This window comes from Bacillus sp. JJ1521, assembly GCF_036965165.1.
Classification (GTDB): domain Bacteria; phylum Bacillota; class Bacilli; order Bacillales; family Bacillaceae_L; genus Ferdinandcohnia.
Window position 1 is genome coordinate 1 of the sequence record NZ_JBALOX010000069.1, and the last position, 55,718, is coordinate 55,718.

General features: G+C 37.4%; 54 protein-coding genes and 2 pseudogenes. 45 read left to right on the forward strand and 11 right to left on the reverse strand.

The features are described from left to right. The first annotated feature begins 264 nt into the window (after nt 1-264). On the forward strand, nt 265-723 hold the full coding sequence (locus V7147_RS10940) for a DUF1259 domain-containing protein (protein WP_335367891.1): 459 nt from the start codon (nt 265-267) through the stop codon (nt 721-723). A 217-nt stretch (nt 724-940) separates the two neighbouring features. Beyond that, a complete protein-coding gene (locus V7147_RS10945) occupies nt 941-1,573 on the forward strand; it encodes an FMN-dependent NADH-azoreductase (RefSeq protein ID WP_335367892.1) in 633 nt (210 codons plus the stop codon). Between the two features lie 148 nt (nt 1,574-1,721). Here V7147_RS10945 and V7147_RS10950 read toward each other — a convergent pair whose 3' ends face one another. Next, a complete protein-coding gene (locus V7147_RS10950; protein WP_335367893.1) occupies nt 1,722-2,657 on the reverse strand; it encodes an urea transporter in 936 nt (311 codons plus the stop codon). A gap of 506 nt (nt 2,658-3,163) precedes the next feature. Here V7147_RS10950 and V7147_RS10955 point away from each other — a divergent pair. From V7147_RS10955 to V7147_RS11025, 15 genes and pseudogenes are all read left to right on the forward strand, one after another. Continuing rightward, nucleotides 3,164-3,231 (forward strand): annotated as a pseudogene (locus V7147_RS10955) (Lrp/AsnC family transcriptional regulator); the annotation flags it as partial. A 301-nt stretch (nt 3,232-3,532) separates the two neighbouring features. After that, nucleotides 3,533-3,891, forward strand: a pseudogene (locus V7147_RS10960) (rhodanese-like domain-containing protein). A 16-nt stretch (nt 3,892-3,907) separates the two neighbouring features. Then, the gene (locus V7147_RS10965) at nt 3,908-4,204 is read left to right on the forward strand and encodes a rhodanese-like domain-containing protein (RefSeq protein ID WP_335367894.1); all 297 of its coding nucleotides are present in this window, start codon (nt 3,908-3,910) and stop codon (nt 4,202-4,204) included. 167 nt (nt 4,205-4,371) lie between these two features. Beyond that, entirely contained in the window at nt 4,372-4,767 is a 396-nt protein-coding gene (locus V7147_RS10970; protein WP_335367895.1) for a DsrE/DsrF/DrsH-like family protein, read from the forward strand. A 118-nt stretch (nt 4,768-4,885) separates the two neighbouring features. Then, nucleotides 4,886-5,461 (forward strand): sulfurtransferase TusA family protein, encoded by a 576-nt coding sequence (locus tag V7147_RS10975; RefSeq protein WP_335367896.1) that lies wholly within the window; start codon nt 4,886-4,888, stop codon nt 5,459-5,461. A 63-nt stretch (nt 5,462-5,524) separates the two neighbouring features. Beyond that, entirely contained in the window at nt 5,525-6,637 is a 1,113-nt protein-coding gene (locus tag V7147_RS10980) for an MBL fold metallo-hydrolase (protein ID WP_335367940.1), read from the forward strand. 30 nt (nt 6,638-6,667) lie between these two features. After that, nucleotides 6,668-6,895, forward strand: a complete 228-nt coding sequence (locus V7147_RS10985; protein WP_335367897.1) for a sulfurtransferase TusA family protein — start codon at nt 6,668-6,670, stop codon at nt 6,893-6,895. Between the two features lie 52 nt (nt 6,896-6,947). Continuing rightward, nucleotides 6,948-7,724 carry a sulfite exporter TauE/SafE family protein gene (locus V7147_RS10990; RefSeq protein ID WP_335367898.1) on the forward strand — a complete coding sequence of 259 codons (777 nt, stop codon included), beginning with the start codon at nt 6,948-6,950 and terminating at the stop codon, nt 7,722-7,724. 89 nt (nt 7,725-7,813) lie between these two features. After that, on the forward strand, nt 7,814-8,074 hold the full coding sequence (locus V7147_RS10995; RefSeq protein ID WP_335367899.1) for a metal-sensitive transcriptional regulator: 261 nt from the start codon (nt 7,814-7,816) through the stop codon (nt 8,072-8,074). A gap of 128 nt (nt 8,075-8,202) precedes the next feature. Beyond that, nucleotides 8,203-8,532 carry a hypothetical protein gene (locus V7147_RS11000; RefSeq protein WP_438824577.1) on the forward strand — a complete coding sequence of 110 codons (330 nt, stop codon included), beginning with the start codon at nt 8,203-8,205 and terminating at the stop codon, nt 8,530-8,532. A 123-nt stretch (nt 8,533-8,655) separates the two neighbouring features. After that, nucleotides 8,656-8,988 carry a metal-sensitive transcriptional regulator gene (locus V7147_RS11005; RefSeq protein ID WP_335367900.1) on the forward strand — a complete coding sequence of 111 codons (333 nt, stop codon included), beginning with the start codon at nt 8,656-8,658 and terminating at the stop codon, nt 8,986-8,988. Between the two features lie 69 nt (nt 8,989-9,057). Beyond that, nucleotides 9,058-9,264, forward strand: coding sequence for a copper chaperone CopZ (gene copZ, locus V7147_RS11010; RefSeq protein ID WP_229140765.1), 207 nt, complete (start codon nt 9,058-9,060; stop codon nt 9,262-9,264). A 73-nt stretch (nt 9,265-9,337) separates the two neighbouring features. After that, nucleotides 9,338-11,770, forward strand: coding sequence for a heavy metal translocating P-type ATPase (locus V7147_RS11015; RefSeq protein WP_335367901.1), 2,433 nt, complete (start codon nt 9,338-9,340; stop codon nt 11,768-11,770). A gap of 85 nt (nt 11,771-11,855) precedes the next feature. Continuing rightward, nucleotides 11,856-12,488 carry a nitrite reductase gene (locus V7147_RS11020; RefSeq protein WP_438824578.1) on the forward strand — a complete coding sequence of 211 codons (633 nt, stop codon included), beginning with the start codon at nt 11,856-11,858 and terminating at the stop codon, nt 12,486-12,488. Nucleotides 12,489-12,519: 31 nt separating this feature from the next. After that, on the forward strand, nt 12,520-13,080 hold the full coding sequence (locus V7147_RS11025; RefSeq protein ID WP_335367902.1) for a TVP38/TMEM64 family protein: 561 nt from the start codon (nt 12,520-12,522) through the stop codon (nt 13,078-13,080). Nucleotides 13,081-13,155: 75 nt separating this feature from the next. Here V7147_RS11025 and V7147_RS11030 read toward each other — a convergent pair whose 3' ends face one another. Together V7147_RS11030 and V7147_RS11035 are read right to left on the reverse strand one after the other, a co-directional pair. Beyond that, the gene (locus V7147_RS11030; RefSeq protein ID WP_335367903.1) at nt 13,156-14,286 is read right to left on the reverse strand and encodes an NADH-dependent flavin oxidoreductase; all 1,131 of its coding nucleotides are present in this window, start codon (nt 14,284-14,286) and stop codon (nt 13,156-13,158) included. 13 nt (nt 14,287-14,299) lie between these two features. Next, nucleotides 14,300-15,055 carry an IclR family transcriptional regulator gene (locus V7147_RS11035; protein WP_335367904.1) on the reverse strand — a complete coding sequence of 252 codons (756 nt, stop codon included), beginning with the start codon at nt 15,053-15,055 and terminating at the stop codon, nt 14,300-14,302. Between the two features lie 155 nt (nt 15,056-15,210). On the opposite strand from V7147_RS11035, the gene V7147_RS11040 reads away from it, so the two are divergent. After that, the gene (locus V7147_RS11040; RefSeq protein WP_335367905.1) at nt 15,211-16,152 is read left to right on the forward strand and encodes an aldo/keto reductase; all 942 of its coding nucleotides are present in this window, start codon (nt 15,211-15,213) and stop codon (nt 16,150-16,152) included. Between the two features lie 258 nt (nt 16,153-16,410). On the opposite strand, the gene V7147_RS11045 is transcribed toward V7147_RS11040, so the two are convergent. Next, nucleotides 16,411-16,725, reverse strand: coding sequence for a winged helix-turn-helix transcriptional regulator (locus tag V7147_RS11045; protein WP_335367906.1), 315 nt, complete (start codon nt 16,723-16,725; stop codon nt 16,411-16,413). Between the two features lie 172 nt (nt 16,726-16,897). Between V7147_RS11045 and V7147_RS11050 the strand changes: the two genes are divergently transcribed. From V7147_RS11050 to V7147_RS11060, 3 genes are all read left to right on the forward strand, one after another. Beyond that, on the forward strand, nt 16,898-17,749 hold the full coding sequence (locus V7147_RS11050; RefSeq protein ID WP_335367907.1) for a VOC family protein: 852 nt from the start codon (nt 16,898-16,900) through the stop codon (nt 17,747-17,749). A 15-nt stretch (nt 17,750-17,764) separates the two neighbouring features. Continuing rightward, nucleotides 17,765-18,826, forward strand: a complete 1,062-nt coding sequence (locus V7147_RS11055) for an LLM class flavin-dependent oxidoreductase (protein ID WP_335367908.1) — start codon at nt 17,765-17,767, stop codon at nt 18,824-18,826. A 426-nt stretch (nt 18,827-19,252) separates the two neighbouring features. After that, on the forward strand, nt 19,253-19,726 hold the full coding sequence (locus V7147_RS11060; RefSeq protein WP_335367942.1) for a Uma2 family endonuclease: 474 nt from the start codon (nt 19,253-19,255) through the stop codon (nt 19,724-19,726). A gap of 29 nt (nt 19,727-19,755) precedes the next feature. Here the strand turns inward: V7147_RS11060 and V7147_RS11065 are convergent, their stop codons facing one another. After that, nucleotides 19,756-20,115: a Lin0512 family protein gene (locus V7147_RS11065; protein WP_335367909.1), complete on the reverse strand. Its 360-nt coding sequence runs from the start codon at nt 20,113-20,115 to the stop codon at nt 19,756-19,758. Nucleotides 20,116-20,406: 291 nt separating this feature from the next. Between V7147_RS11065 and V7147_RS11070 the strand changes: the two genes are divergently transcribed. The 3 genes from V7147_RS11070 to V7147_RS11080 all read left to right on the forward strand — a co-directional run bounded on the left by V7147_RS11070 (nt 20,407) and on the right by V7147_RS11080 (nt 23,956). Continuing rightward, a complete protein-coding gene (locus V7147_RS11070) occupies nt 20,407-21,837 on the forward strand; it encodes an aldehyde dehydrogenase family protein (RefSeq protein WP_335367910.1) in 1,431 nt (476 codons plus the stop codon). A gap of 128 nt (nt 21,838-21,965) precedes the next feature. Then, entirely contained in the window at nt 21,966-22,868 is a 903-nt protein-coding gene (locus V7147_RS11075) for an AEC family transporter (RefSeq protein WP_335367911.1), read from the forward strand. Nucleotides 22,869-22,942: 74 nt separating this feature from the next. Next, nucleotides 22,943-23,956, forward strand: coding sequence for a LacI family DNA-binding transcriptional regulator (locus tag V7147_RS11080; RefSeq protein ID WP_335367912.1), 1,014 nt, complete (start codon nt 22,943-22,945; stop codon nt 23,954-23,956). A gap of 49 nt (nt 23,957-24,005) precedes the next feature. Here the strand turns inward: V7147_RS11080 and V7147_RS11085 are convergent, their stop codons facing one another. After that, nucleotides 24,006-24,554: a shikimate kinase gene (locus V7147_RS11085; RefSeq protein WP_335367913.1), complete on the reverse strand. Its 549-nt coding sequence runs from the start codon at nt 24,552-24,554 to the stop codon at nt 24,006-24,008. Nucleotides 24,555-25,004: 450 nt separating this feature from the next. Here V7147_RS11085 and V7147_RS11090 point away from each other — a divergent pair, with 450 nt between their 5' ends. The 7 genes from V7147_RS11090 to aroQ all read left to right on the forward strand — a co-directional run bounded on the left by V7147_RS11090 (nt 25,005) and on the right by aroQ (nt 32,948). Continuing rightward, complete coding sequence (locus V7147_RS11090) at nt 25,005-26,429, forward strand: aldehyde dehydrogenase family protein (RefSeq protein WP_335367914.1); 1,425 nt, start codon at nt 25,005-25,007, stop codon at nt 26,427-26,429. A 39-nt stretch (nt 26,430-26,468) separates the two neighbouring features. Beyond that, a complete protein-coding gene (locus V7147_RS11095; RefSeq protein WP_335367915.1) occupies nt 26,469-27,461 on the forward strand; it encodes a zinc-dependent alcohol dehydrogenase in 993 nt (330 codons plus the stop codon). A gap of 3 nt (nt 27,462-27,464) precedes the next feature. Then, nucleotides 27,465-29,228, forward strand: coding sequence for a thiamine pyrophosphate-binding protein (locus V7147_RS11100; protein WP_335367916.1), 1,764 nt, complete (start codon nt 27,465-27,467; stop codon nt 29,226-29,228). Nucleotides 29,229-29,311: 83 nt separating this feature from the next. After that, nucleotides 29,312-30,517: a CaiB/BaiF CoA transferase family protein gene (locus tag V7147_RS11105; RefSeq protein WP_335367917.1), complete on the forward strand. Its 1,206-nt coding sequence runs from the start codon at nt 29,312-29,314 to the stop codon at nt 30,515-30,517. Then, nucleotides 30,518-31,465 (forward strand): hydroxymethylglutaryl-CoA lyase, encoded by a 948-nt coding sequence (locus tag V7147_RS11110; protein ID WP_335367918.1) that lies wholly within the window; start codon nt 30,518-30,520, stop codon nt 31,463-31,465. It begins immediately after the preceding gene. A 92-nt stretch (nt 31,466-31,557) separates the two neighbouring features. After that, nucleotides 31,558-32,397 (forward strand): sugar phosphate isomerase/epimerase family protein, encoded by an 840-nt coding sequence (locus tag V7147_RS11115; RefSeq protein ID WP_335367919.1) that lies wholly within the window; start codon nt 31,558-31,560, stop codon nt 32,395-32,397. 107 nt (nt 32,398-32,504) lie between these two features. After that, the gene (aroQ, locus tag V7147_RS11120; RefSeq protein ID WP_335367920.1) at nt 32,505-32,948 is read left to right on the forward strand and encodes a type II 3-dehydroquinate dehydratase; all 444 of its coding nucleotides are present in this window, start codon (nt 32,505-32,507) and stop codon (nt 32,946-32,948) included. Between the two features lie 92 nt (nt 32,949-33,040). Here aroQ and V7147_RS11125 read toward each other — a convergent pair whose 3' ends face one another. The 3 genes from V7147_RS11125 to V7147_RS11135 all read right to left on the reverse strand — a co-directional run bounded on the left by V7147_RS11125 (nt 33,041) and on the right by V7147_RS11135 (nt 36,345). After that, nucleotides 33,041-34,543: a tripartite tricarboxylate transporter permease gene (locus V7147_RS11125; RefSeq protein WP_335367921.1), complete on the reverse strand. Its 1,503-nt coding sequence runs from the start codon at nt 34,541-34,543 to the stop codon at nt 33,041-33,043. A 12-nt stretch (nt 34,544-34,555) separates the two neighbouring features. Further along, complete coding sequence (locus V7147_RS11130) at nt 34,556-35,035, reverse strand: tripartite tricarboxylate transporter TctB family protein (RefSeq protein WP_335367922.1); 480 nt, start codon at nt 35,033-35,035, stop codon at nt 34,556-34,558. A 242-nt stretch (nt 35,036-35,277) separates the two neighbouring features. Further along, nucleotides 35,278-36,345 carry a tripartite tricarboxylate transporter substrate binding protein gene (locus V7147_RS11135; RefSeq protein WP_335367923.1) on the reverse strand — a complete coding sequence of 356 codons (1,068 nt, stop codon included), beginning with the start codon at nt 36,343-36,345 and terminating at the stop codon, nt 35,278-35,280. Between the two features lie 450 nt (nt 36,346-36,795). On the opposite strand from V7147_RS11135, the gene V7147_RS11140 reads away from it, so the two are divergent. The 14 genes from V7147_RS11140 to V7147_RS11205 all read left to right on the forward strand — a co-directional run bounded on the left by V7147_RS11140 (nt 36,796) and on the right by V7147_RS11205 (nt 51,247). Then, nucleotides 36,796-38,142, forward strand: coding sequence for a hypothetical protein (locus tag V7147_RS11140; protein WP_335367924.1), 1,347 nt, complete (start codon nt 36,796-36,798; stop codon nt 38,140-38,142). Between the two features lie 68 nt (nt 38,143-38,210). Beyond that, entirely contained in the window at nt 38,211-38,969 is a 759-nt protein-coding gene (locus V7147_RS11145) for an IclR family transcriptional regulator (RefSeq protein WP_335367925.1), read from the forward strand. 48 nt (nt 38,970-39,017) lie between these two features. Then, entirely contained in the window at nt 39,018-39,923 is a 906-nt protein-coding gene (locus V7147_RS11150; protein WP_335367926.1) for a LysR family transcriptional regulator, read from the forward strand. A gap of 291 nt (nt 39,924-40,214) precedes the next feature. Beyond that, a complete protein-coding gene (locus V7147_RS11155) occupies nt 40,215-41,804 on the forward strand; it encodes an acyl CoA:acetate/3-ketoacid CoA transferase (RefSeq protein ID WP_335367927.1) in 1,590 nt (529 codons plus the stop codon). A 60-nt stretch (nt 41,805-41,864) separates the two neighbouring features. Continuing rightward, on the forward strand, nt 41,865-42,299 hold the full coding sequence (locus V7147_RS11160) for a MaoC family dehydratase (protein WP_335367928.1): 435 nt from the start codon (nt 41,865-41,867) through the stop codon (nt 42,297-42,299). Between the two features lie 41 nt (nt 42,300-42,340). Further along, nucleotides 42,341-43,270 carry a ketopantoate reductase family protein gene (locus V7147_RS11165; protein WP_335367929.1) on the forward strand — a complete coding sequence of 310 codons (930 nt, stop codon included), beginning with the start codon at nt 42,341-42,343 and terminating at the stop codon, nt 43,268-43,270. Between the two features lie 72 nt (nt 43,271-43,342). Continuing rightward, nucleotides 43,343-43,732: a VOC family protein gene (locus tag V7147_RS11170; RefSeq protein WP_335367930.1), complete on the forward strand. Its 390-nt coding sequence runs from the start codon at nt 43,343-43,345 to the stop codon at nt 43,730-43,732. A 13-nt stretch (nt 43,733-43,745) separates the two neighbouring features. Further along, entirely contained in the window at nt 43,746-44,738 is a 993-nt protein-coding gene (locus V7147_RS11175) for a Gfo/Idh/MocA family protein (protein ID WP_335367931.1), read from the forward strand. A 316-nt stretch (nt 44,739-45,054) separates the two neighbouring features. After that, nucleotides 45,055-45,552, forward strand: coding sequence for a TRAP transporter small permease (locus V7147_RS11180; protein WP_335367932.1), 498 nt, complete (start codon nt 45,055-45,057; stop codon nt 45,550-45,552). Further along, complete coding sequence (locus V7147_RS11185; RefSeq protein ID WP_335367933.1) at nt 45,552-46,826, forward strand: TRAP transporter large permease; 1,275 nt, start codon at nt 45,552-45,554, stop codon at nt 46,824-46,826. The genes V7147_RS11180 and V7147_RS11185 overlap by 1 nt, the downstream gene beginning before the upstream one ends. 76 nt (nt 46,827-46,902) lie before the next feature. Further along, nucleotides 46,903-47,946, forward strand: a complete 1,044-nt coding sequence (dctP, locus tag V7147_RS11190) for a TRAP transporter substrate-binding protein (protein ID WP_335367934.1) — start codon at nt 46,903-46,905, stop codon at nt 47,944-47,946. A 115-nt stretch (nt 47,947-48,061) separates the two neighbouring features. Next, complete coding sequence (locus V7147_RS11195; protein WP_335367935.1) at nt 48,062-49,024, forward strand: Gfo/Idh/MocA family protein; 963 nt, start codon at nt 48,062-48,064, stop codon at nt 49,022-49,024. 31 nt (nt 49,025-49,055) lie between these two features. Further along, the gene (locus tag V7147_RS11200) at nt 49,056-50,042 is read left to right on the forward strand and encodes a zinc-dependent alcohol dehydrogenase (RefSeq protein ID WP_335367936.1); all 987 of its coding nucleotides are present in this window, start codon (nt 49,056-49,058) and stop codon (nt 50,040-50,042) included. A 29-nt stretch (nt 50,043-50,071) separates the two neighbouring features. Continuing rightward, nucleotides 50,072-51,247: a Gfo/Idh/MocA family protein gene (locus V7147_RS11205; protein WP_335367937.1), complete on the forward strand. Its 1,176-nt coding sequence runs from the start codon at nt 50,072-50,074 to the stop codon at nt 51,245-51,247. 314 nt (nt 51,248-51,561) lie between these two features. Here V7147_RS11205 and V7147_RS11210 read toward each other — a convergent pair whose 3' ends face one another. Then, the gene (locus tag V7147_RS11210; RefSeq protein WP_335367938.1) at nt 51,562-53,328 is read right to left on the reverse strand and encodes an alpha/beta hydrolase family esterase; all 1,767 of its coding nucleotides are present in this window, start codon (nt 53,326-53,328) and stop codon (nt 51,562-51,564) included. 154 nt (nt 53,329-53,482) lie between these two features. Then, nucleotides 53,483-55,525: an S-layer homology domain-containing protein gene (locus V7147_RS11215; RefSeq protein ID WP_335367939.1), complete on the reverse strand. Its 2,043-nt coding sequence runs from the start codon at nt 55,523-55,525 to the stop codon at nt 53,483-53,485. Nucleotides 55,526-55,718: the final 193 nt, after the last annotated feature.

Sequence of the window (55,718 nt, forward strand, 5' to 3'; positions counted from 1 at the left end):
GGAAAAATTTCGCTTAATTGGTAATTTTGATAAAAAATAGATTGAATAGACGGAGAGATTCCGCTTATAGACTCGAAAAATTCAAAAATTGGGGATTTTACTTCGCATAAGCGGAAAACCTCCCCTTATATACCTCGAAACGAGCTCCATCCTGCATTTAACCGGAAAATCTCCGCTTACTTTCGCTGGTTTCTCGATTAAAGAATTTTAGGGACTGAAATTACTTATTTAGTACAGAATAAAGATAAAAAGGGAGGTTTGATTTTGAAAGGAATAATTCCAATTCTCGCTTTGAGTTTGTTTTTCTTATATCCAGCAGATAAATATGAAGCAGAACAGAATGAATGTCTGTTGTTTGAAAATTACTTTGCTGATCATGTAAAACAGATGGACAATGTTTGTAAAGTGGAAGTTACTCGTAAAAACCTTAACGTCTCGTTAGAGGGAGTAAAGCTCCCTCCGGAAATGTTGGGACTTTCACTTAATGCTAATTATAAAAGGACCGGAAATACAACAATCGTTTTAGGTGAGTTTGCGCTACTACCTTCAGAAGTAAACCCTGTAATTGATTCACTACGAAAAGGGGGTCTACAAATTTCAGCAATACATAACCATTGGTTTGAGCAACCCATGATTCTCTATCTTCACTTTCAAGGAAAAGGTGACCCGGAATCACTTGCTCAAACAGTTAAGTCAGCTATAGAAGTGGTACAAAAAAAGTAAGAAAATATGAAAGGACCTCCCCCATCGCCTAATGCTTGGGGCAGGTCTATTTTTTGTTTTGCGGTCTATTCTTGAGTAGGTTAGAAATATGGTTAGTAGTGTGATGCTAAAAAGTACCAGTTAATAAAGGAGCAGAACGGTTGATTCTTATGTTATTTTAATATAACATTAATTCAAGATAACTAATTTAAAGATAAATGGAGGAGTTCTTAATATAATGAATGTATTAGTAGTAAAAGCAAATAATCGTCCAGCTTCAGAGGCTGTATCAAGTAAAATGTATGAAACTTTTATAAATAGTATAGAAGGTGTAAATGTCACAACTTATGATGTATTTGCAGAGGACATGCCTTACCTTGGGCAAGATTTATTCAACGCTTTTGGTAAAGTGAAATCAGGCGAAGAAATGACAGACATAGAGAAACGTATATTAGCTGCAAAACAAAAAGCGATGGATGCATTAACAGCAGCAGATGTAGTTGTATTCGTATTCCCATTATGGAACTTAACAATCCCAGCAAAATTACAAACATTCATCGACTATGTCTACCAAGCTGGTTACACATTCAAATATGATGAAAATGGGCAAGCAGTTCAATTAATGACTGATAAAAAAGCTGTTATTCTAAGTGCTCGTGGTGGTATTTACTCAACACCTGAGGCAGCACCAATGGAAATGGCTGCTACCTATATTAAAAATGTTGCTGGTGGCGTATTCGGTATGGAAATCATGGATGAAGTCATCATCGAAGGTCATGCTGCAGCACCAGATCAAGCAGAAAAGATTATTGCTGAAGGGCTAGCAAAAGTTGAAAAAGTAGCAAAAGGTTTATCGGCAGTATTGGTTTAATCTTAATTTAGGTTATTACCATGATGGTGAGAATCTTTGGCTTAATCCACATCCGAAAATTGATAATGAGGATAAAATGATTCATTATCAGCAATGAAGAGCATCTCGTATAGCGAGATGCTCTTTTTAATGGTAACTACATGTTCTATTAAAGTTTTGGGAGGAATTTCCTCGCTGCTAGTAAAAGCCACGTACAAAGAACAAAAGGCATTGTTAATGCTGGAAGACCAAAGGGGAGCAGCCAGGAAATTACACTGGCTGCGATAGGTACAGTCAAACAAGCGGCTATAATACCTGATAGTAACACAATCGGATGATTGTCTTTAATGAAGACTTTGGAAACCGCGATAATCGTTAAGATGGCGTTGTACCCATAAAGTCCCGAAAAAATTAAAGAATACTCTCCCCCAAGGAGTAAAGATATTGCTAATGCAGCCATATTTCCTATGATTGCATAAAGACCCAGTCTCCAACTTGCCCAAAATACGCCTACAAAAAGAATGAAGCCAGGCACTAGAGTATCTAAAAAGAAGATCTGCCCTATTCCATTAAAAATTCCGTGAGCCCAATTAATTTCTCCAGTAATGGTTAGTTCCCAATGAGCTAAACTTTGAGGAACTAAGTCTGAACTTAATTTAAATGCCTTCAATCGGTAAGAAGTGAGAAGGAAAAACCAAGTTAAAATAATATAAGGGAAAGTAAGTACAGGGATGTCTAAGTTTTTCATAAAATGCATCATGGCTGCTGTGAAAATTACAGCTACGGCTGCTCCAAAAAGGGCGATCATCCAATGATAGGGTTCATTTAAAAACAAGGTTAGCGCCATTCCTGTTAGTACTGAGTTAAATCCAAATAAACCTTGATCAATGGCTTCCTCGTCCCCACCAGCTATTTTAGCTATTAATGTTCCAATGAGAGCAGAAAGAAATGCAACAATCCCCAATGAATATGAAGAAATCGTAATTGCTAATAAGAAAATAAAACCAGTTATCGGATTTTCAATAAGAACAACTTGAGAAATTCCATTTAATGTAGCTTTTAATAGGTTAACAAGCCAATGCTCCTTAAGTGATACAGTTTGCATAATGATCTTTCCCTCTAATATTGGTTAAAATATTTCTAGCAAATGTAAAGAATGAAAGAGAAACCCCATCCTTTTTTTATATAATGGTGGTTATTTAACCCTTATGTTTTTTAATTAAGGCTCTTTTCCGAAAGATTGTTGCTATTAACTAAAATGCACACTAAGTGATTGAAGTGGAAGGTGGCAACTCCTGAGGGAAAAGCGTGAGTCTTGAGACCCCGCAGGATCGATAGCGACAAGGAGGCTCAAGCCACGCACGCAGAAAGCGTCCACCTGAAGCGAAAATCACCTTTTGTAAAAAGCAACAAAGTTTGCAAGAACAGCCTTAATTAAAGCTAATAAATAAGGAGGTCACATTTGCAGTTAACAACCCGTGAAATTGACAAGGTTATGGTTGTAATAGCTGCGATTCTAACATGAGATGAAAAGAAAGTGGTTTAAAATTAAATTACCCAGAGTCGGTTGAACTTATTACAGATGAAGTGGTAGTATCCCATAACTATTAAATTAGTGGAGATGGCTGTTACATTCTCGAATGCAAATTTCCATCGAATGAAAGATAGATGAATTTTAGAAGGCCTTAAACGAGCATGCGAATTACAAATTAACAATTGTTATTAATAAGTAGTGTGAAAGTTGGATTTCAATTAATCACACTGAAACTTAGGTATTGACATTATACCCATAGGGGTATAATATATGACTTGTGAGTTTCAACACTGCTAATTCCTTTTTTGAATAACACCTGGGGTTAACACCCACTTTTTTTAGTTGATATTATACCTAGGGGGGTAATGGTAGATATGAAGGCTGAATGAAACTGGAGGGAATAATGTAAACTTATTTATCTATTATAAAAGTAGGGGGCAATGAAAATGGATTATATCAATTATATTTTTTTCGCACTAATTGCGTTTTTTATCATTCAACGTTTTATTCCGACAAAAGGCGTAAAAAATATTACAACTACAGAACTCAAGAATCTATTAAACGAAAAAGATAAGCAATTTATAGATGTTCGAACTCCCGGAGAGTTCAAGGGCTTTCATATTAAAGGATTTAAAAATATGCCACTTCACAGCTTTCACAAAAAGCAAATGAACTTTCTAAGGATAAAGAGGTAGTTGTTATTTGCCAAAGTGGTATGAGAAGTCAAAAAGCTAGTAAACTACTAAAAAAGATGGGTTTTAAGAATATTACAAATGTAAAAGGCGGAGTAAGTACCTGGAGATAAATTAGGAGGATTGCACATGAAACAATTAACTGCAAAAGAAGTCGAAGAATTATTAGCGGAAGGAAAAACATTAAATATTATTGATGTTCGTGAAGTAGATGAAGTTGCTGAAAGGAAAATTCCTGGAGCTGTGAACATCCCACTTGGCCTTGTTGAATTTCGAATGCATGAGCTAGATAAGTCAAAAGAATATATAATGGTCTGCCGCTCGGGTGGAAGAAGTGGAAGAGCATGTCAATTACTTGAAAGCCATGGCCTCGATGTAATCAACATGGAGGGCGGAATGCTCGCATGGGGAGGTCCCGTGGAATAATTCTTTGCTAAAGGGGGGCGATTAATTAGTCATAGCGTCTTTTTATTTTTAATTAAAAATATACCCATGGGGGTATTAAAATATAAGTCTAATATCTCATATAACGTTCTACTAGGTCTGCCCGAATAGAACAGAGAAAAATTAAAAAGTTAATGGAGGATTTTAATATGTCAAATAAAGTAGCGATTATTGCAGCAAATGGTGGAGTGTTTGATGGTTATAAAGTATTTAATATTGCAACAGCAGCAGCAGCTTCAGATAAAGATGTTGCGATCTTCTTCACTTTTGAAGGTCTAAATCTCATTCATAAACAAGGAATGCATGCATTAGAAATGCCAGCTGGTAAAGAACATTTTGCCGAAGGTTTTGCTAAAGCAAATGTACCAAGTATTCCGGAACTAGTAGAAATGGCACAAGAATTAGGTGTGAAGTTTATTGCTTGCCAAATGACAATGGATGTAATGGGGCTTACTAAAGATGATTTTGTTGATGGGATTGAAGTTGGAGGAGCAGTAACATTCTTAGAATATGCAAAAGATGCATCACCAACACTAACGTTCTAATTTATTTAATAAAGACTATAACATGCAGTGAGGAATCCCTCGCTGCAAAAAATAAATTTTATAATACCCTAGTGGGTAATAAAAAAACGAATTGGTTCAGATATCAGGAGGTACAAAAATGGAATCATTAAAAACAAATCATGTATTAGATGCAAAAGGCTTAGCATGTCCAATGCCAATTGTGAAAACGAAAAAAGCATTCAGTAATTTAGAGGGCGGTCAGGTCCTAGAGGTTCATGCAACAGATAAGGGTTCAACAGCTGATCTTAAGGCGTGGGCTGAGGGGACTGGACATCAATACCTTGGGACGATTGATGAGGGAGGTGTGCTTAAGCATTATTTACGCAAAGCCAACGGGGAAGAAGTTACTGAAAAGAAACATCCTCATGTCATTTCAAACGAGGAATTAGAAACAGCTATTTCTTCTGGGAAAGAAATTCTTGTACTTGATGTTCGTGAAGCTGCTGAATATGCTTTTAATCATATCCCAGAAGCAATTTCCATTCCAATGGGAGAGTTAGAAGAAAGAGTGGATGAATTAAATAAAGATCAAGAAATCTACGTAATCTGCCGTACTGGTAGTCGTAGCGATTTAGCGTCACAAAAATTAACTGAAAAAGGCTTTAAAAATATCATAAATGTTTTTCCTGGAATGACAAAATGGACAGGGAAAACAACTGGCATTGCTAAATAAATCTAAAAAATTTTTAATTTAAAATATACGGTAGGGGGTAATTAGATCGTGGCTGTTAATGTAATGACGTCAAAAGATGTAACAAAAAAAGTAGTTGATAAAGAAGAATTGTTTATTTTAGATGTTCGTATTGAAAGTAACTTTAATGATTGGAGAATTGAAGGTGAAAACTTTGATTATTTAAATATCCCATATTTTGAATTATTAGATGGCGTAGAAGAAATTCTTGATAATTTACCAAAAGATAAAGATATCTTGGTCGTTTGTGCCAAAGAAGGTTCATCTGTCATGATAGCAGATATGCTTTCCGAAGCGGGTCTTACAGTTTCATACCTAAAGGGGGGCATGAAGGCTTGGAGTGAATATTTAGAGCCGGTTAAAGTTGGGGACTTAAAAGACGGCGGAGAAATCTATCAATTCGTTCGTATCGGGAAAGGCTGTCTTTCCTACATGGTTGTTTCGAACGGTGAAGCAGCTATAATTGATGCAACTCGTATGACTGATATTTATCTTGACTTTTCCACTAGAATTGGTGCGAAAATTACACATGTTTTTGATTCACACTTACACGCGGATCATATTTCAGGTGGGAGAAAAATTGCTCAAGCCACAAATGCAACGTACTGGTTACCACCAAAAGATGCCACCGAAGTAACATTTGAGTATTCACCTTTAGATGGTGGGCAAGATGTGACGATTGGAAATACAACTATTACTATCCATGCCTTATATTCTCCAGGTCATACAATTGGATCTACTTCTTTTGTTGTTGATGATAAGTTTTTACTTTCTGGTGATATCTTATTTATTGACTCGATCGGTAGACCAGACCTTGCTGGATTGGCAGAAGATTGGGTAGGTGATCTGAGAGAAACTCTTTACAAACGTTATAAAGAATTATCAAATAATCTACTTGTTTTACCAGCTCATTTCATGATTATCGATGAACTTAATGAGGATGGAAGTGTATCTGAAAAATTAGGAACACTTTTCGAGGAAAACCATGGATTAAACATTGATGATGAAGCTGAATTTAGAAAAATGGTAACTGAAAACTTACCACCACAACCAAATGCATACCAAGAAATTCGTGAAACAAATATGGGAAAAATCTCTCCTGATGAAGAAATGCAACGTGAAATGGAAATTGGGCCAAACCGATGTGCAGTTCGTTAACACAATATACAGTATGGAGGAATTGAACGTATGAATATAGCAAAAGTATTAGATGCGAAAGGACTTGCATGTCCAATGCCTATCGTAAAAACAAAGAAGGCATTAAATGAACTAGAATCAGGAGATATCCTAGAAATTCATGCTACTGATAAAGGGTCTATAAATGACCTGGCTGCTTGGTCTAAAGCCGGTGGACATGAACTAATTAAACATGAAGAAAAAAAAGATGTATTAAAGTTCTGGATTAAAAAGGGCTAAAAATAAGGGAACCTCGAATTGGTTCCCTTTTTAATAGAAGGGGTGAAAAACGATGGATTTTGCATTTATTATTACAATTTTTTTAATTGGTTTTATCGGTTCCTATATTTCAGGCATGTTAGGAATCGGGGGCTCAATTATAAAATATCCGATGCTATTATATATCCCACCAATTTTCGGTTTAGCTGCATTTAGCGCTCATGAAGTTTCAGGTATAAGTGCAGTCCAAGTATTCTTTGCTACTATAGGTGGCGTATGGGCTTACCGTAAGGGTGGTTATTTAAACAAGAAACTTATTTTATATATGGGTATCAGTATTCTAATCGGTAGTTTTGTCGGTGGATTTGGATCGAAATATATGTCAGAGGGCGGAATTAACATAGTTTATGGTGTGTTAGCACTGATTGCTGCCATCATGATGTTTGTTCCCAAAAAGAATGTGGATGATGTTCCCTTTGATAAAGTTACTTTTAATAAATGGCTAGCGGCTATACTTGCTCTAATCGTAGGGATTGGTTCAGGAATTGTTGGAGCTGCTGGTGCATTCTTGCTCGTACCTATTATGCTGGTTGTTTTAAAAATTCCAACAAGAATGACGATCGCCTCTTCTCTTGCAATCACATTTATTTCTTCAATTGGTTCTACTGTTGGGAAAATTACAACGGGTCAAATTGAGTATCTGCCTGCAAGCATTATGATTGTGGCAAGTCTAATTGCATCACCGCTGGGTGCATATGCTGGTAAGAAAATGAATACAAAGGCTTTACAAATCATTCTTGCACTATTAATTGCTGCTACTGCATTGAAGATTTGGATGGATATTTTGTAGGGGTCTGATTGTTCCCTGTTTGACTATATACCAAGTGGGGTATAATATGTATCTATTAGTGGTTCCTTATTATAGAAGGGGGATTTTACATGGATTATGATGAGAAGACAAAAAACCGGGTTAAACGAATTGAAGGACAATTACGTGGTATTTTACGCATGATGGAAGAAAATAAAGATTGTAAGGATGTTATCACCCAGTTGTCTGCAGCAAGGACTGCCATTGACCGTACAATTGGTGTAATAGTAAGCTCAAATCTAATATCATGTGTACAAGATGCAGAGGAAAAAGGAGAAAATACGGAGAAATTTGTTAAGGAAGCAGTCGAACTTCTTGTTAAGAGTAGATAATAGACCTAAAATCGGGTCTTTTTTTATATAGAAAATGTAAGTGGGAGTTTGTCTTTACACAAAAAAAGGGTATAATTTTCAAAGCCATGAATCATTGGAATACACGCTCTCTAGCGGAGACTTTTTGTTTGTGGCAAAGAAGCGAATGTTTATCGAAGGAATTCCAGGGAAAGATAAAAGCGTATGGTGATGCTTTGGCCATAGCTGAAGGTGAAGGTCGTAATGCTGTTTACTTAGCTGAGCAGAGAATGAACGTCAAAGCATGGGATCATGCGAAATCGGGACTCGTAAAATCAAAAAAACTTGCAGAAGAACGAGGAGTAGGGGCCTCAAATGAACTTGTGGATATATACGAAGCAAACTGGAGTAAAGAAAAATGGGATGAAATTGTATGTATCTTTGGTCACTTTCCAAAAGAACTACAGCTGAAATTTGTTGGGCAAAAACAAGTGGAGTGAGACTATGGGACAGATTCAATGTACCTATCTCCGTTTTCCGAAAAAGATGTAAAACCGAAATTTAATTTCTTTACATACCTAGCGGGGGTATGTTACGATGGAATAAAGTTAGGAGGTTATGCTATGGAAAACAAAGCTGAAGAAGTAACCTGTCATTCCGAATGTGGTACATCTGAACGAAAAAGCCATCATCCTGAACATGTTAAACAGAATTTAACAAATCGCTTAAATCGCATTGAAGGTCAAATTCGAGGCATAAAGGGAATGATTGACAAAGATGTGTACTGTGATGATGTTATCACTCAGATTTCTGCAACACAATCAGCTTTAAATAGTGTGGCCAAAATACTTTTGGAAGGTCATTTAAAGGGGTGTGTCGTTGATCGCCTTTCTGAAGGTGATGACGAGGTATTAGACGAATTGGTTGTAACCATCCAAAAGCTAATGAAAAAATAAAATTTTTTTTGAAATTTATATACCCCTATAGAGTATAAAAATAATACATTTTTAAAGGAGAGAATCAATATGCAAACTGTAACATTAAACGTACAAGGAATGTCTTGTGGACATTGTGTAAAAGCGGTAGAAGGTAGCGTTGGTGTATTAGAAGGTGTTAGTGAGGTAAAGGTAAAATTAGATGAAGCTTTGGTTGAAGTAGCCTTTGATGAATCCAAAGTATCCCTTGATAAAATTAAAGAAACGATTGATGATCAAGGATATGACGTAGAATAAGAGTGCTTTCATAGCACTCTCTCATTTTCATAAAAATATACCCCGTATAGGTATAAGAGAGGTAGTGAAGGGCATGAGTGCTGCTGCGGCAGAAGCTAGTAAATTAAAAGAAGCGAGCATTCAAATTACAGGTATGACTTGTGCAGCGTGTTCGACACGTATTGAAAAAGGGTTAAATAAAATGGAGGGTGTTGAGCAGGCATCCGTTAACCTAGCACTTGAAAAGTCAACGATTAAATATGACCCATCAAAGCTAAGTGAAGCAGATTTTGAAAAGAAAATCGAAGCATTAGGCTACGGTGTTGTGAAACAAAAAGCTGAATTTGATATTACAGGAATGACTTGTGCAGCTTGTTCGACACGTATTGAAAAAGGGTTAAATAAGATGGAAGGTATTGCGAATGCAACCGTCAATTTAGCACTTGAAAAAGCTACGATTGAATTTAATCCTTCTGAGGTAACTATTGCAGATATTATTGCGCAGGTTGAAAAACTCGGTTACGGTGCACACCAAAAGCAAGAGGATAAGGAACAGGTAGACCACCGCGAAAAGGCGATAAAAGATCAGCAACGTAAATTTATAGTATCACTGATTTTATCACTACCTTTATTATGGACGATGGTCGGGCATTTTTCCTTTACATCATTTTTATATGTGCCAGACATCTTAATGAATCCATGGATACAAATGATCTTAGCAGCACCGGTACAATTTATTATCGGGAAGCAGTTTTATGTAGGTGCCTATAAAGCACTTCGTAATGGTAGTGCAAACATGGATGTGCTCGTTGCCATGGGTACATCCGCAGCCTATTTTTACAGTGTATATCAAGCAATTGTAACAGCTGGAACAAATCATGCTCCACATCTATACTTTGAAACAAGTGCAGTACTCATTACACTGATTGTTTTAGGTAAATTATTTGAAGCAAGGGCAAAAGGCCGTTCATCTGAAGCGATTAAAAAATTAATGGGGCTTCAAGCAAAAACAGCGATCGTCGTACGTGATGGAGTTGAAAAAGAAATTCCGTTAGAAGAGGTCGTAATTGGTGACACGATTTTAGTTAAGCCGGGGGAGAAAATTCCTGTTGATGGAGAAGTAATAGAAGGAAATACAGCTGTTGATGAATCCATGTTAACAGGTGAAAGTTTACCTGTCGATAAAAAGAGCGGTGACGTATTATACGGATCAACGATTAATAAAAATGGGTTTATCAAAATGACAGCAACCAAGGTTGGACGTGACACAGCATTAGCTCAAATCATTAAGGTTGTAGAAGATGCACAAGGTTCGAAAGCACCGATCCAACGTTTGGCGGACCAGATTTCAGGTATATTTGTACCGATTGTAGTGGGAATTGCTCTCCTTACATTCTTAGTCTGGATCATCTGGGTTCAACCTGGTGAATTTACGCCTGCACTTGAAGTGTTAATTGCGGTACTGGTTATTGCTTGTCCATGTGCGTTGGGACTCGCAACACCGACTTCTATTATGGCGGGATCTGGTCGTGCGGCAGAGTTTGGTATTTTATTCAAAGGCGGCGAGCACCTAGAACAAACCCAAAGCATTGATACAGTAGTAGTCGACAAAACTGGTACTGTAACTCATGGTAAACCAGTTTTAACGGATGTCTTAGTACCAGAAGCTCAAGTTGAAGAGACATTTTTATCACTAATCGGAGCAGCAGAAAAACAATCTGAGCATCCACTCGCACAAGCGATCGTTGAAGGTATTCAAGATAAAGGTATCGAGCTTGGGAATGTTCAATTCTTCGAGGCGATTCCAGGTTATGGTGTCATTGCAACAGTATCTGGGCAAGGAATTGTCATTGGTACACGTAAACTTATGCAGCAATATGGTATCGAAATACAATCGGTTTTACCGAAGATGGAAAAACTAGAAAGTGACGGTAAAACTGCGATGCTAGCTGGTATAAATGGACAGTACGCAGGTCTAGTTGCCGTAGCGGATACCATTAAAGATACATCTAAAGAAGCTGTTCGTCGTTTACATGACATGGGCATTCATGTCATTATGATGACAGGTGATAATAAGCGTACAGCACAAGCCATCGGGAAAGAGGTCGGCGTTGATTCGGTTATCGCAGAAGTACTTCCTGAAGGTAAAGCAGAAGAAGTGAAGAAATTACAACAGCAGGGTAAAAAAGTGGCGATGGTTGGTGATGGCATCAATGACGCACCAGCACTAGCTACTGCGGATATCGGGATGGCCATTGGTACGGGTACTGATGTTGCAATGGAAGCTGCCGACATTACACTAATCCGTGGTGACCTCAATAGTATTGCAGATGCAATTTTAATGAGTCGTAAAACAATGCGAAATATTAAACAGAACCTATTCTGGGCATTTGCCTATAACACAATTGGAATTCCAATTGCGGCAATAGGATTCCTAGCTCCATGGGTAGCAGGTGCAGCAATGGCATTTAGTTCCGTGTCGGTTGTATTAAACGCATTACGTTTACAACGCGTAAAATTAAAATAATGAGTTTAAGCTATAGAGTAAACTTTGATTTGTCCAGTTTACTCTATAATTTTTTATGCAAAAAATGAATTGATAGGGTGTGAGAATGATAGTGGACCAACAAGATAAAAAAGTTAAATTAGCTGTGAACGGTGGAATCTCATTTGGAGCAAAACTAAATGCCAAACAACTTGTTGTCATTGCTGAGTATATGAATGATGGTGATGAACTGGAGTTAACGACTTTCCAACAGCTTTATATTGATGTATTTGAAAGTAAAGTTGAATTGGTACGAGAAAAATTCAAGGCAGTCGGCTTGTCCTGTTACCCAGTAGGGAATTTTGTAAAAAGCTTAAGAACTTGTAATTTTTGTAAAGGCGCAGAAGAAGAAGGTATGCCTGTAGCCATTGAACTTAATAATCGAATTGCAGGAAAACAAGTTCCTTTTACTCTTCGCCCAGCCTATACCGGATGTCCAGTAGGATGTGGGGAACCTTTAGTAAATGATATCGGCGTAATGAAGATTAGGGATGGATATGATTTATATATCGGTGGAAAAGCAAAAGGGAAAGACGCCAAAGCTGGCACTTTATTAATAGAGCAGCTTACACCAGAACAACTTTATGAAGTTGTTGAAAAAATAATTACGATCTATGCTGAACAAGGCAAGAAAAGGGAACAATTCTCTAAATTTGTAACACGTTATGGCTTAGAGAATATAAAAGTGTCAGTTATATAGGTTTAGGTGCCTAAGTACACGGAGGAAAAGTATGCAGAATTGGCTAGTGGAAGTTCTAGTTAACCATAAAGAGTTCGCCGTTGTTGTCAGTTTGCTGGTTAATATTCTAATCAGCATCTTTGGCTTTATTCCCAGTGTTTTTGTCACAGCTGCAAACCTACTAGTCTTTGGTTTTTGGAAGGGGGCCTACATTTCTTTCTTGGGGGAGACTTTAGGAGCGATTGTTTCTTTTTGGCTTTACCGAAAGGGTTTTAAAAGGTTTGTTGGAAAAAAACTTAATAAATATCCACTTGTATCTAAACTTCTTGGCATTAAAGGGAAGGGTGCCTTTTTTCTAATTCTTTTTTTGCGATTACTACCTTTTGTTCCATCCGGTTTAGTAACATTTGCCTCAGCAATAGGTACAGTTAGTCTTATCGTATTTCTCTTTGCAAGTTCAATCGGAAAGATCCCAGCACTACTTTTTGAAGCATATTCAGTGAACCAAGTAACCAATTGGACAACAGAAGGAAAGCTCATTTTATCAATCCTAGCATTAGTTGGGCTATTTTATTTTGTTAGAAGTATAAGTAAAAATCAAAAGAAAAAATAATGAAGGGACACGGGGGCGGGTCCCGCGTCCCTTCAATTTTAGGATTGGTACAATGATCCTGCTCCCTCTGTTCCACTATTTTACTACAGGAAACCATCCTTCAATTTCCAATATTAATTTCCATAAAGGAGTGGGAATAACGGCTTGGTGTTGGTCAGTTGTTGTTAGTCGGTATCTAATCATTTTTTCTTCATTTTGTTGAATTTTTTCAACCCAATGAGGATCAACTACGAGTGCTCGTCCAAGTGCTACAAAGTCTGTTTTTCCTTTCTCATATACAAGTGCCGCTTCATCGGGTGTATGAATATTTCCAACACCAATAACTGGCACACGTCCTTCAATATATTCTGCAATTAATTCTGTACGTGATTTTTCACTAACAATTCCTCTACGTGGCTTTGCCCACGCATTCGTAGTGGCGATATGAATATAATCTATTTTTGCATTCATTAATTCGTCAAGTAATTCAAATGTCTCTTTCATGGTGATACCTGGTGTTTCGGGTTCTTCTGGTGAAAAACGATAACCGATCAAGAACGGTTTTGTAGCATGTGCTTTGATTACACGCTTCACTTCATCTATTAGTTTTAATGCGAATAAATAGCGGTTTTCGAACTCATCTGTTCGGCGTTTAGAATGTGGTGAAACAAACTGTTGTAGTAAATAGCCAGTTGCACCATGCAATTCCACTCCGTCAAAACCAGCTTCAATTGTACGGCGTGTAGCTTCACCAAAATCATGTATAATTTCATATACTTCCTCGGTTGTTAAAGCCCTCGGTGTTTGCTCTACGCTATAAAAACCACGGTCCCCAAGTGGTGCGACAGCACTTGCACTTACTGTTTCTCCATTTGGAATAAGTCTTGGAACTGCTAAACGCCCTCCGTGATAAAGCTGAACAACTCCTTTAGCACCTCCAGAGTGAATAACATCAGCTAATTTGGAAAGACCTTCAATTGTCCCATCATGATCAACCCCCATTTGGCCATCGAATCCTTTACCGTTTTTCGATACGTATGCACAAGCCGTAATGATTGTTCCTACGCCATTTGCACGTTCCTTATAATAATCAAGCTCTTCCTGTGACACATAATCATTTTCATCTGCAGAAAAAGTTGTCATTGGTGCCATCATGAGTCTATTTCTTACGTGGACACCACTTTTAAATGTATAATCTTGAAATAAATGTTGATATTTATTATTCATGGAATTCCTCCGGTTAATCTATATTCACTAAGGTTTCTATTTCTTTCGTAATGGCTTTACTGCCTGCATGTAGCTTTGTAGCAATGTGTTTAATATTGCTTCGAGAAATTTGCTCGGCAGGTGCTGCGATTGCTAAGGCAGCAATAACTTCCTGATTTCGAAAAACTGGAATGGCCACACAACGGATACCTACAATCCGTTCCTCATCGTCAAAGGCATAACCATCCTCTTGAATAGCCTTTAAATGATATCGGAATAGTTGCGAATCCTGAAATGTATTTTTTGTTGCTTTTTCAAGTGACAATTTATCAAAAATGGAAGCTAACGAGTCATCGCCTAAATTCGCTAGTATTACCTTACCTAAAGCAGATTGATGTAGTTTTGAACGATTTCCAATTTCCTCGTCAGCAGACTCTTGATACGGAGCATGTAAGACTTGGGTCATCACAAGATCGGTTCCGTCCACTTTTCCTATATAGGTACTCATCTGCAATTCTTTTGCAACTTGATAAACCGAACGTAGGGCAGCCCAATCCATTTCTGAACGCTTCTCAAAACTCTCGCAAAACATTTTATGATGAATAAAATATTGAGTTTGAAGTTTATATACGTATCCCATTTCTTCGAGGGTTGTTAAAATTCGAAAAGCTGTCGATTTACTTAATTTCAGTTCATCTATCACTTCTCTTAACGTAATACCTCTGCGTTGTTTTACTAATTCTAAAACGAGAAGCCCCTTTTTTAACGTTGATACTTCATTTCTTGCCATTTCATCACCTCAGTCTCCTGATAGTATAGATGTTTTAGTTTTTGAGCTCAAAATATACAGATCGAGTTTCATTAAATGAAACTATTCCAAAGAAATTTGTAGGTTTGAAAATAAGGACTTATGATAGGGCTAATCAACGATTGGAGGTAAATTTTATGAAATACACTAAATTAAAAAAATCAAATCTTGAAGTCTCAGTAATAGGACTTGGTACAAATGCAGTTGGTGGGCATAATTTATTCCAGAATCTGAATGAAGAAGATGGAAAATATTTAGTCAGAGAAGCATTAAATAACGGTGTAAACTTTATTGATACAGCGGATATATATGGTCTAGGTCGTTCAGAGGAACTAGTCGGTGAGGTATTAAAGGAATTCAAGCGTGACGACTATGTAATTGCGACTAAAGGAGCTCAAAATTTTACTAATTTAGACGATGTAAAAACTGACAATAGACCAGAGTATTTAAGAGAAGCAGTTGAGAAAAGTTTACAAAGACTGCAATTAGATTATGTAGACTTGTATTATTTACATTTTCCGGATAATGTAACTCCTTTTTCTGAATCAATTGGTGAATTAGCTCGTTTAAAAGAAGAAGGTAAAATCCGTACAATAGGTATTTCTAATGTTTCACTTGAGCAATTAAAAGAGGCAAACGCAAACGGCGATATTTCTGTCCTACAGTCACCATACAATATGCTAGATCGTTCTGCAGAGAAAGAATTATTACCTTATTGTATTGAAAATAATATTTCGTTTATCCCATATGGTCCATTAGCATTTGGGTTGCTTGGTGGTGGCTTCACTAAGGAATCTAAGTTAGATGCTCAGGATTGGCGCAATTCAGTTCCATTATTCCAAGGAGAACAGTTCCAAAAGACCCTTGTAACTCTGGACAAGTTAAAAGAAATTGCTTCCGGGAAAGAAACGACTCTTCCTAACTTAGCACTTGCTTGGTTACTCGCCCAAGAAGGTATTGATGCAGTTATCCCAGGAGGTAAACGAAAAGAACGTATCCTTGAAAATATTCAAGCAACCGATATTAGTTTATCAAAGGAAGAAATAAACATAATTGATGATATTTTAAGTAAAAACTAATAACAGCAGGGTTGTTCCCCGTGGTGATCAGGTTAAGAACCCAAGCTGATAAATAGACAGAAAAATTCCGCTTAATTTGATTTTAATAATAAAAAAAGCATAAATAGGCGGAGAAATTCCGCGTATTTACTTCAAAAATGTGAAAATAGGGGATTTTGCTTTGCATAAGCGGAAAATCTCCCCTTATATATCCCTAAACGGGATCTATTCTGTGTCTAACCGGAAAATCTCCGCTTATTATACTTTTGCTGGATTCTATTATTCTGGTTTTATCCATTCTTGTGACCATCGTTCAATTTCCTTTAAAATTGGCTCCATGGTATGTCCTTTTTCCGTTAAGGAATACTCAATAATAACGGGGGTTTCTGGAATCACTTCTCGTTTAACCAATCCTCTCTGCTCTAGATCTTTTAAACGGTCTGATAATACCTTTCCACTAATACCAATTGAAGATTGTATTTCATTAAACCTTTGTGGTCCTACTAATAATTGATAGATGATTAATGCTGTCCATCTTTGGCTTAAAATCGTAATTGCTTTCTCGAACTTTGGACAAATTATAGGTTGTTTCATTGTAAAATGCACCTCACTTAATTTCTATTGTACCAAAAATAATCATTAGATTACAATAAGAAATATAGTTACTTGACAGTATTAATTTATATATATATACTTACTTACATAAAGTAACTATGTGAAAAATATATCAATGTTGCAAATTATAAAAAATTCTAGGAGGGCTATTATGGGATTTCACACAAAACTGACCACGTTCGTAGGACATGTCAAAATTAAAGTTGAAAAGTTAGAACGGTCTTTACAATTTTATAAAGAAATACTTGGCTTCGATATATTGGAACAAACATCTACAACAGCGAAACTAACTACAAATGGAAAAACGAGCATTCTTTCACTTGAACAACCCGAAGATGTTATCTCAAAACAGGGAAGAACAACAGGGCTCTACCATTTTGCTCTTCTTTTACCAAATAAAACGGATTTAGCTAATATCGTTGTTCATTTGGATGACAAGGGAATTCGCTTTGGTTCTTCAGACCATCTTGTAAGTGAAGCTTTATATCTTAACGATCCTGATGGAAACCAAATTGAAATTTATATCGACCGCAATCCTTCTGAATGGGATTGGCATGGTGATGAAGTGGATATGGCTGTTGATCCACTAGATTTTGAAAGATTATTAACAAACATTGTGCCTGGTGAGTCATGGCAAGGGATGCCAGAAGAAACAGTGATGGGGCATATTCACTTACACGTAGCTGAGTTAAGAAAGACCGAAGAATTTTATGTGAAGGGTCTTGGAATGGATGTCGTAAATCGATTTGGAGGGCAGGCATTATTCCTTTCTTATGGAAAGTATCACCATCATATAGGGGTAAACACATGGAATGGGGTAGGTGCACCGATGCCACCTAAAAATGGTGTTGGCCTTGATTTTTATACACTCATATTGCCAAATGAAGAAACTCGTGCCAGGATCGTGAATAACTTAAAACAGATGGGTGCAACAGTTGAGGAAGAAAATAATAACTTTATTACGTACGACCCTTCTGGTAACCAAATCGTATTAGTTGTTTAAAAGGAGAGAACCTTTATGAATCAAGATAAAAAAAGTGGCCTTGAAATTGGGATATATACACTTGCAGATATTGGCCCGGACCCCCTTACCGGAAATACGATTACGGCTAAGGAAAGAGTGAAAGAAATCATTCAAGCCGCAAAGCTTGCGGATGAGGCGGGACTAGATGTATTTGGAGTAGGGGAACATCATCGTCTAGATTACGCTTCTTCTTCTCCTGCTGTACTACTGGCTGCTGTTGCCCAAGGAACTAAGCATATTCGCTTAACTAGTACAACAAGTGTTTTAAGTACGCTAGATCCTGTTCGGCTATTTGAAGATTTTGCTACATTGGATTTGCTTTCTGATGGCCGGGCCGAAATACTAGCGGGTAGAGGAGCTTTTATCGAATCATTTCCTCTATTCGGTTATAGTACAAACGATTATGATGAATTGTTTGAAGAACATATGGATCTCCTCTTACAACTAACTGAAAATGAGACCGTCACTTGGTCTGGAAATTTCCGTCCATCTTTAAGAAATGCAGAAATAGCACCAAGACCGGCACAAGAAAAATTACCAGTTTGGATTGGAGTGGGAGGAACACCGGAGAGTGCCGTACGTGCTGGAAGATTTGGGGTGGGTATGGCTTTAGCTATCCTAGGTGGTCCTCCAAAACGTTTTAAGCCACTTGTCGATCTTTATCGTCAAGCTGGAATAGATGCAGGACATGCAGCAGAAGCATTAAAGGTTGGTGTAACCGGTCATGCTTATATAGCTAAGACAACGCAGCAGGCTAAAGACGAGTTTTATCCTTATCACTCCAATTACTGGGCATATTTGAACCGACAGCGTGGAATGGGGATAAAGCCGTCACGGGCTGAATTTGAACAGATGGCTAGTCCAGATACCGCTTTGTTCGTGGGAAGTCCACAGCAAGTGGTTGAAAAAATCCTTCAACAATATGAACTCTTTGGGCACCAACGCTTCCTTGCACAATTAGATATTGGGGGTCAACCGTTTAAAAATGTTGCAAAAGGGATTGAGTTGTTAGCAACGGAAGTAGCTCCAATCGTTCGCAGAGAAACAAGTAAATAATATAGAATCAAGAATATCAGATGCTATTTAGGTGTCTGATATTCTTTTTTGTGTAAAGTATTAAAAACTCAAAATCCTAAACGCTTGAAAATGGAAAATGTTCCCCATATAAAAAAATTAGCTAAATTAGCTATTTTAACTAATGTGAGGTGTGATAAAGGTGATAGTAAACTCTACAGAACTGCAAAATAATTTCGGGAAATATTTAATGCTTGCGGCACAGGAGGACATTATCATTACCCGTAATGTACAGAAATTGCCAAACTAACAGCGGTTAAAGAAATAGCAACAGGAAATAAAATCCAGTCGGAAATAGTACATGAAAAGGCAAATGAGTATAACTATGATGAGAAAAAGTCGACATATGAGGAATTTTTAATATTACAACAAGAATCTGATGAAAGGTACGAGTATATTGATGGAGAAATCTATTTGCTTACTTCACCTAGAACTGCTCATCAGATGGCTATAACTGAGTTATTCGGGACCTTTTACAACTTTTTTCAAGGGAAAAGCTGTACCCCAATGGTTGCTCCATATGATATTGAACTAAGGAGAACCCCAGACAATATTAATATCGTTCAGCCAGACTTGATGGTTATTTGTGATTTAGAGGAAAATTTAAATGAAAATGATTATTATAAAGGGGTCCCGCCAATTGTTGTTGAAGTTCTTTCGAAAAGCACCAGGAGTAAGGATCTTATAAAAAAACTAGATCTCTATATGTCCACTGGCGTAAGAGAGTACTGGATTGTGAATCCAGACAATAAAGAAGTAACTGTCTATCATTTTGAGGATCAGAATATCAGTAACAGTGCCACCTACAAGAATAACGAGGCTGCACAGTCATTCATATATAAAGGACTTAGCGCGGAAATTAGTAGAATTTTTAGAGTGTAGAGGGACAGTGAACCTGTCCCTCTATCCCTTTAGTACCCAACTTCTACTGATGCGACAACGATGTACATCAAATCATTTTGATCGCCTTTTTCCTCGATGACGATACCGCTTGTTGTCAGCATTCCTCCGTCCATTACCTCCACTGAAACCTTTCCGAACGGTATGGCTCCTTTTACTGCATCAATATCTAGCTGTTCTTTATCGCAAGGAACCGCTAGTTTTACGTTGACCACCATATTGTCTAGGCTATTTCCTGGTAGAACTGATCGAATTCCAGGCATTGAGTTAAAGTGAATCGCATTCTTTACAGCGCGAATCGCTGCTTTTGTGATATTTTGGCCATGAACATCTATCCCCATGCCAGTTTCGATAAACATTAATTTTTCCATCTGATAGACACCTCGTTATTAAGTGATTATTCTATTCTATTTTAGCAAAAATAAACTGCAGTAACGTAATAAATGAATTCCGTTGATGGCCCCCTGCAAAATAGGGTGTCTTTTTTCATGTGAATTCAAACTTGCTAATGGAGAATAATCTAACACATTTCATAATGATTATTAAAAGTATTGAAAAAATTTGAAAATTCATATAAAATCACAGTTAGAGGTTCCGACACATGAAACTGAGTTCCACTTTTGTGGAACAATCATCCACAATTTATTTAGGAGGTTATCATATTGGCGATTGAAGTTACAAAGCGAAACGCACTTACTGAGGAGCAGCAGAACGAACTCGATTCCGCATTAGAAAAGGCTAGAAAAGCATTAGCTATTATTGAAACTTACGATCAAGAGAAGGTAGATCGTCTATGTCAGGCCGTCGCTTGGGCAGTATCGAACAAAAAAGCATTTACCCGTCTAACCGAAATGGGTATCGAGGAAAGTAAACTTGGTGACTATGAAAGTCGCATGAATAAACGTTTTAAAATTAGAGGGATATTACGAGATGCTTTACGTCAGAAGAGTGTGGGAGTTATTGAAGAAATACCTGAAAAGGGGATTGTAAAGTATGCAAAACCTGTTGGAATTATTGCTTCGATTGTTCCAACAACTAATCCGGATCTTACTCCAGCGGGGTCGGCCATTTACGCAATAAAGGCGAGGGATGTCGTTATTTTCTCTCCACATCCACGTGCTAAGAATACCTCCTTTGAAACAGTTGAGTTAATGCGTGAAGCTCTCCGGAAAGAAGGAGCACCTGCGGATATTTTACAGTGTTTAACGCATGTCAATATTCCAATGACGAAAGAACTAATGGAACGCGCAGATCTTGTCCTTGCAACTGGAGGTAAAGATATGGTAAAAAGTGCATATAGTTCTGGAACACCTGCCTATGGAGTTGGTGCTGGTAACTCAACGATGATCATAGATGAAACAGCTGATATTGAAGAAGCTGCTCACAATTCCATGTTAAGTAAAACATCTGATAATGGATCAGGCTGTTCTTCAGATGGAAATCTAATTATAAGTGATCAAATTTTTGATCCATTTCTTGACCAACTTGTTAAAGAGGGTGGTTATATTGCGGATGAAGAGGAAAAGGTAAAACTTCGTAATGTAATGTGGGATGAAGAGGGCAAGCGTCTGCCAACAACAGTCGCGATTGCACCTCAGGAGTTAGCGGAAATTGCTGGTTTTAATATTCCAAATGACCGAAAGTTCCTAATTGTTCATGGTGATGGAATCGGTAAGGAATATCCTTTCTCTGGTGAGAAGTTAACAACATTAATGGCTGTTTATAAATACGAAGGTGAATTTGAAAACGCCCTCAATATGATGCGAGCTATTTATGAAGTAGGTGGGAAAGGCCATTCTTGCGGTATTTATTCTTTCAACGATGACCATATTCACCGTCTTGCTCTTGCTGCACCAGTCAGTAGAATCATGGTACGTCAACCACAGTCCAAGGCAAATGCTGGTGCGTTCGACAATGGTATGCCAATGACATCCAGCCTCGGCTGCGGTACTTGGGGGGGCAATATTGTCTCTGAAAATGTTAATCTTAAACACTATATGAATACAACTTGGGTATCTAGAAAAATTGCCGTAGATCGCCCTTCGGATGAAGAATTATTCGGTGATTTTTATCAAGCAGAGTTGGAGAGATAAAAGCTGACATAGAAGCATACTGATACTATTGAATGGTTACGTGAGATAATTTTCAAAACCGGGTAGGAACAATTTCCCGGTTTCTCTTTTCTAATCTAGTAATCTTAGTTTTTGAAGGGGTTGTTGAAATGGATTTGATATTAATCGTATTGCCAGCATTTCTCATCTTTGGGGCCGGTTATATTGGTCAAAAGATGCTTCATCTAAATGTTAAATCTATTTCAACAATGGCCCTATATTTAATGACTCCATTTTTAACCTTTGAAACATTTTATTCGAATAAACTAAACATCGATTATTTCTATATGTTTCTTTTTTCTATTTTACTGATTATCATCCTCTTAGGTGTAACATTGATTACTGGTTGGATCATGAAAATGGATAAAACTCATAAATCCGTAATGTTACTAGGCACTCTTTTTCCTAACAGTGGAAATTATGGGGCACCTGTTGTATTATTTGCTTATGGGACTCATGCATTTAACTATGCAGTTATACTTATGGTTATTCATGGCCTTTTAATTAATTCAATTGGGATATTTATTGCATCCTACGGTGGTCAAAAATCTGCCACTATAAAGAATGCTGTAATGAGTGTGATTAAAATGCCAGTTCTTTACGGTGTTTTTCTCGGTGTACTGCTTCAGCTTCTTCATGTGGAACTACCAACAACTGTCGTTGATAGTGTTAGTTTAGTAGGTTCTGCTGCGATTCCAACCATCATGCTCGTTCTTGGTATGCAACTAGCCGAGATAAAACCACAAAAATTTGAATATAAGTATTTAAGCGTTGTATCACTTATACGTATGGTCGCTGCTCCGCTTATGGCTACGGTTCTAGTAATCTTCATGCCTGTAAGCGATGTTATAAAAAGTGTTTTTATTTTGTTAGCTGCTATGCCTGTTGCAGCCAATGTAACAATGTTAGCTGTTCAATTTGATGTAAAGCCAAATTTAATTTCATTAACTACATTAATAACTACACTCATAAGTCTGCTTACGATCCCATTAACACTCTTTTTTCTAGAATAATTAAAGTATTAATCGAAATAATAGATCGCGAAATAAATATAATTAAACCAATTTAAATATAGGTAAGCTGGTGAATGAAATTGAAATCAAAAAAACGTGTAACTTTGTTAGATGTTGCAAAACACGCAGGTGTATCCCGGGCTACTGCATCGCTTGTTGTTCGTGAAAGTCCAGAAATTACTGAAAAGACTCGTAACAAAGTGATAAAATCAATGCAAGAACTTGGGTACGTTTATGATCGAGTCGCGGCAAATATGCGTTCCAATAAGACCTCAACAGTTGGTTTAATTATTACCGATATAGCAAATCCGTTTTATTCAGAGCTGCTTAGAGGTGTACACAATGCATTAGATGAAGCTGGATATAGTGTATTCTTGGGTACTACTTTTGATTTAGATACAAAGCAGCAAAGACTTCTTTCAACAATGCTTGAACATAGGGTGGGGGGACTGATCCTTTGTCCTGTCTCTGATAGTTCACAAGAAACAGTTGAGCGGATTAGGCAATTGGATATACCAATCGTTCTTTCCGTAAGGGAACTTGAAAATGTGGATGCTGATTATGTTGGAATTGACTACGTAGTTGGGTCACAAATGGCCGTAAATCACTTGGTTCAAAAAGGGCATCGACGTATTGCTTTTTTGGGTGGATTTTCAGGTTCTACTGCATGGCAGAAAAGAAAAGAAGGATATTGCAATGCTTTAATCCAGGCGGGAATAGAAATAGATCATTCGCTTATTATTGAGAGCGAAGTATCTCGTGAGGGTGGAAAAGATGCAGTTCGAAAGGTCCTTCTCAATCAAGAACCACCAACGGCTGCTTTTTGTTTTAACGATTTTGTTGCACATGGAGTATTATTGGGCCTGAGCGATGCCGGACTAAACCCTGGGAAGGATATGGCAGTTGTAGGATTTGACAATGTTCCAGAAGCGTCCCTGTATAACCCACCATTAACAACCGTGTCCTCATATGCACGCCTTATAGGGTCCCAAGCTGCAAGTCTTTTACATCAACGAATTGTAAATAGAGATCGTGAGCAGCAGAGGATTATTTTACATCCGGAACTCGTAGTTAGAAGCTCTTCTTAGAATGAAGGTAAAAAGGGTGAACCTTATTGGTCACCCCATGCTATACCTATTAATCATATAATTCCCAAGCCAACTTTAACGATTCGATAATATAATCAGCAATTTCTTCAACATTAGAGTTGTCTGTATTTAATTTAGAATGATGTAACGAATATATATCTTTTCGTTCACTAAATAGTTCTTCAATTTCTTGTATAGAGCGACCTTGTAAAACTGGACGACTATCGATCAAAATGTTTATTCTTTCCTTCCAGGACTTCCAAGAAACGTCTAAATAAAAAACAATACAATTTTTTAAACATATGTCTCGGGTATCTTTTTGTAAAAAGGCACCACCACCGAGAGAAATTATTTTTAATTTTTGAGTGCAATAATTTGAAATAGTCTCTTTTTCCTTTTCACGAAAAGCCTTTTCACCGATTAATTTGAAAATTTGAGAGGTGGGCATATTGTATTCTTTTTCAATTTCTTGATCAATATCTACAAAACTTCTAAAAAGTTTTTTTGCTACAAGTTGACCAACAGTTGTTTTTCCGACTCCCATAAAGCCGATAAAAACGATACTTTTTTCTCTTAATGAATTATTAGTATTAATCATTTACGGCACTTCCTATTGTTAATTTCAAAGTCATTTTAATAAATACTACCATATGTTTTTTCATTTTCAAAAGGAAATATTAAAAATCAATCTCAACTATTTCGAAAATTCATAAAAATGTATTGATGTCTTATGAAATGTATTGTAACATATGGTTAAAGCTTTCTAAGTAACATTTTCTATATGTACGAAGAAAAGAGGTGGCAAACTTTTATATTTGTATCCTTTTTTATAGATCTAACAATGTTTTTAGATAAAAATTAGATCCATCTAATAAAAACTACTCCAGATCAAACTGTAAGAAGAAGGAGTAATAGATCATATTGTAGATTGATTGTCATTAAGTATAGTCTAGAAGAATTGAGCCCCATTTTAACAACGGTTACAAATATGAGAATTGCACGCATTGTTAGATCGATCTAATAAAAGACGAAGGTAGGTGTAATTGTTATGCAAGCCCAGCCTTATATAAATGGCCACTGGTTCTTGGGAGACCGAGAACTTGTTGATGTGAAAAGTCCTTATTCTGGAGAAGTAATTGGTCAACAAGTATTGTCGACAGCAGTTGATGTAGAAATAGCTCTTGCTTCGGCATATGAAGCCAAAAAGGATGTTGCAAAATTGACATCCCTGGAACGTTCAATAATTTTAAAAAAGGCAGCCATGCTATTAGATGAGAATAAAGAGATGTTCGCTAAGCTCATCTCCCTTGAATTGGGGAAACCGTTAAAAAACACAATGGATGAAGTAATTCGATCTATCGAAACACTAGAACTATCTGGAGAAGAAGCCAAACGGTTAACGGGCGAAACAATGTCAGGAGATTCATCCGAAAGAGGGAAAAATGCTTTAGCGATCACATTCCGTGTACCTGTTGGAGTAGTGGCAGCTATCACACCTTTTAATGCACCATTAAATCTTGTTTGTCATAAAATTGGTCCTGCTTTTGCTGCCGGAAATAGTGTTATTTTCAAGCCTGCACCGCAAACAGCTCTAATTGCAACAGAGTTTTTAAAATTATTACTTGAAGCGGGTATGCCCGAAAATGCTGTAAATATGGTGCTAGGTGGTGTCGAAGTTGGACAGCAAATCGTAAAGGACGACCGAATTAATGTCATTTCTTTTACTGGTGGGATTGTTGCCAGCAAAAACATTAGTAAACTTGCAGGAATTAAAAAGGTCCTATTTGAACTGGGCGGTAATGCAGCAACAATCGTACATGAAGATGCAGATATTGTAAAAGCCGCAAAAATGTGTGCAGCATCAGGGTTTAGTAACTCTGGTCAAAGCTGTATCTCAGTTCAGCGAATTTATGTTCATCAATCAGTGGTTGAACCGTTTTTAGACCATTTAAAAGAAGAAGTATTGAAGTTAAAGGTTGGCGATCCAGTGTTGCCAGATACAGATGTAGGTACTTTAGTGGATGAAAATGCAGCCAATAGAATCATTGAGTGGATCGATGAAGCTATCAGTCTAGGTGCTACATTGTTATGTGGAGGAGAAAGAAGCGGTGCAACCGTAACACCTGCTGTTCTAGTAAACCCACCAAAGGAAAGTAAAGCTGTTTGCCAAGAAGTGTTTGGGCCAATTGTAAGCGTTATCTCATTTGAGAATATAGAAGAAGCGATTGAATGGACGAATGATTCATCCTTTGGCTTACAAGCCGGTCTTTTCACAAATAAGATGGATATCATTTACCAAGTAGCACGTGCTTTGGAGGTCGGTGGTGTCGTCATTAACGGAACATCAAATTTTAGATTGGACCATTGGCCGTACGGCGGTGTGAAAAATAGTGGAATTGGGAGGGAAGGCCCACGCTTTGCAATTGAGGACATGACAGAGACAAAAATGATCGTCCTAAGGGTCGCTGAATAGTACATAAATCATTTACAAAAAGGTTAGAAGGTGAAGAAAATGTTGGGACTTTTATTGAATAAACCAGGTGAACTAGAATTAAAGGAAATTCCTTCAACCACAATTTTGCAAGACAAAGAGGTGAAAATCAGACTAATTTATGGTGGGATTTGTGGATCGGATCTAAGTGTTTTTAAAGGACGATTGGCACATGCTACGTATCCGATTTGTCCCGGGCATGAATTGATTGGTACCATCAGCGAAGTAAGTCCAAATTCGACTTTGGAAATTGGTCAAAGAGTTGTTGTCATGCCAAATTCTTATTGTGATGAATGTGAAAATTGCCGAAAAGGCAGAAGAAACATTTGTGAAAATAAAAAATCATTAGGTGTGAATATAGACGGAGGGTTCTCTGAAGAATTTATCATATCTGAAAAATATGTGATGCAGATCCCAGATGAACTTCCAAATGAAAAGGCAGTACTTATTGAACCCTTTGCTGTTATTGTTCATGCATTGGAAAAAGTGTCAATCACGATTGATACAAAAGTTGCCATTATTGGTTGTGGAACAGAAGGCTTGCTTGCATTGACATTGGCAAATTATCTAAATGCAACCATTACTGGTATCGACATTAAACAAGAAAAGCTGGAAAAGATAAAAAGTTTTTTCCCGAATATCGAAACAGCGCTGCCCGATGATGTAAAAGGTAGAGAATATGATATTGTCATTGAAACAGCTGGTGCTAGATCATCCTTTGAACAAGGTGTCGAATTAGTAAAGCCAGGTGGCGCAATGGTGTTAGTTGGGATAACTCCGGAGGCTACGATTCCAGTTGTTCAGGTTGTAAGAAAAGAAATTACTTTATTTGGTTCAATCATTTATAACTTACCTGGTGACTTTCAGAAAAGCATCGATTATTTAAAGAAAGATAGTTTCAAAGTTGATCAAATTGTTTCGAAAATCTACCATTTTACAGATTTCTCAAAAGCTTATGAGGATGCGACTTCAGGTAATTATGGAAAAATTTTATTGAATTTCAAGGAGGTATAAAGGATGGCAAAACTAATTTCGAATTTATTGGTAAAGTATTTGGAGAATCGCGGTGTTGAACATATTTTTGGACTTTGTGGGCATACAAATATAGCATTTCTATCAGAATTAGAAAGAAGCAGCAATATAAAGTTTGTGAATGTTCGCCATGAACAGGTTGCGGCCCATGCGGCTGATGGATATGCACGCGCGAAAAAACAAACGGCAGTGCTCTTAACACACGTAGGACCCGGTATGACTAATGCGGCAACAGGTGTAGCAAACGCAGCTCTAGATTGCATTCCAATGGTTGTGATCGCCGGTGATATTCCGAGTCATTACTACGGTAAACACCCACACCAAGAAGTGAACCTTCACGCGGATGCCACCCAATATGAAATTTATCGTCCTTTTGTAAAACGTGCATGGCGTGTAGATAGCGCGCATTTGTTCCCGGAAATTTTAGAAAAAGCATTCCAGTTAGCTGAAAGTGGGACGCCAGGTCCAGTTCTTGTTTCGGTCCCTATGGACATTTTTTCGGCTAAGATTGACGAAGAATTATTTGAAAGACAAAAACATCATACAAAATCACTTCAAAAGCCATCAATCGACGAAGCAACAGCTGAAAAAATCATTTATACACTTCTAGATGCAAAAAATCCGGTGGTATATGCAGGTGGTGGTGTCATTCTAGCTGATGCAGCAGAAGAACTTGCGGAATTTGTCAATCATTTTGATTTACCAGTAGCACATTCCTTGATGGGTAAAGGCGCAGTACCTGATGACAATCCACTTGTTCTAGGCATGACAGGTTTTTGGGGAACAGAATTTATCAATCGGAAAACGCGTGAGGCAGACTATATTTTCGGCCTTGGAACGCGCTTTGCAGAAGCTGACTCAAGCTCATGGGAGAATGAATACACTTTTGATTTTCCTAAAACAAAACTAATTCAAATCGATATTGAAGCGAGTGAAATTGGACGTAACTACCCAGTTGAACTAGGAGTAGTAGCTGATTTGAAACAGGCACTTATCGTTTTAAATCGAGTAGCGAAGAAAATTGCTCCAGGTGGCCGTCAAAATGAGGCATTAAAACAAGAAATTGCTACTAATAAACAGGCATTTAAAGATAGTAATAAAAAGTTTGAAGAGGACAATTGTTTCCCAATGCAGCCACAACGTATTTTGGCTGAAGTTCGTGATGTGTTGCCTCGTGATGCATTTATTACGACGGATGTTGGTTGGAACAAAAATGGCGTGGGTCAACAATTTGATATTTACACTCCGGGAACAATTTTTACTCCGGGTGGATTTGCAACGATGGGATTCGGAGCACCAGCTGCACTTGGTGTAAAGGTTGCACATCCAGATCGTATTGTCGTATCACTTGTTGGAGATGGTGGATTCGGCCAAAATCCTGCACATTTAGCAACAGCCGCAGAGGAAAATATTCCAGTTATTTGGGTCGTGATGAATAACTATGCATTTGGTACAATTGCAGGTTTACAAAAAGCCCATTACGATACAACGCTTGGTACATTATTCAAAAAGGATGGCGAACCATACTCACCAGACTTCGCAGTGATCGCTAGAGCTTTCGGGGTCGAAGGCGTAAAAATTGAAAAAGCAGAAGAATTTAAGCCGGCTCTTGAGAAAGCAATTGCTTCCAATAAACCGGTCGTGATTGATGTTGCAATGCTAAACAATCCAGTCCCAACTGCTGGGCATTGGAACATCATGGACATTTATTCACCAGATCGAAAAGTACATCATGTTTCTACAAACTAATAGTCTATTAAACAATAAAGCCAAGCCCTATTCTCTATAAAGTGTAAAAGTAGGGCTTGTTTTTTACGGAAGGTGATGATCATATGTCACAGCCGAACTTCGGACCATTGACAGGTGTGAAAATATTGGATATATCAACGATGATTGCCGCCCCTTTCGGCGCAACATTGTTAGCTGATTTAGGTGCTGATGTAACGAAGGTGGAGTTGCCAGGAAAAGGAGATACATTACGAAGTGTAGGTCCTTGGAAAGGCTCTGAACCTTTAAGATGGCCAGGTCTGGCACGAAATAAAAAATCTCTAACACTTGATATTCGTACAAAAGAAGGAAAAGAAATTTTTATTAAATTAATTGAACGGGTTGATGTGTTAATTGAAAATTTCCGTCCTGGAACGTTAGAAAAATGGGGTTTGGGATATGAAGAATTAAAAAGAACGAATCCAAAATTAATTATGATGAGATTATCTGGGTATGGGCAAACAGGTCCATACAATGACAAAGCAGGATTTGGCACACCAAGTACAGCATTTAGCGGACACACAGCCATACAAGGTTTTAAGGATCGCCCACCTGTCAGTCCATCTTATTCTTTGCTCGATTATATTACGGGAGTATTTGTTGCTTTTTCAACCGTAAGCGCTTTATTTCACCTCGTTAAAAATGATGAGGGGGAAGGTCAAGTTGTGGAAATGGGTCTCTATGAGTCTATGTTCCGCATGTTAGAGTTCCTAATTGCTGAGTATGACCAAAATCAGGTCATACGCGAAAGGACTCCAGGATTAGCAAATCATTCAAGTCCGGCTGGTACGTATGAAACGAAAGAAGGCAAATTTGTCGTATTGGTATGTAGTACTGATTCCACTTTTGATCGCCTAGCCAAGGCAATGGATAGAGAGGATATGTTAACGGATCCGCGTTATCATACGAATAAACAACGTTTGAAAAATGATGCTGACGTGCAAGTCATCGTTTCAAAGTGGATTAAAGGTTTTACCCAAAAGCAGTTACTAGAAAAATCAGATTCATTTGGTGTACCGATTAGTCCTATTTATACTATAGAAGATATTTTCAATGATCCACATTATCAAGCTCGGGAAAATATTGTAGAAGTAGAGCATCCCCGTTTAGGGAAAATTAAGGTTCCAGGAGTTGTACCGAAGTTTTCCAAGACACCGGGTGCGATTCGCCACCGTGCACCAGAATTAGGCGAGCACAATAATGCTATTTTAGGAGAGTTGGGATTTTCGGCGGAAAAGATAAATGAACTGAAAGAGAAGGGAGTTATTTAAATGACAGATTTACGACTGCCATCAAAGGTAGTGATTTGTGAAGTGGCTCCGCGTGATGGATTCCAAGCTGAACTGAAATGGATTCCGACGGAGCAGAAGCTCCATATCATTCGAGAACTCGCAAAAATTGGCATTCAATCAATGGAAATCACATCGTTTGTTCACCCGAAAGCGATTCCAAATTTAAAGGATGCAAGTGAAGTGGTAAGAAGTTCACAGGATTTAACAGGCATTAAGTTCCGGGCTTTAGTTCCAAACGTAAAAGGTGCGGAAAGGGCTGTGGAAGCAGGGATTACCAAACTGAAATTAATGTTATCTGCAACAGACTCTCACAGTATATCAAATGCAAATAGTACGACTGAGGAAGCTCTCAATAAATTAGAGCCGATTATTGAATTTGCAGACAAAAAAGGTGTAGGGGTGGGCGGTTCAATTTCGGTAGCTTTTGGTTGCCCTTATGAAGGAAAAGTCCCAATTAGTCGTATTACGTACGTATTAGATCGATATAGTCAAATGGGAATTAATGAAGTATCACTGGCTGATACGACAGGAATGGCAAATCCTCGACAGGTTTACGAGATGTTGGGTGAATTGAAACAGCGGTACCCCGAAATGACTTTTTCGATGCATTTGCATAATACACGTGGAATGGCAATAGCAAATGCAGTTGCGGCTTTGCAACAAGGAATCATTCACTTTGATAGTTCGATAGCGGGATTGGGAGGTTGCCCATACGCGCCAGGTGCATCTGGGAATATTGCAACTGAAGATCTTGTGCACACATTCCATGAAATGAATATAGAAACCGGAATTGATTTAGATTTGGCAATTAATGCCGCAAAAGAAGTGAAACAAATGCTTGGCCACGATGGTGGAAGCTATATGCTTCAAGCGGGCCCAAATTCTAATCTGCATATCACACCAGAAACCCAGGAAAAGTTAGGGTAACACAGATGCTTCATACTGAAAAGTAAGTAACACATTTATGAAAGCGATTGCTATTTGAAGAAACCAAATAAGTGTAGGAGGTTAATAATCGGATGACAAAACAATTCTCATTAGCGCACTTAACAGTTTTAGATTCCCCGCCACCTGAAATGGTTTATTTAGCTGCACGTGCTGGTTATGATTTCGTTAGTTTACGTCCTATTTATATGGGCTTACCCGGTGAGCCCAATTACGAGTTAGCTACGAATATGGAAATGATGCGTGAAACGAAAACGGCCCTTGCCGATACAGGCGTAAAGCTTCTTGACATTGAGCTTGCCCGAGTAAATGACAGAGTTGATCCAAAGCGGTATTTACCAGCTATGGAAGTTGCAGCTGAACTTGGTGGGAGACATATTCTTAGCAGCATCTGGACAGAAGATCGAAATTTTGCCGTAGAACGATTTGCTGAAATTTGTGATCTCGCCAAACCTTTCGGACTGACAGTCGAATTAGAGTTTGTACCGATAGCGAGCGTTAAGAATCTTGCAGAAACACTTGATATTCTTCATACAGCTAATCGGGAAAATGCTGGCCTAATGCTAGATATCCACCATTTTCATCGTTCTAAGGACAGGGTCGAGGATTTGGATTCAGTTCCACGCGAATGGTTTCGTTACCTGCATCTTTGTGATGCACCTTTAGATATTCCTGACTCGCAGGAAGAGATGACTCGTATTCTTCGTGAGGAAAGATCATATGTAGGTGAAGGTGGCATTGATATTGCAAGTATAGTAAATAGGATACCAGAAATCCCTTATTCGATTGAATTACCTAACCTGAAGAGGTCAAGGGAACTCGGTAATGAGGAATTTGCTCGGCGCTGTCTTCAATCTGCAAAGGATTATCTAAATAAATATCCTCGAACTAGCGAAGCTTTTGAACATAAATAATCTAGTATTTTATTTGCCTGAAAATTCTAAACTAGGTTATACTAAGAAGAAGTTTATTCGTTGAAAAACTTGTAATCATATAAAATTTAATGGTTAGGAGAAATAATATGAAAAAAATTCTAATGTTACATGGAATTAATCATAATATGTTTGGAAAAAGAGATCCTGTTCAATATGGGACGGTGACCTTAGAGGAAATTGATGCGGGACTGAATGAATTAGCAAAAGAGCTTGGAGTCGAGATTGAAAGCTTTCAGACAAATCATGAAGGTGAAATGTGTGAAAGAATTCATAAGGCTTACTTTGAAAACAAAGACGCTGTGATCATTAATGCGGGTGCATGGACACATTATAGTTACGGACTGAGAGATGCTTTAGCAATTCTTGAAGTACCAATAATTGAAATCCATATGTCGAATATTCATGCACGGGAAGAGTTCAGGCATAAATCTGTTTTTGCAGAAATTGCGAATGGTCAGATTTGCGGATTTGGAATCGATAGCTATTATCTTGGTTTACGTGCGGCTGTATCCTTGACTAAAGAAAATTAACCTTTAAGCTAGTAGGTAAGGTATTATTAAAATAGTAACCAACTAAAAAGGAGTGATACAAATCTTGTGATTTGTACCACTCCTTTTTTTGACTAAGCAGCAGCGCCTCTGGAAAATTTCGATTTTAAAGATTGATACATTTTAGTTTGTGAAAATAATGTAAAAATGACGATGAGAGTTAATACTAAACTAATCGGATGAGTAAATAAACTAGTAAGGAAGCTAATTACATTTCCTTCTTCTGAAATTAGAGCCCTTCGTAAATGATTATCCATCATCGGTCCCAGAATAATACCCAAAACTAATGGACCTGCAGGGAAGTTATATATTCGCATGAAATACCCAATAATACCGAAGGCAATCATCCAGTAAACATCAGAAACGCTGTTTTGAATTCCATAAGAACCAATAACAGTAAAAAATGTAACAATCGGTAATAGTAAATATTTTGGTACTGATATGACACGGGCAAAAAGTCGAATTCCAGATAGGCCCCAAACCCCTACAAATACAAGAGAAATTGCACTTGTAGCAACAATGATCCAAAATATATCTGGTGTATTAATTAAAAGCATAGGTCCAGGGTTCATACCATGAATTAAAAGTGCACCAATTAAAACAGCTGTTACTGCATCCCCAGGGATCCCTAATGTCAGCATTGGAATCAACGCACCACCAACACAGGACATTACTGCAGTTTCAGGAGCAATTAAACCTTCATATGCTCCTTTTCCAAATGGTCTTTCAGGATTTTTCGTTGTACGCTTTGCATGGTCATAGGCTAATAGTGATGCAATTTCTCCACCCGCACCAGGCAATGCACCTACTACCACTCCAATCACTGCCGTTCGAAGGGTTAATGGTAAGTATTTCAATATTGTAACTAATGGTGGTATCACATTTTTGATGATTACATCTGCCTTGCTTCTACCCAAGTTATGAAGTTGAACTAAAACCTCTGCTAATCCAAATAAACCAAGTAAACAGGCAATATAGTTAATCCCACCCATTAATTGTAAATTACCAAACGTAAAACGCCCTACACCTGACATTGGATCAATACCTACTAAACCAATAAATATTCCAACTCCAGCAACAAATATGGCTTTAGGTAGATAATCCGATGCTAAACTACCAACTAATAGAATTCCTAATAACATAATTAAGAAATAATCCCTTGGGGCAAATCCAAGTGCAAGCTTTGTTAAAAGTGGAGATGCAATAATTAAAACAATAAGTCCTATTAAACCTCCTATTATGGATACAATAGTAGAGATACCAATTGCTCTTCCCGCCTCTCCTCTTTTGGTGAGCGGATAACCATCAAATGTTTGGACAAAGGATGAAGCAGTTCCAGGAATATTTAATAAAATCGCGGTTCTTGATCCCCCATATACTCCTCCAAAAAACACGGAAATCATGACAACAATTGCTGCAGTTGAATCCCATGTATATGTTAAAGATACTAAAAGAGTAACCGCCATTGTTACCGATAAGCCCGGCAAAGCCCCTATAATAAAGCCAAATAATGTTCCAAAAACTGCGAGTAATAATAGCTTGATATCCAAAAATGGGATTAATAATGCTTCTAACATGTCATTCACTCCTTATGACGGAAAAACGATCTTGAAAACGTAACTAAAAAGGAAATAAAAAACTACGGATACAACAATGGAATTTATCAAGCTTATAACTATGCGTTTACGTTCCAACATAAACATAGCTACAATTAAATAAATAAAAGATATAATCATGAAATTAAGGTAATTCATCAAATAAGCAAATAAAAAAACTACAACTACAAACAAAACTAAACGAATAATTAGTTGGTTTCTTGTTATTTTTTCAACCTCTACTAGGGTTTTTCCGTCATCATCAATTTCTACTGCATCAGAAGGGTCAGAAGCTGATACTCCCTTTTTCGCAATAAGGAAAGAACAAATGATCATCAAAACTGCTGTTACCCCTGGTAGAAAAACCGCGGAAGCTGGATCTGTGATCTTATGTCCGTCCACAGTAAAACATAAAGCAAGGAAACCAAAGGCTAAAAGAATAAGAAATGGCGGGATTATTCGATTCATTGTCATTTTCATTCATCTCTTTCAATATATAAATTTCTTATAGAATTCCTTTAGTCATCATGCAATAACCATATTGATGGTTGATGGTGACAATCTTTTTAATAGAATAGAATATTTTGCCCTTGTTTGTTATAAAAGTCTTAACCTCTGCTTTTATATCATAAATAAAATGGTAAATGGATAGAAAATGACAGAGGCTTTATCCTCCTACTTTTTATCACTTTTTTTCATTTAGGCTAATAAATTGTTTATTTTATTCTTTCAATATTAAATTCTTCTGGACTTGTTTTCGTTACGCCTGCATCATGTAATAACCAAGTTGTCTTTGATTGCCACTCTTTCCAGAATTTCACCGCATCATCACCGGAAAGATTAAGAGAAACACCATTTGTACGTTTAACGAAATCTAGGAAATCTTTTTCTTGTTGAGCGTTACTAAATGCTTCAATTAATTCTTCTTTGATATTGTCTTGAGTATCATTTTTAACCCAAGCACCATAGAATGGACCCCATGGTAGGAATTTATCCATTTTAGGAATAGTTTCTGTAATTGGTTCAATAGATCCTAAGCCATCTACATCAAGTGGTTCATTGTGAATAAGAGCCAGGATTTTAATTTCCCCAGCTTTTGCACTTTCAAGTGCAGCTGTTAATCCTACTGCAGAGGCATCCAGGTGTTTTCCTAAAACTGCAGTTACCAATGGACCATCGCCATCATATGGTACAAGGTTAAATTCGGCACCAGTTACTTCGGATAACATGGTAGAAACAACGAATGGTTGCCCTCCAGGCCCAGTAGAACCCATTTGGATTTTTCCAGGATTCGCCTTAGCATCATCGATAAGATCAGCTGCTGTTTCGTACTTAGAATCCTTTGGAACAATCAATGCTGACATTGCACCTGAGAAAATATTGATTGGATATAAATCCTCAAAACCTTTGTGAGAAATATCTAATACACCGTATAATGCAGGATTTTCTGCAGCAAATAAAATTGTTCTTCCGTCTGATTTTTGATCAAGTACATATTGCAGAGCAATCGCACCTGTAGCACCTGGTTTGTTCGTTACTACGATTGATTGACCTAATTCTTTTTCAGCCAGAGGGGCGATTGCACGGGAAACTGTGTCAGCCGCTCCACCAGCAGCCCATTGTACTACAGCCGTTACTGTGCCGTCGATTCCTTTAGCAGTTTCCTTTTCTGATCCGCTCTTCTCGGAATCACCAGAACTTTTTCCTGAATCTACACTAGAGCACGCCACAAGCATAGTCATTAAGAAAACGACTAGCAGAGAAAAAAGTGAACGAAATTTCATTATCATATTCCTCCTTTTAAATTAGCAAAATTTTTTTAATGTCTTTTTACGTATTACTAAAAAATCAAATCCTAATCCTCCTCATATTTTAATGATCACCCCCCATTAATTAGACCGATCTAGTAAATAGCTATTAAATTTTAATTTTTTTGAATAGTAAGATCTAGACGTTTATACCAAATTATGTTACTTTAAAAATCAATAACTCCTTCTAGATCAATCTAATCCAAATATGTTGAAAGCGTTGACACAAGTTTACAATAGTTCTATTTTTTTAACAATATGAATTGTCAAATTTTTGTTACAATCCTAAAAATTAGTTCGTTAATTATCATATTGATGGAATTATTTGTAGGATAAAGAGTGGAAGTAGTTTTCCATATTGCTATATTGGATTGGATTCTCATAGATTTGCTTTTTGAATATTCCTATGAAAGGGAGGTAGGATCGATGCGCGTTTTAATTTATTCATTTTTAATTTTTTTATACATCCTATCCCGTTTTGTTGAACATCCACTACTTTCTTTTTCTATAGGGATTTGTGCAACCATTGCGTTAATCATTTCTTTGTTTTACGCGAGGGGGCTATATTTAAAATCTGGACTTATATTTATGATGATTGGCTTTTTTTTATTTTTTCAAAGTCAATTGCCATGGCAAGAGCTTTTCCTTAACTTTGAGGCCATGCTAGGCATGCTGTCATTATTTCTATTTCTGCCGTTTATCAATTCTCTTATACGTGTTGGCCGCTATGACCAAAGTTTAAGTTTATTTTTGCAACAAGGGATTACAAATTTAAGCAAGCTATATACGCGAAGCTTCCTTGTAACGCATTTACTTGGACTATTTTTAAATATTGCAACCATCCCTTTATTAAGTAATTCTTTACATAATTCATTGGAGCAATTACCTAAAAAGACAATTGATAAATTTAAAGCACAGAGTTTATTACGAAGCTATGCCCTATGTCTTTCATGGAGCCCTATGGAAGTTATGGTTAGTATTTCATTGGATATAACACGTACAAATTATATTTATATATTACCTTTAATGCTTCTAATTGTTGTAATCGCAGCCACCGTAGATTTGACCTTAGCTCATTTTAAGTATAAACAAGAGTTAAAAATAGATACGGATGTCAAGAAGATATCGCCCCAAAAGTTCCGTAAAAATGTTACGGAAATGCTCATTTTACTTTTTATCTTTATTATTGGGGTCAATTTACTACAATTTATATTAAATAAAGGCTATTTATTTTCTATTATTCTTTTACTTTTACCTATTTCAATAGTATGGGCACTTGTCATTCGCAGACCCAAACGGTATTTTAAAATTACCATACCTCATTGGATTGAAAGAACAAATAATTTATCCAATTACTTTTTTATGTTTTTATCAGCGGGATTTTTTGTAGGTATGCTTTCAGCATCAGGGCATATGTCATTCCTGCAAACGATATTTAATGCCAACTCAGACAATACTTTACTATTTTTCTTAATGATTGGCGCTTACTTCTTATTTACTGCCCTAATTGGGTTTCATCCATTAGTTTCTATTACACTTATTGCAGAATTATTAGCTCCAATCATACCTTCTATACCTAGTATTTCATTAACACTCGTATTTATCTCTTGCAGTTTAGCAACAATAATATACAGTCCGTATAATGTATCGTTATCGATTTTGGCTGACATCATTAAAGTAAATCCATACAGGGTTGGATTTATGAATATCCTGTATGCGTTATTCTATATGCTGTTAACGATAGGTGTGGCATACTTGATTACCTTGTTTTAATAAAAAGGAAAACAAAACAGTTTTCCTCCCCCGTTTAGCAAAATTTTATTTAGAGGCGATGATTTTTAATGAACACTTCAGAACAAGAAAAGGGAATACGTTCATTGCAAAGAGCAATAGATATCTTAAATTGTTTTACATTGGAAGAAAATGAACTTTCACTTACGGATATTTCCAAAAAAATTAATCTGGCTAAATCAACTGTTATCCGATTACTATACACATTAGAGCTGAATAGCTTAGTTGAAAGGGACCCTGCTACATTTAAATATAAACTTGGAAAGCAGTTGTACTTTTTAGGTAACCTTGCAGGTCGATCGATTGAAATTCGCTCAGTTGCAAAAGCAACGATGGAAAGACTTCGAGATCAAACAAGAGAAACAGTAAACCTTTACGTATTGGATAAAGACAGTAGAATTTGTATTCAACAATTTGAAAGCTTACAGTCTGTTAGACATGCTGTTAGGATTGGGGAAAAACTTCCGCTTACATTAGGTGCGACTGGAAAAGTATTACTAGCTTATCAATCCGATGAATTTATTGAAAAAACATATATCCGTGAGAATCCGAAAAAAAACAAGGAAGATTTGAAAAAAGACCTAGACCAAATTGTTGATGAGAGGTTTGCTAAAAGTATAGATGAACGTGAAGTAGGATCATCAGCAATTGCCACGCCAATATTTGATGTGAATGGCAATGTAATCGCCGCTTTATCAATTTCTGGTCCAACTACAAGATTTAAGGAAGAGGTTATCACCAAACTAAGAAACTTACTTATTGAAGGTGGAATTGAGATTTCTTCCAATCTTGGATATTTGACTGACTGAGATTTAAAACATCTTTTTCCTACTGGTTTAATGTTAGGGGGATTCAAAGTGGATTTTCAACAGCTTCATAATTTCCGGGTATTATCAGAAGTTGAAAATATTACAAAGGCAGCGAAAATACTCTCACTCACGCAATCAGCATTAAGTAAGTCTATTGCACGATTGGAAGAAGATGTAGGTGTACCATTATTTGACCGAAACTCACGAGGAGTAAGTTTAAATGCATATGGTCACATTTTTCTAGAGCATGCAAATCATGCTTTACAAGAAATGGCTGATGCCCAGGAGAAGATTCAAAAAATGGTTGACCCGAATAAAGGGGTGGTTTCATTTGGCTTTATTCCATCATTACGACCAAGTTTTGTTCCTAATTTAATTCAACAATTTTTAAAAGAAACCCCAAATGTAAGATTTCAATTATCCCAAGGGGTGACAGGAGAAATTATTAGTAAATTAGAATCTACTGAAGTGGATATTGTCTTTTGCTCGCCACAAGACAGGGTTGAAAATATAAGTACTATATCCATTATTAATGAAGAACTTTTTTTGGTGGTTCCGAAGAATCATCCATTATCTAATAGTACTTTAGTTAACTTGTACGAAGTAGCCAATGAACCATTCGTACACTATCATAAAGACTTGCCATTAAGACAGGTCATTGATAAATTTTGTCAACAGGCTGGATTCCTTCCGAAGGTGGAGATTGAAGGTTCAGAGGATGAAATTATTTCTGGTCTTGTTGCCGCAAACTGTGGAGTTGCTCTTATCCCATATACGTCTAGCATTGATATGACGAAAGTTTCCATACTTCGTGTTCAGGAACCAAAGTGTAGTAGAGTAATAGAAATGGCGTGGAGATCCAATAGCTATATGTCACCAGCAGTTGAACAATTTAAGAATTTCGTTATAAAAAATATTCCTAATTTCGATAATGGAAAGTCTACATACTCTTAATAAAATTAGTCACTTAAATTTAAAAAATGAATAATCATTTTTGCAAATCTGGAGATAACATTGTCTTCGGATTTTTTGTGTTAGGGAATAAAGAACACATGGATTAAATGAATATTGTTACCAAAGAATTTCATCCCAAAATCTAACAAAATAAAAAGCTAATAAGTCCTATCGTTCATAGCATCCAGTAGTAATATTCATTTTTCATTTGCTATTAACCAAGATAAACTGAAATTAGTAGAGGTTAGAATATTACATATATACAGAATAGTTAATTTTAGGGGGGGCATTATGAAACCTATTAAAAGGCGAAGAAACACTGTAGAGATATTGACTCCGGCAGAAGCTGTTAAGCTAATTCCATCTGGTGTGACCATTGCTTTCCTTGGGGCGGGTGGAGGAATCACTGAACCGACCGCTGTTATTGAGGCATTGGCTAAGCGGTACCAAGAGACAAAGGAACCACGGGATTTAACGTATTATTTTTCGACTGGTCTTGGAAATCGTAATGACCGGGGATTGTCACCACTTGCCCAGCCAGGAATGGTTAAGAGAGTGATAGGAGGACACTGGGATCAATCGCCCCGTCTTGCAGAAATGGCCGCTCAGAATAAAATCGAGGGATATAATTTTCCAATGGGAGTCATGAGTCAATTATTGCGGGCAGCTGCTGCGGGACAACCGGGGATTCTTACACATGTCGGATTAGGTACATATATCGACCCTAGGCAAAGTGGTGGGAGATTAAACGAACGTACAACGGAAGAATTAATTAAGTTGATGAACATAAATGGTCGCGAATGGTTATTTTATCCAACCATTTGCCCTGATGTGGCACTTATTCGTGGGACAACGGCTGATACAGATGGATATATTACGATGGAAGATGAAATCGCTTACTTGGATATTTTGCCAATGGCACAAGCAGTAAAAAATAATGGAGGAATTGTCATAGCACAAGTACAACGATTGGCAAAGGCTCGTACACTTCATCCTAAGGATGTTAAAGTACCCGGATTTCTTGTTGATGCCGTAGTGGTCGTTCCAGAACAGCCCCAATTATACGGTGGTGGAGTTAATCGCTTTATGTCTGGGGATTTTATTGCTGAAACGGGTGAAATTACGATTCCTACTCTGGACCAACGTAAAGTCATTGCACGCCGGGCTCTTTTTGAAATAAAGCCTGGGGATGTAGGGAATGTGGGTGTCGGTATTTCAGATGGTATTGGTGTTATTGCCCAAGAAGAAGGGGTGAGTGAGGATTTTACGTTAACAGTGGAGACAGGACCTATTGGTGGGGTAACTGCACAAGGAATCTTTTTTGGAGCCAGTGTAAACAACAGGGCAGTCATAGATATGGCTTCGCAGTTTGATTTCTATGATGGAGGAGGATTGGATGTCTGTTTCCTTAGCTTTGCGGAAGTCGACGAGGCTGGCAATGTCAACGTATCCCGTTTCAATGGCAAAATTGTTGGGACAGGTGGTTTTATCAACATTACATCTAAAAGTAAGAAGATTATATTTAGTGGCACGCTTACTGCTGGGGGATTAAAAACAGAGATAAATAATGGTAGTGTGCAAATTGTGAAAGAAGGTCGGTTCAAAAAGTTTGTGCCACAAGTAGGCGAAATCACATTTAATGGAAAAGTTGCGATAGAAGAAGAAAAAGAAGTTCTTTATATCACAGAACGTGGGGTATTTAGACTGAAAACCCAAGGGTTGGAATTATGCGAAATTGCTCCAGGAATGGATATTGAACGTGATATTTTTGCACATATGGGCTTTAGACCTCTGATTGCTAATGATTTAAAAGTAATGGATACGCGCTTGTTTTTACCTGAACCAATGGGAATTTTGAATGAATGGTTGGAGAAGTATTGATTATAGGAGTTATATCAGCAGTTATAAATACTTAAGTTAAAGTAGAAAAGAGGAGAAACTATGAATAATCAATTACCATTTCAAGTTGGGGACACAATTTCATATACGAAAACGATTAGCGAATCGGATGTATATTTGTTTGCAGGTATAACGGGAGATTTTAGTCAAATGCATATGAATGAGGAATTCATGAAAAATACTCCATATAAAAAGAGAATTGCCCACGGAGTACTAATATTTGCATTAGGCTCAACGGCCTCTACGCTTATTCAAGTTCAAGCTCGATCAGAAATGCCTAGTGTTTCATATGGTTATGACCGGCTTCGATTTACTAATCCAGTGTTTTTTGGAGATACTTTAACTGCTCACTATACTATTGTAAATATTGATGAGGAAAACTTAAAATCATACGCAAAAGTCGAGGTATACAATCAAAAAGGTGAACTATGTGTAGTAGCTCAACACATTCTAAAATTCTTCATAATTGAAAAATGAGACAGATAGGTAAGTAAGATGGGATGGGGTGATAGGAAGTTATGAAGATTTGTATATTAGGAGCAGGTTCATTAGGGAGCGCAATTGGAGGAACATTAGCAGAAGCTGGAATGGAGGTGATTTTAGTCAATCATCGCCAAGAATATGTCGATGCTATTAATACCAAAGGCCTTATACTTACAGATGGAACGACTGACCGGCTAGTAAAAGCACTGGCCAGACAGAAATGTGATGGAATTGGTCCAGTAGACTTGCTAATTATACTTGTAAAATCATTTCATACAAAGCAAGCCATTGAAAATGCAAAAGGACTCATCGGAGATAAAACAATAGTTATGTCATTGCAAAACGGTCTTGGTAATGAGGAAACCATCGCTGAAGTTATTGGAAAAGAGCGTATCTTAGCAGGAAAAACATATGTAGGTGGTGTTTTGTTAGGACCAGGAAGGGTTCTTACCGGCACCCAAAATAAATACACTTACATTGGGGAACTAGATGGTAGCATTACAGATAGAGTGACTCAAGTTGCAAAATTGTTTTCAAAAGCGGGATTGTTAACAGTAGTAAGTCATAATATCATGGGGATTCTATGGGATAAATTATTAATTAATACTGCTACTGGTGCATTGTCAGGTATTACAAGGCTAACATATGGTTCCTTGTATAAAGTACCTGAAATTAAGGTGTGTGCTTTCAAGGCAATTGCAGAAGGAATCGCTGTAGCAAGGGCTAATGGTATAGTTCTAACAACCGAGGACCCAGAAGAAATTTGGTTGAAAGCTGCTGAAGGATTACCTGCAGATTTCAAGACTTCTACTCTACAAAGCTTAGAAAAAGGGTCGGTTACTGAAATTGATTACATTAATGGTGCGATAGTAAGATTGGGTAAAAAGAGTAATATTCCAACGCCTGTTAATCAATCATTAGTGGCTTCTATTAAGGGGATTGAATTCCAGCTTAAGAACGTTTAAGGGGCTAGTGCATAGTACATTTAGAAGCTACCAAAATATTAGACACTGGTGAAAGATAAGGAGTGAGAAGTGTTGAGTTATAATAATAGATCTTACATTGAGCATACAGCATTTTGTGTAAAAGACATCCAATGGTATATTCGTTTCTTCAAGGAAGCACTTGGTATGCAAGTCGTCAATATGGAAGGAACAGAAGCAAACCCGTATCAGGTTTGGCTACAAGGTGGACTCCAGATAATCTCTGACACTGGTCTTGAAAAATCTAGAGGGCAACTACATCATATTGCAATTACTACAGAGGATTTGGAATCCGTACTCAAAGAGGTTTATACATGGGATGTGTCTGAGTCACCGAAGGGACGTAATTGGGTTCAATTACCTGAAGGACTCGTGCTTGAATTGATACAGGCAAAAAATAATTCCATTGAAAAGCTGCTCAACATAGAAGTCAGTTATAAATAAAGGAGTATTAGATGTGAGTAAAATTCGTTTTGGTATTTTAGGTACTGCAAACATCGCACGAACACAGTTAATCCCAGCTATCTTCCGAGCAAATAATGCAGAAATCATTGCAATTTCAAGCCGTGGAAGTAAAGCCCACGAAATGGCGAAGGAATTCAATATTCCTAGAGCATATGAAGACTATGAAGAACTTCTAAATGACAAGGACGTGGATGCTGTCTATATCCCACTACCAAACCATTTGCATAAAAAATGGGTGATTAAAGCTGCTAAACAAGGAAAACACGTCTTATGCGAAAAACCAGCAGCTTTAACTTCTGAGGAAGCTATTGATATGGTTCAAATATGTCGACAACAAAATGTGAAGTTCATGGAAGGATTTATGTATCAATTTCATCCACAGCATGAACGGGTAAAAGAAATCATCGCTTCAGGGGAGATTGGTGAGGTTAAACTTATTAGAGCAAGTCATACTTACAATATGGAAAATCGTAATACGAATATTCGAATGGGAAAAGAAATGGGTGGAGGTAGTTTATATGATGTTGGCTGTTATGCGATCCACGTAATTAGGAATATCTCACAATCAGAACCAATTAAAGTTCAAGCTCATGCAGAAATAGACCCTGCATCAGGAATTGACCTGTCCGCATACGGATATTTTAATCTAGCAAATGGAATAACGGCACTCTTTGATTGTAGTTTTGATATGGCGCGGAGGCAAGAATATGAAGTGATCGGTACAAAAGGTACGATAAAAGTTCCTTTTGCTTTTCGTCCTGACTTCAATGGTGATGTAGGTATAGTTATAGTTCAAACTGGAGGAGTGATACGCGAAGAAAAAATCCAAGGAGATATTTTTCGCCTAGAAGTAGAACATTTTTCAAATGCTATTTTAATTGATTCCCACCTAATTAATACAGGAGAATCTACTATTTATAATATGCGAGTCCTCGAATCATGCTATAAATCTATTCAAATGGGTACAGTTGTAAAAGTAGGATGAAAAAAGAAATAAAAATAATAAAAATTTACTGACAATTATAAAGGTTTATGGTATCCTAATTTTAACGAGTTCCGTTATAAGGTTATTGAGTTCCATACTGTGGAATTTATAGCCGTTAGATGGGAGTGTTATTACATTTTAGATCTATTGAATACAAATAGACGTAATAATTTTTTACATATTTTAAGGCGACGATCTCGGAGTAATTCTTTTAGATCGATCTAAAATGTAAGCGTTATCCACGAGGACATTAAAGGAAGAGAAGTAATGAATGTAAAACATACTACATTCAGCAAAATGGTTTAGGGGTGATGAATTGAAAGTATTTGTTCTATTAATGGATAAGGTTAATCAACTGCTTAAGTTTCTAATTGGATTTTTACTAGCTGCTTCATTATTAATTTTAACTTGGCAAATCATTTCTCGTGAACTTTTTAACACTCCACTTAGTTGGTCATCAGAACTATTAAGGTATTTTCTAGTTTGGATCACATTTGTCGGAGCTGGACTTGCAATTCGATATGCAAAATTAATCCGTCTTGAGTTTTTATTTTCACTTATTAAATTTCCACCCAAAATCGAAAGAGGAATAAGGGGACTTGCAGCAATCATCACAATGGTGTTTTGTATCATTATCTTAATGTACAGTATGCAAATTCTTGAAATTGTCCATTTACAAAAATCTGCTGCGATGCATTTACCTATGTCTATCTCATATATTGCAATACCATTAGGAAGTTTAATTATGCTATTAAATACAGTGGTAGCTTGGGTTGAAGGAGTATGGGATACGGACGGAGGGGAACAAGTGTAATGGGTCCAATTTTATTATTTGTATCGTTTCTATTATTTTTACTTTTAAGTGTTCCAGTAGCAATCTCTATCGGATTATCGTCTGCTTTCATGGTATTTATGGACGGTACCCCGCCTACCGTTATTATACAAAGGCTATTTACAACTATAGATTCATTTACATTATTAGCTGTTCCCTTCTTTATCCTTGCTGGTGGATTGATGGAAAAAGGGGGAATATCAAAGAGAATAGTAGATTTTTCATATTCGCTCGTTGCATCAATGACAGGCGGTTTAGGAATGGTTTCAGTGTTGGCCTGTATGTTTTTCGCTTCAATCTCTGGCTCAGGTGTTGCAACCGTTGCTGCCATTGGGGCGATTATGATACCTGCGATGGTAGCCAAAGGCTATGATAAAGGATTTGCATCGTCAACTGTTGCTGCCTCGGGAGAGTTGGGAGTCATTATTCCGCCGAGTATACCGCTTATTTTATTTGGGGTTGCTACAGGAGTATCAATCAAGGATTTGTTTTTCGCAGGAATTATTCCTGGAATCATGATTGGACTTACCTTTATGATTCTCGTGTATGTTGTCTCTAGAATAAACAATTACTCTGGCGAAAAAGGCTATACCTGGAAGGAAAAGTTCCTTTCGTTTAAAGATGCAATATTGGCATTATTGATGCCCTTTATCATATTAGGTGGTATCTATAGCGGGTATTTTACACCGACTGAATCCGCAGTCGTAGCCTGTGTATATGCATTGATTATTGGTTTATTTGTATACAAAGAACTAAAATGGAAGGAACTCCCAAAAATATTCTATGAAGCTGCATTAACAAGTTCAGTAATCTTAGTGATTATTGCTACTGCCGGGCTTTTCGGATGGATCCTTACTAGTGATGGTGTACCACAGGCAGTTGCTACTTGGTTTAGTGGGGTTTCAAATAACCCAATTATTTTCTTGCTAATTATAAATTTACTGTTATTTATAGTAGGAATGTTCTTCGATTCTGGAGCGGCTATACTAATACTTGCACCGATCCTAACTCCAGTGGCAATATCATATGGGATCGATCCAGTTCACTTTGGAATTGTGATGATCGTTAACTTAGCAATGGGAATGATTACACCACCATTCGGGGTAAACCTATTTATGGTAAGCCAGGTTGCGAATATAAAAATAGAGCAATTATTAAAATACTCAGCACTTTTCATTACTGTGATGATTGCCAATATATTTATCCTAAGTTATATCCCAAGCATATCAATGTGGATACCTGAATTATTTAAATAATATCGAAAATGTTGAATTAGATTTTGAAGGTAATAATCTTCGAATCTTTCAAAATAAAACAAAGGGGTGTCAAGGTATGAAGAAGTTCATGTACGCAATTTGTTTTTTGCTTGTGCTGGCTTTAGCCGCATGTAGCACAGATTCATCAGCTCCCAATTCTGAAAAACCGAGTGATGGGAAAAAGGAAGAAACAACAGGAAAAGTTACAGTTATGAAAATTGGCTCTACAGATAAACCAGACGTTGCGATGGGGAAGGCAATGTTTAAATTTAAGGAACTTGTAGAGGCGGAAACGAATGGCTCCATCACTGTTGAAGTTTTTCCAGATAGTCAATTGGGTGGAGAGCGTGACATCATTGAAGGTATTCAACTAGGTACGATTCATGGTGGACCTGTGGGAGCAGCAGTAACTGCTAACTTCTCACCTCGTTTCAATCTATGGTCCTTACCATTTGTGTTCCCGGATAGAGAAACATCTCATGAAATTCTCGATGGTCCTATTGGGCAAGAAGTTTTAGCTGATCTTGAGGATATTGGGATTATTGGTTTCAGTTTCTGGGAAAGTGGTATTCGGAATCTAACAAATAACACTCATGAGATCAAGAAGCCTTCGGAGCTTGATGGTTTAAAAATCAGAACATTGGAAAACCAAATACAGTTAGATGTATGGACAGAACTTGGTGCAGTTCCAACACCTATGGCATTCCCTGAATTATTTACATCCTTGCAACAAGGTATTGTTGACGGGCAAGAAAATCCATTTAGTGTAATCGCCGAGGCTAATTTCAACGAGGTACAAAAATATATTACCGAAACACAACATTTAATCGGCGTAAACCCATTCATGGTTAACAAAAAATGGTTTGAAGGCTTGACAGAAGACGAGCAGGCTGCAATTAAAAAAGCAGCTAACGAAGCGAGAGATTTCCAACGTGAGGAAAAAGCGAAGGAAGATGCAAAATACAAAGAAGAACTTAAGAACAGGGGTATGGTCATTACTGAGCTAACTCAAGAAGAAAGACAAGTTTGGGCAGACAAAGTAACACCTGTGTATGAAAAACATAAAAAAGAAATCGGTGAAGAGTTAGTTGATAAACTGCTTGAAGCAGCTAAAAAATAACACTATTTACGGGTCCAGATCCTTACTTGGACCCGTTTTTAATAAAAAAATATAGGCAATCATTCAATATATCAAATTTAAACTAGTCCTCATCTGGGGAATTGGAGGAGAAAATTTGGAGAACGGTAGAGTTAGATGGGGAATATTAGGAGCTGCCTGGATAGCAAAAGAACGATTGATACCGGCAATTAAGGGCGCAAATAATTCTCGACTACTTGCGATTGCAAGTAGAAGTGAGGAGAAGGCTAGAGAATTTGCGAAAACCTATTCTATTCCACGTACATATAAAAGCTACGAGGAACTTCTAAAGGATCCTGATATAGACGCGGTCTATATTCCCTTACCTAATCATTTACATAAAATATGGACGATCCGAGCGGCGGAAGCGGGTAAGCATGTCTTATGTGAAAAACCTGCTGCACTTACTATCGAAGAAATTGAAGAAATGGTATTTACCTGCCGTAAGAATAAAGTTGTATTTATGGAAGCTTTCGCATTCCGCCATCATCCGGAGTGGTATCGTTTGAGGAAATTAATTGATTCAGGTCAAATTGGAGATGTACAAAACGTTCAAGTCCGTTTTTCGATCTCAGTAGACAATAAGGATGATATTCGGTTGAATCCATCACTTGGCGGCGGTGTGCTTTATGATATTGGTTCTTATTGTGTTAATGGAATTAGGTATATTATGGGCAATGAACCGTTAGAAGTACAGGCATTTGCCAATTATGATGTCAATGAAGTCGATTTATCTGTTATTGCTTCCATGAGGTTTCCGAAAGGGAGGCTCGCTCAATTTGCTTGCACATTTCAGAGTGACTATAACCAGTCATTAGAGATTTCTGGAACGGAAGGTATCATTAAAATTAATTTCCCTTTTCGACATCCACAAATAACGATTCAAAAGAACGGAAAAGAAGAAACAGAGGTTTATAAAAATCCAGTGAACAGCTATATTTCTCAAGTTGAACATATTTCGCATTGTATTCTCGCGGGGAAATCACCTTCATTTAGCCCCGAAGAGTCCATTGCTAATCTAAAGGTAATTCAGTCGATTTATGACTGTATAAAACGGTAGTAACAAAAAGTCGGTATTGGAGGGGAATAAGATGTTGGAATTATATGTGAAAAAACCATTTGAAATTGAGTTAAGAGAAGTAGAATCATTAGATACCCCAAAAAAGGATGAAGTGAAAATTCGAGTAAGCTACGGTGGGATTTGTGGGTCTGATCTAAGTTTACTACAAGGTAAATTTGCACACGGAAAGTATCCAGTGAGGCCAGGTCATGAACTAGTTGGAACAATTATTGAATGTGGAGAGCAATCAGATTATAAAGTGGGAACCCGAGTCGTTATTTTACCCAACACATATTGTGGAGAGTGTGATATGTGTCAGAACGGGCGGACGAATATTTGCCGTAATAAAAAATCATTAGGAATTAATATGGATGGTGGCTTTTCTGAGGAATTTGTCATTTCAACTAAGCTTATCCTACCAATCCCAGATGATCTGCCTGACGAAAAGGCGGTGTTAATTGAGCCGTTTGCCGTGGTAGTTAGTGGATTTAAAAAGGTTTCAATCAAAAAGGGGCACAATGTCGCGGTTGTTGGTAGTGGAACTATAGGCATGCTAGCCGTTGCATTGGCTACCCATTTAGGTGCAAATGTGACCGCTATAGATATAAATCAGAAAAAGCTTGAGATCGTCAAAAAAATTGGTGATATTCGAACCATCTTTCCGGAGGAGATTACAGATGATGATAAGTTTGATATTGTCATTGAAGCAGCAGGAATAAAAGCTTCTGTTGAGCATGCTTTCCAATTATTAAAACCAGGTGGGGCTATGTTGGCCATTGGTATGGCACCAGAAGTAAATATTCCTTTTACACAGCTTGTCCGAAACGATCAATCGATCCACGGATCAATTATTTACAACTTTCCGGATGATTATTTGAAAACGATTGATTATTTGAGGAACCCTGATTTAAATGTTGATCCGATCGTATCAAAAGTTGTTCCTTTGGTAGGCTATCAACAAGCATACGATAGTGCGTTATCGGGAGACTTTGGGAAGATTCTCTTGAAGTTTTTATGAACTTTGGTTTAAGGAAGGGAGGGAAAATAGTGAAAACTGTTACAGTAGCTTTAATCGGTGCAGGTTATGCTGCTCATCTACATGGAAGAGGATATTCAAAAGTTAGCGGTGTAAATGTGAGGCTTAAAACAATCGTTGATTTAGATACAAAAAGGGCTGAAGACGTAGCGAAAACCTATGGATTTGAGAAGATTTCTACAGACTTTATGGAAGTAATACATGATGAAGAAATTGATGTCATTGATATTGTAACTCCTCCTCATCTACACTTAAAGTTTGCGTTAGAAGCATTAAAAGCAGGTAAGCACGTCATTTGTGAAAAACCGTTAACGGGTTATTTCGGTGAAGAAGGAGACGAAAAGCCGATTGGACTTAATGTTTCCAAGGCAAAAATGTATAAAACCATTATTAATGAAATCGAAGAAGCAAAAAAGATCATTGCTTCAAGTAACAAATTGTTTATGTACGCGGAAAACTATATCTATTCACCTAACGTTTTAAAGGCTGCTGAAATCATCAGAAGTAAAAAGAGTAAATTATTGTTTATGAAAGGTGAAGAAAGTATCAGGGGATCTAGTTCAGCATTAGCAGGTATGTGGGATAAGTCCGGTGGCGGGGCATTGATGCGGCTAGGTTGTCACCCTGTTTCTGGGGTGCTTTGGCTAAAGCAAGTAGAAGCGGAAGCGCGAAATGAAAAAATTTCTGTAGTAAGTGTAACAGCGGATACAGGTAATATCATTACATCTTTATCTGATTATGATAAACGGCATCTTACTAGTAAGCCGATAGATGTAGAGGATTTCGCCAATATAACCATTACTTTTTCAGATGGAACAAAAGCTGTAGTCATGTCAAGTGATCATGTATTAGGCGGGACAAAGAATTATATTGAGGTATACGCTAATGATGGAGTGTTACTGTGCAATATAACCCCAACTAATAATATGCAAACCTATTTTCCAGATCAGGAAGGCTTAGACAATGTCTACATTTCGGAGATGTTAGAACTGAAAATGGGTTGGAATAACGTGTTTATCGCTGAAGAAATCCTTAGAGGCTACACCAATGAACTGCAAGACTTTATGGAGTGTATTGTAACAAACAGACAACCTCTATCAGGCATCGATATAGCTGAAGAAACAATCCGTGTTATTTATGCCGCCTATCTATCTGCAAGTCAGGCCAAAAGGGTTCATTTGAAGTAGAGGGGAGATTGATTATTTATAGGAGTAGGGGCAATTTCATATTGTCAAGCAGAGGCATTAATTAAAGATTTCAAAACGAACATGTTAATTTGTAAGTGGACATTTAAATCAAGCCTAAATACAAAAGAGTGTTGTATTTAGGCTTTACTCTTGGCACTATTGAGCTAAATAACATCAGAAAGCCCCAAGCCTCTTGACCTTGGGGCTTTCTTTCAGGATTACTAGAAAGAAGGAGGACAAAATCCATCTCTAATATCTCAACACTTTACAAAACTATTATAAGAGAACAGAATGCACAAAAATTATAAGTCTTACTAGTTTTTTTGATAATGACGGACTCCATCTTCATCCATTTTCCAATGGGAAAACCAGCCTTCCCATAATTCCCACACTTCCGACACAATAAAGTTATGGGCCCTATCCTTTGTTTGAGTATATTTGTACATCGGAATACCATTTTCATCGGACCAGGTGTAAGTTGTATAACGATCTTTTGTCGTTAATACGGCATCATCGAAGCCTCCTAGATCGTTTCTATTGAGCCAGTATTCTATTGTATTTTTAGTTTGACCATTTTTAGTGAAATCCCAGTTCCATAGGTCATATTCACCAAAGAATAGGTATGCCGGCATTTTGTCAGCCTTTCCTTCGAGGGATCTTAAAAGAGGTCCGGAGGTAGAACCGACCGCCGCAAAGTATTCCGGCATTACAGCAGTAGCATAGTTAGTGAACATGGAGCCTAAAGACTGGCCAGTTAGATAACGCTTCCCAGGATCTACATTATAATCTTTATCAATTTGTTTAATGACTTCTTCAAGGAATACGAAGTCATCTTGCTTATCCGTTGCATAGTTGACATTCCAAGTCACTTCAGTAGAGGAACTGTATTGCTCACTTGGCATTACAAGCATGAATCCATGTTTGTCTGCCACCTCCCACCAATGACTTGCATCAAAGAATACTCTCGCGGTTTGGGTATTTCCTGCAAGGACGAAGACTGCAGGGATATTTTCTTTAGGAGCGGATTTAGGTACGTATACCAAATACTCCCTTTTATAACCATTTAGGTCCATTTCCTTGACTTCTACACCCATTGCCTCATAATCGGGCCTAACTCCAAGAACATTACCGTTAACAGAAGTACTGTCATAGCGTGTATAATATGATAGGAAATCATAGACTTTCTTTGTGAAACCTATACTATATACCCCATTTCCTCCTTTTTCAAAGACTGCCACTTGGGAGCGGACATCACTATAAGACGTTACAATACTTTCTGAATCTTCTTTTTGTATAAATACTGTACTGCCCATCGGACCATTTGCAGAGATTTTACCAATAGGAACGGTGTCATTAGCTTTTTTCCAATACTCAACAACGTTTTTTACAGAATTCAAATCATTGTTTACAATCCATGTTGGTATAGGGATTTCGCTGTAAGAGATGTTTTTATTCTCAGTGAATGTTTTTGAACCTGTACGATTTATAAAATCCGGATTCAAATCTTTCGTTTGAATAAATGTAGAACCAATTACAAATAATGGATTTTCCATTGCCCAAGCCTGAAGTGCTGTACCGCCATCTCCATAACCTGCAAGATAGAAGAGACCAAAGGTATTGTAATATGTAGTATCCCTGATCACTTTGAAAGCTTCGTTGATATAGGCAAGTTCTTCTTCAACAGTTCCCCAACCACCTGTTCCAGGCTCAAGAATAAACAAACCTTCCGATTGTTTATCGGCAATGTCCAACCAACCAGTCTTCTTTAGAAACTCTTCTGTTGACATGCCACCCGGAGTAGCAATTACAGTGAAGTAATCACGTACAGTAGTATCCGGTGCTACGTAAATCTTTACTGAACGTGTATTCTCACCAACAGTGACATTACGGGTGTAATAACCTGTCAAGGGTAATTTGTTCCCCTTAGTGATGTCAATTACGGGTTTTTTCATGCCATCTAGCGGAATCGCTTTTAATCGGTCTACGCCTGAATCTTTATTAGATGCTGCCGAAACCGGTAATATTGTACTCATTAGCATTAGTAAAGTAACAATCAAAGAAAATACTATTCTACTTTTCATTCCATTACACCCCCGGCATTTTAATGTTAAACATCTTCAATTTGATTACAACTACTGCTCTTTTTAACATTTAGGTATTTAATTGAAGGGAAGCATTTTGCAGTTGCGAAAAACAAACTCTACTTTTGCTTCACCCATTCTCGACCCGTTAATTTTATTTCTTTTCTACCGTAAAAGTATAAGTACTAGTTGTAACTTTGTCCGGTGCAATAATATCAATTTTAATTACTGTACCGTTAGAAACCGGGATGGAGGTCTTCGATTGATAATCTACCTTTTTCCCGTTAATCCTAATTGACTTTACCTGGGTAGACATGGTTGTTGGTATGATCGTGATGTTTTTATTAGATTTTGGTACTTCAATTGTGTAATCATATGACCATGGATTAAACTTGTTCTGTAATGAGTTGTTTACGGTTATTGTGTTTCCAGCCCATGAGAAAGAACTAGGTTCTGCCCACTGGACTGTCTTTCCTACAAGTTCTCCACCTTCAATTTCAATATTGGAGAGTACGGAATATTTCAAAAATCCGTCCTTGCCATTATAGTTGAAAGGTGAAGAAGTCAGGTATTCTGTATTATCACCCTTAATTCCAGGAAGTTTGATCGCAATCCAATTGGTGCCATCCTTCCACATATCTCCGATTATTGTTGTTCTGCTGTTAGGAGCATCATTATTTCCACGCAATGTAGGAGTTGTACCTTCTTCTCCTTTATCAATTACTTGTTGCACAGCTGCTTCGTATATTCCTAGATGGCTAGCCTCAAGTGCGGATTCATCATGACCTGTGAAAATTTGAGTAATCTTTCCAGAGTCCTTTTTGAAATTAGAATACGTTTGTTGGACTAGAGATAGAAAAAGATCTGTCCGAATTCCCATTACAGCCACGTTGTCTGCAGAGCCAGCTCGTGTACACCCGTATATGTCCGATGCGAATATAAAGCCATTGTCCTTATCCTGAAGGATAACATCACTATGGTCATGTCCTGGTAAGGCATATACGTGAAGTTTGCTGCCACCTATATCAATAATATCGCCTTCTTCAATATTTTTAACCATAGCTTGATGTTCTGGATTGTTTAGGACAGAGGCAATAGGAGCCCATCCACGCTCGTTCACATAAATGTCGTGGTTATCCGCAAAATTTGGTGCCTGGGCCATGTGGTCGCTATGGGAGTGCCCGATGATTACTGAATAAGGTTTTTTAGAGATGTTTTCATCGATATACTCCTTTAGGTTTTTTGCATTGGCTCTAGTCTGTAATGCATCGAATAGGATCCCCTTTTCTTGTCCTTCAATATACCAAGCCATTGGACGGACGGATTCTGAATCGTTATAGAGTTGATATACTGCAGGACTGGTACTTGTTTTTTCCTTGATAAGTTTGTGCTGGAAATCATCAATTACCGGACGATAAAGCTGCCAAGTAAAGGTTTGAACAGGGCTTGTTACCATCCCGTCCTTTACTGCGATAGCCTTATAAATCACTTTTCGTTCGGGGAGTTGACTATTATTCAGCATTTCATTGATATGTCCCGTAGTTTCAACGGTGTATATTTTACTGGATGTCGTTGGTTCTGACCCATCTGTCGTATAGTAAATGGTAGCGCCAGGTGTTGGGGTATACAGTTTGATATATCGTCTCGGTGCAACGGCGTTCTGCTTTGGCAGGGCTTGGACTGGAGTAACCATCTTGCTGGTTATATTATTGAATATCTTTTCTACTTCGGATGTTTTAATAGGTTCATTAGGCGAAAACAGGTTAGGTGTTCTACCAGACATAAATCCCCATTCTACAAGTGTATTCACACTACCTCTGGCATCAGGTCTAATACTTTCGTAATCTGAAAACTTAGCAGCATTATCCGACTCAGTAATTTTAAACACATTTGCTAGTATGACTGCTGCGTCCTGTCGGGAGATTTCGCTGTTAGGATTGAAGTTACCCTCAGAGTCGGGACTTATGATTCCTTCCTCGTAAGCAGCTTCAATTTCTTTACCATATTTATCTGTCGTTTTCACATCGTTAAATTGCTGAAGTGGAGCCTTCCATATATCATTGTAATCACTTGGATGTGGCCAGACGAAATAGTTGGAAATCTTTGAGATAAATTCAGCTTTACTAATGAAGTTTCCTTTGGGTCCATTTTTATTTTCAATTTGTGTGGATGCATAAAGAGTGCTTGGAAATAGCATTATAGCTATCAATAATATTAAGAAANNAGACTGTGCCTCCTCATTTTTATGTCCTGATCGACGACTTTGACTTTTCATTATAAGATCATGACCGTTGCAATTTGTTCAACCAAATAAAGCGTATTCAACAAACAAAAACACTAAAATGGAACTTCACTTATATAAACCTAAATCTATATCCCCTCCTTAATTC

Excerpts from the sequence above, each read along its gene's own strand:
- V7147_RS10945 (WP_335367892.1), top strand. The coding sequence starts at position 941 with ATGAATGTATTAGTAGTAAAAGCAAATAATCGTCCAGCTTCAGAGGCT.
- V7147_RS10950 (WP_335367893.1), bottom strand. The coding sequence starts at position 2,657 with ATGCAAACTGTATCACTTAAGGAGCATTGGCTTGTTAACCTATTAAAA.
- V7147_RS10965 (WP_335367894.1), top strand. The coding sequence starts at position 3,908 with ATGAAACAATTAACTGCAAAAGAAGTCGAAGAATTATTAGCGGAAGGA.
- V7147_RS10970 (WP_335367895.1), top strand. The coding sequence starts at position 4,372 with ATGTCAAATAAAGTAGCGATTATTGCAGCAAATGGTGGAGTGTTTGAT.
- V7147_RS10975 (WP_335367896.1), top strand. The coding sequence starts at position 4,886 with ATGGAATCATTAAAAACAAATCATGTATTAGATGCAAAAGGCTTAGCA.
- V7147_RS10980 (WP_335367940.1), top strand. The coding sequence starts at position 5,525 with ATGACGTCAAAAGATGTAACAAAAAAAGTAGTTGATAAAGAAGAATTG.
- V7147_RS10985 (WP_335367897.1), top strand. The coding sequence starts at position 6,668 with ATGAATATAGCAAAAGTATTAGATGCGAAAGGACTTGCATGTCCAATG.
- V7147_RS10990 (WP_335367898.1), top strand. The coding sequence starts at position 6,948 with ATGGATTTTGCATTTATTATTACAATTTTTTTAATTGGTTTTATCGGT.
- V7147_RS10995 (WP_335367899.1), top strand. The coding sequence starts at position 7,814 with ATGGATTATGATGAGAAGACAAAAAACCGGGTTAAACGAATTGAAGGA.
- V7147_RS11005 (WP_335367900.1), top strand. The coding sequence starts at position 8,656 with ATGGAAAACAAAGCTGAAGAAGTAACCTGTCATTCCGAATGTGGTACA.
- copZ (WP_229140765.1), top strand. The coding sequence starts at position 9,058 with ATGCAAACTGTAACATTAAACGTACAAGGAATGTCTTGTGGACATTGT.
- V7147_RS11015 (WP_335367901.1), top strand. The coding sequence starts at position 9,338 with ATGAGTGCTGCTGCGGCAGAAGCTAGTAAATTAAAAGAAGCGAGCATT.
- V7147_RS11020 (WP_438824578.1), top strand. The coding sequence starts at position 11,856 with ATGATAGTGGACCAACAAGATAAAAAAGTTAAATTAGCTGTGAACGGT.
- V7147_RS11025 (WP_335367902.1), top strand. The coding sequence starts at position 12,520 with ATGCAGAATTGGCTAGTGGAAGTTCTAGTTAACCATAAAGAGTTCGCC.
- V7147_RS11030 (WP_335367903.1), bottom strand. The coding sequence starts at position 14,286 with ATGAATAATAAATATCAACATTTATTTCAAGATTATACATTTAAAAGT.
- V7147_RS11035 (WP_335367904.1), bottom strand. The coding sequence starts at position 15,055 with ATGGCAAGAAATGAAGTATCAACGTTAAAAAAGGGGCTTCTCGTTTTA.
- V7147_RS11040 (WP_335367905.1), top strand. The coding sequence starts at position 15,211 with ATGAAATACACTAAATTAAAAAAATCAAATCTTGAAGTCTCAGTAATA.
- V7147_RS11045 (WP_335367906.1), bottom strand. The coding sequence starts at position 16,725 with ATGAAACAACCTATAATTTGTCCAAAGTTCGAGAAAGCAATTACGATT.
- V7147_RS11050 (WP_335367907.1), top strand. The coding sequence starts at position 16,898 with ATGGGATTTCACACAAAACTGACCACGTTCGTAGGACATGTCAAAATT.
- V7147_RS11055 (WP_335367908.1), top strand. The coding sequence starts at position 17,765 with ATGAATCAAGATAAAAAAAGTGGCCTTGAAATTGGGATATATACACTT.
- V7147_RS11065 (WP_335367909.1), bottom strand. The coding sequence starts at position 20,115 with ATGGAAAAATTAATGTTTATCGAAACTGGCATGGGGATAGATGTTCAT.
- V7147_RS11075 (WP_335367911.1), top strand. The coding sequence starts at position 21,966 with ATGGATTTGATATTAATCGTATTGCCAGCATTTCTCATCTTTGGGGCC.
- V7147_RS11080 (WP_335367912.1), top strand. The coding sequence starts at position 22,943 with ATGAAATTGAAATCAAAAAAACGTGTAACTTTGTTAGATGTTGCAAAA.
- V7147_RS11085 (WP_335367913.1), bottom strand. The coding sequence starts at position 24,554 with ATGATTAATACTAATAATTCATTAAGAGAAAAAAGTATCGTTTTTATC.
- V7147_RS11090 (WP_335367914.1), top strand. The coding sequence starts at position 25,005 with ATGCAAGCCCAGCCTTATATAAATGGCCACTGGTTCTTGGGAGACCGA.
- V7147_RS11095 (WP_335367915.1), top strand. The coding sequence starts at position 26,469 with ATGTTGGGACTTTTATTGAATAAACCAGGTGAACTAGAATTAAAGGAA.
- V7147_RS11100 (WP_335367916.1), top strand. The coding sequence starts at position 27,465 with ATGGCAAAACTAATTTCGAATTTATTGGTAAAGTATTTGGAGAATCGC.
- V7147_RS11105 (WP_335367917.1), top strand. The coding sequence starts at position 29,312 with ATGTCACAGCCGAACTTCGGACCATTGACAGGTGTGAAAATATTGGAT.
- V7147_RS11110 (WP_335367918.1), top strand. The coding sequence starts at position 30,518 with ATGACAGATTTACGACTGCCATCAAAGGTAGTGATTTGTGAAGTGGCT.
- V7147_RS11115 (WP_335367919.1), top strand. The coding sequence starts at position 31,558 with ATGACAAAACAATTCTCATTAGCGCACTTAACAGTTTTAGATTCCCCG.
- aroQ (WP_335367920.1), top strand. The coding sequence starts at position 32,505 with ATGAAAAAAATTCTAATGTTACATGGAATTAATCATAATATGTTTGGA.
- V7147_RS11125 (WP_335367921.1), bottom strand. The coding sequence starts at position 34,543 with ATGTTAGAAGCATTATTAATCCCATTTTTGGATATCAAGCTATTATTA.
- V7147_RS11130 (WP_335367922.1), bottom strand. The coding sequence starts at position 35,035 with ATGACAATGAATCGAATAATCCCGCCATTTCTTATTCTTTTAGCCTTT.
- V7147_RS11135 (WP_335367923.1), bottom strand. The coding sequence starts at position 36,345 with ATGAAATTTCGTTCACTTTTTTCTCTGCTAGTCGTTTTCTTAATGACT.
- V7147_RS11140 (WP_335367924.1), top strand. The coding sequence starts at position 36,796 with ATGCGCGTTTTAATTTATTCATTTTTAATTTTTTTATACATCCTATCC.
- V7147_RS11145 (WP_335367925.1), top strand. The coding sequence starts at position 38,211 with ATGAACACTTCAGAACAAGAAAAGGGAATACGTTCATTGCAAAGAGCA.
- V7147_RS11155 (WP_335367927.1), top strand. The coding sequence starts at position 40,215 with ATGAAACCTATTAAAAGGCGAAGAAACACTGTAGAGATATTGACTCCG.
- V7147_RS11160 (WP_335367928.1), top strand. The coding sequence starts at position 41,865 with ATGAATAATCAATTACCATTTCAAGTTGGGGACACAATTTCATATACG.
- V7147_RS11165 (WP_335367929.1), top strand. The coding sequence starts at position 42,341 with ATGAAGATTTGTATATTAGGAGCAGGTTCATTAGGGAGCGCAATTGGA.
- V7147_RS11185 (WP_335367933.1), top strand. The coding sequence starts at position 45,552 with ATGGGTCCAATTTTATTATTTGTATCGTTTCTATTATTTTTACTTTTA.
- dctP (WP_335367934.1), top strand. The coding sequence starts at position 46,903 with ATGAAGAAGTTCATGTACGCAATTTGTTTTTTGCTTGTGCTGGCTTTA.
- V7147_RS11200 (WP_335367936.1), top strand. The coding sequence starts at position 49,056 with ATGTTGGAATTATATGTGAAAAAACCATTTGAAATTGAGTTAAGAGAA.
- V7147_RS11210 (WP_335367938.1), bottom strand. The coding sequence starts at position 53,328 with ATGAAAAGTAGAATAGTATTTTCTTTGATTGTTACTTTACTAATGCTA.
- V7147_RS11215 (WP_335367939.1), bottom strand. The coding sequence starts at position 55,525 with ATGCTATTTCCAAGCACTCTTTATGCATCCACACAAATTGAAAATAAA.